Genomic DNA, 55,700 nt, shown 5'->3' on the forward strand with positions numbered 1-55,700 from the left:
AAAGCTGTTTACCTTCAACGCCACGGTCGATTGATCCCGCATCACCCGGTCAAAGGGCGCGCGCCGGACCCCGGCGGGCGCCCGTTTTGTTTGTCAGACGTCATGTGCAAGGCGTTATCCTAAAGGCGTCACTCGTCCAGCGTGCCGTGGATGGCGAATTGATCCAGCCCGGCCTCGGTCGCCTCGATAAAGCGATACTCCTCGCGCACCCCGGCGCTGGTCAGCTCGCGCCGCACGGTCAACACCGTGTTGGCGTCATGCTCCGCACAGAGCTCGGCCATGTGTTTCAGCTCATCATGGGCGACTGGCAAGGCGGCCTCAAGCGCGGGCGCGCCATAGATCTCGATGAAATGGCGGGCCAGTTGATCGGCCAGCGCATCGAGCTCGGGTGGCTCGATCCGGGTGACGGCGACAAAGGTGACCCGTCCGAAGGTCTCGACGCCGAGCCAGCCGTTGGCAAAGGCCTGCCGTGCCTTGCCGGTCAGATCGGCCTCGCTCCAGTTGGAGAATTCAAATCCGCCGCTGATTGCCCATTCCCCGGTGCGGGCGGGCAGGTGGAACACATTGCGGTCGCTTTCGTCGAAATGGATGGCTCGGGCCAGCAACATGGGATCAAACCTCTTCCAGAAGGGTGCTCAGCGAGATCAGGCGGGTATCGCCGGTATCCGGTTTCAACACCATGCCGAAATCCTCGTCCACGCCCAGAAAGGTGCCCTGCGGCCGCTCGTCAGACAGCGGTACGGTGACCGTCTCGCCCAGTTTCCACACCAGCCCCTTCCATTCGCGGTACAGGGCGGCGCGGCCCTTTGCGCTGTCCAACTCATGCAGCCAGACAAGGCTGTGGCGCGCCCAGGCTTCCAGCAGGGCGAGGGGATCGATATCGCCGCAGCCCTCCTGCGCCAGCGCGGTCCAGTCCGGCGTTTGCCCCGGCTCAAGGTCGTCGCCGTCGGGCAGGGTCAGCGTCAGGTCCAGCCCGATCACCATCCAGTCGGGCGTGGCGGCCGGGTCACGCGGGCTGGCGCTCACATGCAGCCCGCCACAATGCCCGCCGTTCAGGCGAATGCCGCCGGTCCATTCCAGATGCACGGCGGTTTCCGGCGGGGCGAGCGCGCCGATGGCGTTCTGCAACCCGACGCCACAGGCGCAAAAGGCGGCCATGGCGCTGTGCAGCGGCTCTTCCGGGGCCAGCACCAGCGCCGCGCGCAGCCGCTCCTCGGTCAGGGACCAAGGCAACAGCCCGGCATCGGTGCCGCGCGCGGCCTCGGTACAGGCGATGGTGAAGGGATTCGCCGGACCAGCCGCCAACCCCTTCATCAAGGGCGGAAATTGCGGCGTCAGAAGGATCATGCCCGCCCCTCGGCGATCAGGTTTCGGGCCAGTGCGCGAAACGCCTGCGCCGGGGCAGAGTCCGGTTGCGACACCACGATCGGCGCGCCGCCGTCAGAGGTGGTGCGGATGTTGATGTCCAGCGGCAGTTCGGCCAACAGCGGCACGCCCATCTTTTCGGCCTCGGCCGCCACGCCGCCATGACCAAAGATATGTTCGACATGGCCGCAGTTGGAGCAGACATGCATGCTCATGTTCTCGATCAGGCCAAAGATCGGGGTCTTGAGCTTGTTGAACATGTCGATCCCCTTGCGCGCATCCAGAAGCGCCACGTCCTGCGGGGTCGAAACCATGATCGCGCCGTCCAGATGGGTTTTCTGCGCCAACGTCATCTGCACGTCGCCGGTGCCCGGCGGCAGATCGACGATCAGCACATCAAGCGCGCCCCATTGCACCTGAAACAGCATTTGCTGCAGCGCGCCCATCAACATCGGTCCGCGCCAGACCACGGCCTCGTTCTCCTGCGTCAGCAGGCCCAGCGACATCAAGGTGACCCCGTGGTTGCGCAGCGGCAGGATGGTCTTGCCATCGGGCGAGGCGGGCCGCCCCGACACCCCCAGCATACGCGGCTGCGACGGCCCGTAGATATCGGCGTCGAGCAGCCCCACCCTGCGACCCTCGGCGGCCAGCGCGCAGGCGAGGTTGGCCGAGACGGTGGATTTCCCGACCCCGCCCTTGCCCGAGGCGATGGCGATGATCCGCTCGACCCCGGGCACCTTTTCGGGGCCGCCGGGCTTGGGGTGGCCACCGATCTTCAGATCCGGCGGCTTGGGCGCGCTGGCATGGGCGGTCAGCACGGCCGAAACCTGCGCCACCCCCGGCAGCGCCTTAACCTTGGCCTCGGCCTCGGCAAGGGTCGGTTCCATCCGGGCGGCGCGGGCCGGGTCGGTCTCCAGTACAAAGCGCACGGTGCCACCCTCAACCGTCAGCGCCCGCACCATGCCGGCGGTGACGATATCCTTGCCGCCGACCGGGTCGATGATCCCGCGCAGGGCCCCCAGAACGTCTTCGCGGGTTGCGCTCATGCTGCGGGGCCCTCGATTTCACCTTCGACCACATGCTCCATGTCCAACCCTTCGATGGTCAGAACCATGCGGATCGGGTGCGCCTTGCCCGCGGCCTCTGGCCCGGCCTTGCGCATGGCCTCTTCAATCGCCTGTTGCGAGGTGACCCCGACTTGTTTCAGGAACTTTCGCATCGACATGTTGAGTTTGTCATCCATCGGAGACTCCTGTGGTTGGTGGTGATGGGTGCCGCCCGGGGCGGTGGTGTCCTTGGCTTGTCAGAGCGCGCCTCAATGATCGCGGCGCTGGCCGAAATAATCCTCGGTGGTGCGCACGCGGGGACGCTCGCGCGAGGCCATGGGGTTGTTGTCCTTGTGGTACTGCGCCTTGATGCGGCAGTCGTCGCACATCTGGATCAGGCGTTCCGTCCCGTTTCCCGAGAACATCGCGTGCTTGCCGGCGAGCGTTGCGACGATCTTTTCAACGGTCGATTTCACGCCAAAGGCAGCGCCACATTCGATGCAGCAAAACGGCTCTTCCTCGTTCAGAACCCGCTGCGACATCGCCGCGTCGGTGGGATCGAACCGCGGCTCCAGCGTGATTGCGCTTTCCGGGCAGATGGTTGCGCAGATCCCGCATTGCAGGCAGGCGTCCTCCTGAAACCTCAGTTGCGGCAGGTCGGGGTTATCCAGCAGCGCCCCGGACGGGCAAAGCGAGACGCAGGACAGGCACAGCGTGCATTTGTCGCCATCCACCAGTACCGCGCCATAGGGCGCGCCGACCGGCAGCGGAACCGGGGTGTCCTGTTGCGGCATCAGCGTTCTGGCGGCCAGCCGCGCAACCTGACGGCGGTCCCCCATCAGCAGGACGGGGGCGATATCCGTGGCGCTGTCGGCGGCGCTGGAGGTCTGGGCATAAAGCGCATCGCTCATGGCGTCGGGCGTGTCTACGTCCAGCAGGGCGACGCGATCCCCTGCGCCCATGGCGGCGGCCAGCGCGATTTCATAAGTGATCGGGTCGCGCTCGCTGCGCGGGCTTGGCAGGATGTCGACCCCGGCAAAGCCCGAGGCCAGCGCGGCCAATATCTCCGCATGGCCAAACCCGGCCAGCGCGGGCACCGCCAGCGGGATCACATCGGCGGGCAAACCGCGCCCGAATCGGGCCGAAAGCGCGATCATCTCGGCGCCGTGGTCCTCGTCATGCACCAGCAGATGCGGGGCGCTGCCCCCGGCGGCGCGAAAGGCCTCGGACAGGGTGCGGATGCGGGCGATCAGATGCGCGACCGGCGGCGCGTCATACTTGATCGCGCCCGAGGGACAGAGCGAGGAACAGGCGCCGCAGCCCGCGCAGATCATCGGATCGACGGTGACACTGTCGCCTGCAGGCGAGAAGGCCCCGGTCGGGCAGATGTCGAGACAGCGCGTACAACCGACCTGACCGGCGCGCGAATGGGCGCACAGATGCTCCTCCAGTGTCAGGAAAAGCGTCTTTTCAAAGGTCCCGACCATCTGCGCGATCTCGAATACCGCCTCCGCGATCGCCGTGGCGCTGCCCGGATCGGCGCGCAGATAACCGTCGCGCTTGTGCGGGGCGGGAAACAGCGGCGTGGTCCCGGACAGATCAAGGATCAGGTCGCAGAGCGTTTCTGCCCCGTCGCGCGGCGCAGTGAGGGAAAAGTCGCCGCGCCCGCCGGGCTCCACGATCCGCAGCCGGTCCAGCCGCAGGGTGAAATTGCCGAAACTGCCCTGCGCCCGCTTCAGATCGCCCGTGATCACCTCATAGCGGCGCGACAGCGGCAGATCCTCGGTGCCGTCAAGCAGCAACACGGTCACCGCCAGCGTATCGGCCAACCGCTCGGCCGCGGGCAGGGCGACACGGGCCGGGCCGATGATCAGGCAGAGCCCGTCAGAGGTGACGTCGATCGTCTTGACCGGCGGCGGGGCCAGCCGGGCCTCGGCGATCAGGGCGGACATTTTGGCCGTGCTGTCGCCGTCCTCGCTCCAGCCGGCGCGATCCCGGATGTCGACACAAAGCGGCGCGGGGCGCTCCAGTTCGGCGGCCAGTTCCTCAAACCGTGGCGCTTCCTGAGCACAGGCAATGACAACGTCGCCGTCGCTGATCGCCTTGGCGGCACTGTCGATTGCGCGGGTGCACAAAGCGGTGTGGACGCGGGAACAGGGCAGGCCGGTCGCATGGCTCAAAGCCGCGCGATCCACGGATTGACTGCCAAGACAATCACATAAAATCAGTTGCTTAGTCATGTGCCCCTCTCCCCGGTGCTGCGCCTTTGCTGTGACGGCGATGCGCTGGTGCGGCGCGATGCTAGGCACGAAACGTCACAGCCCGTAAAGCAGAAATGGGGTGATTCGTCGAATTTCGCCGGAATAATAGGTGACAAAAAGACATGGATTTGGGCGGTTGGGACAATTCGTCTATGCGACAATCTGGGGTACTGCCCAAAGTGGACAATTTGTCCTGCCGTTTGCGGGTTTGAAGCGAAAAGCAGCGATTCGCCAAGTTTGCTGTTGGCGGCAGGGATGGGCTGTCGTCAATTAGGGGCGAGAGACTGGCGCGCTACGGAACGTCGAACGCGGGGGAGGCATCAGGACGAATGGCTGTTATCTGCGAATCCATGCCTTTGGGCATTGTCGTTCGGAAAACGCCGGGGGTGACCCGGTGGCAGAAATGGTCGTGGAAAGTCGTTGCTGTCCTTCCCGGGGCGGGCCCCGCAGATTGGCGCGAATTGCGCCGCGAGGGGGAGGCGGCGGAATATCACGCCGCGACCCTGACCCTGACGTTGTATTCCTCGGATACCGAGGCCTATCTTGTCGCCCTCTCGGCCAAGACGCCGGGTCTCTATGTCGTTTTGGGGGACCAGACCGACCCCGAGGCGCAGATGCCTTGGCGGCCCGAGCTGGTGACGGTCTCGGCCTATGAGGGGCAGGGCTACGCCGAAAGCGGCGAGGGGCTGGTGGAACTGGTACCGATGCCGCTTGGGCTGATCGGCTGGGTGCGCGATTTCGTGGCCGAACATCATGTCGAAGAGGTCTTTATCAAGCGCAAGCGCGACCGCCAGCGGGTTGATCTGGTCGAGGACGGCAAGGGCGATCCGCGCATTCGCCAGATCAGCGATGTCTACCGCGCGCCGCGCGGGATCACCCGGGGGGATGGCTGATGGGGCTGGACCGGGACACCGGGGATTTCTGGTCGCGCCGCCGCGCCGCTGTCCGGGCCGAGGCGGAGGCCGAAGCGACCGCACGGCTTGTTGCCGAGCGGGCAGGTGCCGAGGCAGAGCGCGCCCGTGCCGAGGCCGACAGGCCAGACGAAGATCTGCTGCGGGACTTGGGCCTGCCCGATCCCGACACGCTGGAAAGCGGCGATGATTTCGCCGCCTTCATGCAACAGGCCGTGCCGGAGCGATTGCGGCGCCGGGCGTTGCGGCGGCTGTGGACCTCCAATCCGGTGCTGGCCAATCTCGACGGGCTGACCGACTACAGCGATGATTTCACCGACGCGGCCATGGTGGTGCCGGATATGCGCACGGCCTATGAGGTTGGGCGCGGCATGTATGAACATGTCCGCACATTGGTGCAGGATGCGACAGCCGAGGCGACCGAGGCCGATCCGACGAACTCCGCCGAAGGGGCCGATCTGGATGCCAGCGCCACGCCGATTCCGGATGCGCCCGATGCCGCCTCCCGCCTGCGCGAAACTGTCGAGCAAGAGGTGCCGGTCGAAGAGATGGGCGAACAGCCCGCCCCGGCAACACCTGCCCGCCGCCACATGCGCTTTGCGTTTGAAAGCTGATCGAGGAGATCGCCCCAGATGACCCAGGCCGCCCAGACCGAACAGACGATCCCCGAAGAGGACAAGCTGCGCGCGGATCTCTATGATTTCCTGTCGGCGCTGCTGGCCGGGCCGCCGTCGCGCGGCTTGCTTGATCAGACCGCCCGGTTGAGCGGTGACAGCGCACCGATGGGGCAGGCGATTTCTACGCTGGCCAAGCTGGCCGGAAAGACCACCGAAAAAGGTGTCGAGGGGGAATTCAACGACCTTTTCATCGGCATGGGCCGGGGCGAACTTGTACCCTATGCCAGCTATTACATGACCGGTTTCCTGAATGAAAAACCGCTGGCGGCGCTGCGGACGGACATGGCGGCGCGCGCCATCCAGCGCGCCCCGAATGTCTATGAGCCCGAGGACAACATCGCGAGTGTGTTGGAGATGATGGCCGGGTTGATCGAGGGCCGCTTTGGCGCGGCCGAGACGCTGGCGCAGCAGCGCACGTTCTTCAACCGCCATATCGGCCCCTGGGCCGCGCATTTCTTTTCCGATCTCGAAGCGGCCAAAACCTCGATCTTCTATGCGCCGGTGGGCCGCATCGGGCGGCTTTTCATGGAGATCGAGCGCGAGGCCTTTCGCATGGCCGGACAGTGACAACAGGCCGGCGGGCCCTTTGGGCCGCAGGCAGGCGCGGGTGGCAAACGCCCGTTGGACAACGAGGAAGGAACATCAAGATGGCTGAGACATCCAACAGCGACAAGACCAACCGCCGCGATTTTCTCAAGCTCGCGGCCAGTTCGGCCCCCGCCGCCGTCGTGGCCGTGGCGGCGAGCGGCAGCGAGGCGGCAGCGGCAAGCGACGCCGGGGCCAAGACAAGCGGCCTGCAAGATACCCCACAGACCCGCGCCTATTACGAGACGGCCCGGTTCTGAAGCCAGATCCCCCCGGCAAACCGGGGGCCAAGCAAGCGCTGCGGTGCCCGGCACCGTGCAAGCAAGGGAGAGAATGATGCTCAGGAAAAAGACAGGCGGAGGGTCACGCAGTGCCCATCGGACACCGCTTTTGGCCGCAGTTGCCGAAAAATCCGTTGATCGCCGGGCCTTCCTTCGGGGCTCGGGGCTGGCCATCGGCGGGCTCACCGCGCTGGGCGTGACGGGGGGAACCGTCACCCGCGCCGATGCGCAGACGGCAGCCACCCGCGCCGTGGATATGGTGAAATCGGTTTGTACACATTGCTCGGTCGGTTGTACCGTGATGGCCGAGGTGGATAACGGCGTCTGGATCGGACAGGAGCCCGGCTATGACAGCCCGTTCAACCTGGGCAGCCATTGCGCCAAGGGGGCGGCGGTGCGCGAACATGCGCATGGCGAGCGGCGCCTGAAATATCCGATGAAGAAAGAGGGCGGCGCGTGGAAGCGGATCAGCTGGGAGCAGGCGATCGACGAGATCGGCGATCAGATGCTGCAAATCCGCGACGAAAGCGGCCCGGACAGCGTGTATTGGCTGGGCTCGGCCAAGCATAGCAACGAACAGGCCTATCTGTTCCGCAAGTTCGCCGCCTATTGGGGCACCAACAACGTCGACCACCAGGCGCGGATCTGCCACTCGACCACCGTGGCGGGCGTGGCGAACACATGGGGCTACGGCGCCATGACCAACAGCTACAACGATATTCACAAGTCTCAGGCGATCTTCGTGATCGGCGGCAACCCGGCCGAGGCGCACCCGGTTTCGCTGCTGCACCTGCTGAAGGCCAAGGAAGAGAACAACGCGCCGCTGATCGTCTGCGACCCGCGTTTCACCCGCACCGCCGCCCATGCCGACGAATATGTGCGGTTCCGCCCCGGCACCGATGTGGCGCTGGTCTGGGGGCTGTTGTGGCACATCTTTGAAAACAGCTGGGAAGACAGGGAATTCATTCGCACCCGTGTCTGGGGTATGGACCAGATCCGCGACGAGGTGAAAAAGTGGACCCCGGAAGAGACCGAGCGCGTCACCGGCGTGCCCGGCAGCCAGTTGGAGCGGGTGGCACGCACCCTGGCCAACAATCGCCCCGGCACCGTGATCTGGTGCATGGGCGGCACCCAGCACAGCAACGGCAACAGCAACACCCGGGCCTATTGCATCCTGCAACTGGCGCTGGGCAACATGGGCGTCGCTGGCGGCGGCACCAATATCTTTCGCGGCCATGACAACGTGCAGGGCGCGACCGATTTGGGCGTGCTCAGCCATACGCTGCCGGGCTATTACGGATTGGCCGACGGTGCCTGGGCCCATTGGGGCCGGGTCTGGGGCGAGGATATGGACTGGCTGAAAGGCCAATTCCAGATCGAGAAGGATGCCGAGGGCAAGGAAACCAACCTGATGACCCGCACCGGCATTCCGGTGTCGCGCTGGATCGACGGCGTTCTGGAAGACAAGGAGAATATCGACCAGCCCGACAACGTCCGCGCGATGGTTCTGTGGGGGCATGCGCCCAACTCTCAGACCCGCATGACCGAAATGAAGACGGCGATGGAAAAGCTGGACATGCTGGTTGTCGTCGACCCTTATCCGACGGTTTCGGCGGTGCTGCAGGACCGCACCGACGGGGTCTATCTGCTGCCGGCCGCGACCCAGTTCGAGACCCGCGGCTCGGTCACGGCCTCGAACAGGTCGGTCCAGTGGCGCGAGCAGGTGGTGGCCCCGCTGTTCGAATCCAAGCCGGATCACGTGATCATCGCCAAGTTCGCCAACAAGTTCGGCTTTGCCGATCGTCTTTTCCGCAATATCGAAATGGAAGACGACGAGACGCCGAACATCGAAAGCGTGCTGCGCGAAATCAACACCGGCATGTGGACGGTCGGCTATACCGGCCAGTCGCCAGAGCGGCTGAAGCTGCACATGGCCAACCAGCACACCTTTGACAGGACCACCTTGCAGGCCGTGGGCGGCCCGGCCGATGGGGATTACTATGGTCTGCCCTGGCCGTGCTGGGGCACGCCAGAGATGAACCACCCAGGCACGCCGAACCTGTATGACATGTCCAAACCGGTCTCAAAGGGCGGGCTGACCTTCCGGGCGCGCTTTGGCGTGGAGCGGGATGGCGACAATCTTCTGGCCGAGGGTGTCTATAGTCAGGGCTCCGAGATCCAGGACGGATACCCCGAGTTCACCATGCAAATGCTGATGGATCTTGGCTGGGATGGTGACCTGACCGGCGAAGAACGGGCCGCGATTGATGCGGTGGCCGGGCCCAAGACCAACTGGAAAACCGATCTTTCGGGGGGCATCCAGCGGGTGGCGATCAAGCATGAATGCGCGCCCTTCGGCAATGCCAAGGCCCGCGCGGTCGTGTGGACCTTCCCGGACCCGGTGCCGGTGCACCGCGAGCCGCTCTATAGCAATCGGCGCGATCTGGTGGCGGAATATCCGACCTATGAGGATCGCAAATTCTATCGCCTTCCAACGCTTTACGCCTCGATCCAGAAGCAGGACTTCAGCCAGGATTACCCGATCATCCTGACCTCGGGGCGTTTGGTGGAATACGAGGGCGGCGGCGACGAAACCCGGTCGAACCCGTGGCTGGCCGAGTTGCAGCAAGACATGTTCGTCGAGATCAATCCGCGCGACGCCAACAATCTGGGGGTGCGTGCCGGGGCGCAGGTCTGGGTCGAGGGGCCCGAGGGCGGCAAGGTCAAGGTGATGGCGATGGTCACTGAACGGGTGGGGCCGGGGGTTGCCTTCATGCCCTTCCACTTTGGCGGCCATTTTCAGGGCAAGGATTTGCGCGACAAGTATCCGGAGGGGGCCGACCCCTATGTTCTGGGCGAATCCACAAACACCGCCCAGACCTATGGGTACGACGTGGTCACCCAGATGCAGGAGACCAAGGCCACTCTCTGCAAGATCAGCGCAGCATAAGGAGTCGACACAATGGCACGAGTGAAATTCCTCTGCGACGCCGAGCGCTGCATCGAGTGCAACGCCTGCGTCACCGCCTGCAAGAACGAACATGAGGTGCCTTGGGGCATCAACCGTCGGCGGGTGGTTACCATCAACGACGGCTCTCCCGGCGAACGCTCGATCTCGATCGCCTGCATGCACTGTTCCGACGCGCCCTGTATGGCCGTCTGCCCGGTGGATTGCTTTTACCAGACCGAGGATGGGATCGTCCTGCACTCCAAGGATCTGTGCATCGGCTGCGGCTATTGCTTTTACGCCTGTCCCTTTGGCGCGCCGCAATATCCGCAGGCGGGCAATTTCGGATCGCGCGGCAAGATGGATAAATGCACCTTCTGCGCTGGCGGCCCGGAAGAGGACAATTCCAGCGCCGAGTTCGCCAAATATGGCCGCAACCGGATCGCCGAGGGCAAGCTGCCGCTTTGCGCCGAGATGTGTTCGACCAAGGCGCTGCTGGCCGGGGATGGCGACATGGTTTCGGCGATCTATCGCGAACGGGTCGTGGCCCGCGGGTTTGGCTCGGGGGCCTGGGGATGGGGCACCGCCTACGAGAAAAAGGCGAACTGATCCCGACCTTTTCCATGCGTCTGAAATCGGGCGCATGGGCTATACTCTGTGCCCGCGGTGATCGACACCGCGGGCCAATGCTTTGACTGCATGGGAAAATCGGCTATGGCGATCATCACCCACAGACTGTTGGCTTTCATCGCAGCGCTGATGCTTGTGCTGCTGCAGGCTGGCGCTGGGACCGCGCAACAGGCCGCCGCAGATCCGCATGCGGCGACCGGTGGGGCGCAGACGCTTGAGGATATTCTGGCCCGCCAGCGCGGCGAAGCGGTAGATGATGATTTCCGGCGTGGGGCGACGGGGGATCCGTCAGCCGCTGCACCGATCACCGGCCAACTCGGTACCTTGGGCGGCGTGTCGGACCCGGAGCTGTGGCGCGCGTTGCGCTATGGCACCGCCGATGTGATTGTGTCCTCGCGCGCCCCGGCGGCTGCGGTGGTCATTCAGGACAGCGGCATGCGCTGGCTGGCGTTTCGTGAGGGGCCGCTGGCAACCTATGGTGGCTATCTTCTGCTGGGGGTGCTGGTTGCGCTTTTGCTGTTCTACCTGCTGCGGGGACGGATCCGGATCGACGGCGAAAAGACCGGCATCCCGATCCTGCGGTTTTCCGCGATCGAACGGTTCGCGCATTGGCTGTTGGCCGGATCTTTCGTGTTGCTTGGCATCACCGGGCTGACATTGCTGTTCGGGCGTATGGCGATCATCCCGCTGCTCGGCAAAGAAAGCTATGCCCCCCTCGCACACGCCGGGAAATGGGTGCACAACAATGTCTCATGGGCCTTCATGCTGGGGCTGGTGTTGGTCACCCTGTTCTGGCTGGTGCACAACATCCCCAACCGACACGATCTGAAATGGCTGGCGCAGGCGGGCGGGATGTTCTCCAAAGGGGTTCATCCGCCGGCCAAGAAATTCAATGCCGGTCAAAAGCTGATCTTCTGGGGCGTGCTGGTGCTGGGGGTGTCGATCTCGGTGTCGGGGCTGTCGTTGCTGTTCCCGTTCCAGATATCCCTGTTCGCCGGAACCTTCGAGACGTTGAACAACCTAGGTCTGCCACAATTGGTCGGGCTGGACGCGCTGCCCTCGTCGCTGCTGCCGCATCAGGAAATGCAACTGGCCCAACTGTGGCATGCCATCGTCGCCTTTCTGTTCATCGCCATGATCCTCGCGCATATCTATCTGGGCAGCATCGGGATGGAGGGGGCGTTTGATGCCATGGGCTCGGGGCAGGTCGATGAGCAATGGGCCAAGGAACACCATGGGCTTTGGTACGAAGAAGTGACCGGAAAGCCCGCCCATGATCCAACCCACCACGCGGCAGACTAAGACCGCCAGACGGGGAAAAGACCGATGAAGAGCATGTATCTGGCGTTCCTGACCCTTGCGGTGCTTACTGTGGTGGCCGACTATGGGCTGCACCGGGCGGGGTTCTCGGTGCAGGATGTGACCTCGGGGCCGGCGGTTCGTTTGGATTGACCCGCCCCATCGCAAAAGGCCACATTCCCTCCATGAAGATAGCGGCGCAGACACCGCCCGGTGGTGGATCGGGCAGGGATCAATCCCAGATTGACCGTGCGATCCGGCATGTCTCGATCCTTGTGGTCGATGACGAGCCGGGGATGCGCAACTATCTCCTGCGCACGTTGCAACCCCGTTGCAAACGGATCGAGGCCGCAGCCAGCGCCGAGGAGGCCTCAAAGCTGCTGGACAAACAGCATTTCGACCTCGTGTTGCTCGACAATGTGATGCCGGGGCGCTCTGGGCTGGACTGGCTGAAGGAACAGCGCCGGGTCGGGTTCTTTGCCGAGGTGATCCTGATCACCGCCTATGCCGATCTTGATACCGCGATTCAGGCGCTGCGGGTCGGGGCCTCGGATTTCGTGTTGAAACCGTTCCGCTCCAACCAGATCCTGAACGTGATCAACCGCTGCATGGACCAACGTTACCTGCGGCGCGAGAATTTCCTGCTGAAATACGAATTGCAGGCCGACAACCTTGCCGCGCGGGGCCGGTTGATCGGGAAATCTCCGGGGATAGACGGGGTGCGCCAGACCTTGGAAAAGGTCGCGCCGATGCGTACGCCGGTGCTGTTCACCGGCGCCAGCGGTACCGGCAAGGAAATCGCCGCGCGGACGCTGCACGCCATGTCAGAGCGCGCCGACAAGCCTTTCGTGCCGATCAACTGTGCCGCCGCCTCGCCCGAACGGCTTGCCGCGGATCTGTTCGGGGAATTGGACCACCCCAGTGGCGACGGGCTTTTGGTGCAGGCCTCTGGCGGCACCTTGTTCCTTGATGAGGTGGCCGAACTGCCGCTGCCGCTGCAGGCGTCGCTTTTGCGGGTGATTGAGGATGGCCGTGTCCGTCTTGGCGGGGCCGAGCGCGAGGTGCCGCTGAACCTGCGCTTTGTCTTCGCCAGCAATGCCGATCTGGAGGCGGAAATGCAGCAGGGGCGGGTGCGCGCCGATTTCTATCACCGGATCAATGTCCTTACGGTGCATATGCCGCAGTTGCGTGACCGGGTCGGCGACATCCCGGAACTGGCCGAACTGTTCATGGGCAAACTGTCTCGCCAGTTGGGCGTCGCGCCTTTGCCACTGTCGGAAACCGTGCTGTTCAATCTGGCGCGCTATGACTGGCCCGGCAACGTGCGCGAGTTGCGCAATCAGATCGAACGGGCGCTGATATTGGGAGAGTTCCCGCCAGAATTCGCCGGCAGCGCGGATGAGACCGGAGCCGAGCCGGTGGAATCGTTGCACGCGGTTGAACGCCGCCACATCCTGACCGTGCTCGAGGCCTGCGGCGGCAACCGCGCCGAGGCCGCGCGTCGGCTCGGCGTCTCGCGTAAGACGGTCGACCGGAAATGCGCGATGTGGAATGTCTGACAGCGCCACGCGGCCGGTGGCTTTGCGTCATACGGTGCGGGCGCGACTGCTGGCCATTGCGTTGTTGCCGGTTCTTTTCCTGCTGCCGCTGCTGCTGGTCACATCGGTCCGCAACTGGAACCATCGCTTTGACGAGGTTCTGATCGCCAAGGTGGCGGGCGAATTGACGGTGGCGCACCAGCATCTTGCCGGGCTGATGGAGCGGCGCGGCGCCGATATTTCGGCGCTAGGCCTGTCGGCGCTTTTTCAGCGGTTGAGCGCGGATCCGGCCCGTCTCGGTGATTTTCTGGAGGCGCAGCGCCGGGATATGGGGCTCGATTTTCTGTATTTCGTCGACGCTGCGGGCAATACGATCCTCTCCGGGGGATCAGACCGTCTTGCGGATCCGCGCGGCTGGCCGGTGGTGCAGGCCGCCTTGTCCGGGCGTCGCAAGATCGAAATCGACGTCTTTGATGCCGCGCAGCTTTCGGCGCTCTCGCCTGATCTTGCCACCCGCACCCGGCTGGATCTGGTGCCGACCCGCGCCGCCGCCCCGACCGCGCGCACCAGCGAGACGCGCGGCATGGTCATCCATGCGGCGGCCCCGGCTTTGGGCGGGGCGCTGGTTGGGGGGCTTTTGTTGAACCGCAACCTTGGGTTCATCGACGAGATCAACGAGCTGGTCTACCCGGTGGGGAGCCTGACGGGGGGCAGTCTGGGCACGGCCTCGCTGTTTCTGGAGGATGTGCGCGTCTCAACCAATGTGCGGATGTTCGAGAATGTGCGCGCGCTGGGCACCCGCGTGTCGGCCGAGGTGCGCCAAAAGGTGCTGGATCATGGGCAGGTCTGGCTGGCGCGGGCCTTTGTGGTGAACGATTGGTATATTTCGGCCTATGAACCGATCCGCGACAGCTTCGGCAAGCGGGTCGGAATGCTGTATGTCGGGTTTCTGGAAAAACCTTTCAAAACAGCGATGTGGCGCACGCATCTGCTGATCGGGGCCGGGTTCCTGTTGGTGATGGTGTTCAGCGTGCCGATCCTGCTGGTCTTTGCCCGCGGGATCTTCAAGCCGCTGGAGCGGATGAACCGGGTCATCGACCGGGTCCATCGCGGGGATCTGGGCGCGCGCTCCAACATCGGGGGCAGGGACGATGAAATCTCGCGCCTTGCCGCGCATCTCGACAGTCTGCTGGATCAGTTGCAGGAACGCGACCGCAAGCTGCGGGACTGGGCCGAAGAGCTGGAGCAGCGCGTGGCCAGCCGCACCCGCGATCTGGAGGAGGCGAACCGGCAGCTGGAGATGACGTCAAAGCAGCTTATCCTGTCGGAAAAGCTGGCCGCGTTGGGTGAGATCACCGCAGGTGTGGCGCATGAGATCAACAATCCGTTGGCGGTAATTCAGGGCAATGTCGACGTGATCTATGACGATCTTGGCCCGGCCGCCGAACCGATGCGCACCGAATTCACCCTGATTCAGGAGCAGATTCAGGCCATCACCCTTCTGGTGACGCGGCTGTTGCGCTTTACCCGCCCCGAAGAGTTCGAGCAGGAGGACGCGGGGCTGGACCCGGATCAGGTGATCCGCAGCACGGTGCCGCTGGTCCAGCATATCTTGTCGAACTCCGGTATCGCGCTGAAGCTGGAGCTTGCCGCCGAAGGCGAGATCGCGATGAACGAGACCGAGCTTCAACAGGTTCTGGTCAATCTGATGATCAACGCCATTCAGGCCATGCCCGAGGGCGGAACCCTGAGCCTGCGCACGCAGGTGCAGGACGCGCATGTGATCATAACCGTGCAGGACACCGGCATCGGCATGGATGCCGAGATTCAGGCGCGCATTTTCGAACCGTTCTTTTCGACCAAACGGTATGAGGGCACCGGGCTTGGGCTGTCGATCACCCGCGACCTTATCGAGCGTGCTGGCGGCGATATCAGCGTCTCCAGCCAGCCGGGCGCGGGCAGCTGTTTCCGGGTGCGGCTGCCATTGTCAGAGCGGACTGTGCGCTCAGCGTGACGCGAGTGCCGCCTTGGAGAGCTAGGCATAAGCCGGATCAAACCGAGACGCTGGCCAACAGCGCCTCGCGCTCGATCCCGCCCTTGCGACCGCTCAGCTTTACCGCGCCGCGCTCGATCACATAAAAGCTGTCGCCAAGATCATAGGCAAAGCTGAAATACTGCTCGACCAGAACAATGGCCATGTCACCCTTGTCGCGCAGCCGCTCGATCACCCGGCCGATCTGCTGGATGATATTGGGCTGGATGCCCTCGGTTGGCTCGTCCAGCAGCAACAGCTTGGGCTTGGCCACCAGCGCCCGCGCGATGGCCAACTGCTGTTGCTGCCCCCCGGACAGGTCGCCGCCGCGCCGGTGCAGAAAATCCTTCAGGATCGGGAACAGCTCGAATATCTCGTCGGGGACGAAACGGTCGCCGCGTGGCAGGCAGGCAAAGCCGGTCTCCAGATTTTCGCGCACGCTCAGCAGCGGAAACACGTCACGCCCCTGCGGCACATATCCAATCCCTTTGCGGGCAAGCACCTGCGCCGGGGCCCGTCCCAGCGTCTCGCCATCCAGCACATAGCGCCCGGCCGAGCGCGGATGGGTGCCCGAGATCGCCTTCATCAGGCTGGTCTTGCCGACCCCGTTGGTGCCCATCACACAGGTCACCTCCCCGAGTTTCGCGCTCAGCTCGATTCCGTTCAGGATCTGACTGCCGCCATAATGCAGCGTCAGCCCCTCGATGTTCAGCATGTCAGCGCCCAAGATACACCTCGATGACCTGTTCGTTCTGTGTGACGTGATCCAGCGACCCTTCGGCCAGAACCGAGCCCTCGTGCAGCACCGTGACCTTGCAGTCCAGCCGTCGGACGAAATCCATGTCATGTTCAACCACGACGACGGCGCGGGTCTTGGCGGCCTGTTTCAACAGGTCGGTGGTGTGTTCGCGTTCCGCCAGCGTCATGCCTGCGGCGGGCTCATCCACCAGCAGCAGGCGCGGCTCCTGCGCCAGCAACATGCCGATCTCCAGCCATTGTTTCTGGCCGTGGCTCAGCTCGCCCGACTTGCGGTGCAGGGCGTCGGCCAGCCCGATTTCACCGGCCAGAGCCTCTACCCTTGCATGATCTGCGGCCTTGGGGCGAAACAGCAGGACGGCCAGCGGGTTGCGGTCTTTTTTCAGCGCCATCATCAGGTTGTCGGCGACGCTTTGATCCTCGAACACGGTGGGGCGCTGGAATTTGCGCCCGATACCCATCTGCGCGATCCGACTTTCCGACAGCGCCAGCAGCGACACGCTTTTCTCGCCATAGGTGACGCGCCCCTCGTTGGGACGGGTCTTGCCGGTGACAATATCCATGAAGGTGGTCTTGCCTGCGCCGTTCGGCCCGATCACCGCGCGCAATTCTCCCTCGGCGATCCGGAACGACAGATTGTTGATCGCCTTGAACCCGTCGAACGAGACCGAAACGCCAGAGACCTCAAGCAGCGTGGTCATTCATCCGCCTCCCTTTCCCGCAGCGCCCCGGCCCCGGGGCCAAGATCGGCACCGTGGCGGTTGGGGCTTTTGATCCGTGCCGCCAGATCGACCAGCCCGCCGATGCCCTTGGGCGCGAACAGCGTCACCGCGACAAAGGACAGCCCCAGCAGCACGGTCCACCAGTCGACCCATTGGATATGCAGCGATCCGATCTTCAGGTCGGGCGCTTGCCCGCCGGTGAACCAACTGGACAGCAGCGACACGAACGCCGCGCCTATCACCGCACCATACAGCCGTCCGCGCCCGCCGATGGCGACCCAGACCGCAAGATAGATCGAGGCAATTGGCGCCACCTCGGCCGGGTTGATGATGCCCGCCTGCGGGTAATACAGCGCCCCGGCGATCCCCGCGAGTATGGCGGTCAGGGTAAAGACCACCAGCTTGAACCCCTCGACCGGATAGCCCAGAAACCGCACCCGCGTCTCGTCATCCCGGATCGCCCGGATGACCGAACCGAACTTGCCCGACACCAGCCAGGCGCAGAACAGATACCCGGCCCCCAGCGCCAGCGCCGAGGCCCAGAAGAACCACAGCGAGACGGTGGATTGCGGCACAAGGTCCAGCCCCGGCAGGTTCTGCAACCCGGACAACCCGTTGTTGCCGCGCAGCCCGCTGTCGTTCTGGAACAGATACAGCGCCAGCGCCAGCGTCATCGCCTGCGTCAGGATCGACAGGTAGACCCCGGTCACCCGGCTGCGAAAGGCCAGCCAGCCGAACACCAGCGCCAGCAACCCCGGCGCCACGATCACGGCGGCCAGCTGCAACGGCAGCGAATGGGCAAACGCCCAGATCGGCGGGAAGTCCGAGGCCCCGACCACGCCAAAGATCTGGCTGGCGATCCCGTCCGAGATCTCTTGCGGGGTGGCGGGCAGCTCTGCCGTGGCGAGGCTGTCGACGATGATACGGCGGGTGCGCTCATACATCAGCCACATGCCGATGGCATAGCCGCCAAGTCCGAAAAACGCCATGTGCCCCAGTGACAGGATCCCGCAATAGCCCCAGACCAGATCCATCGCCAAGGCGACAAGGCAAAAGCACAGCGTCTTGCCCAGCGTCTTGATGAAACTGGTGGAGATCACGCCAAGACCGATCCCTTCGGACAACAGCGTGACGCCCAGCGTGAACAGTGCCAGCACGACAAGGAACACCAGCACCGAGGGGTGGCGCAGCACCAGCGGACGGCGGCGGGTGGGGGCAGAGAGGGTCAGATCGCTCATCTTACGCCTCCGCCGCACGGCCCTTGAGGGCGATGATCCCCCGGGGTCGGAATTGAATGAACAGGATCACGAACAGGATCATATAGGTCTGCGCCGCCAGCGTGTTCGAGGGGTTGAACCATTCGATCCCCTTCTGCAGCGAGCCGACCATCGCCGCGCCGACCAGCGCGCCCCAGATATTGCCAACCCCGCCGACAACCACGGTCATGAAGCTTTGCACGATGTAATCCTGCCCCATCTCCGAGGTGACCTTGGCATAAAGCCCGATGGCCACACCCGCGATCCCGGCGATGCCGGATCCAAGGCCGAAGGTCAGCATGTTGATCCGGTCCGGGTTGATCCCCATCGAGGCGGCCATGCGCGGGTTTTGCGTCACCGCGCGCACCTCCAGCCCCAGCCGGGTGCGGTTCATCACGAACAGGAACAGGGCCAGAAACACCAGCGCCAGCACGAAGATCGCGATCCGGATATAGCTGATCGAGACGATATCGTTCAGCACCAGTGACCCGTCCAGCCATGCGGGAGAGGTCAGCGGTCGCGCTTGGGTGCCAAAGATGTTCTTGGCGATCTGTTGCAACGCGATGGAAATGCCAAAGGTCGCCAGCAGCGTCTCCAGTGGCCGGTGACGCAGCCAGCGGATCACCAACCGCTCCATCGCCACCCCGGCAAGAAAGGTGACCGCAAAGGCGATCGGCAGGGCGGCAAGGATCGATACCGTGTAGTTCGGGATCACCTGCTGCACCACATAGCCGGTATAGGCCCCCATCATGATGAATTCGCCATGCGCCATGTTGATCACGCCCATCACGCCAAAGGTGATGGCCAGCCCGATGGCGGCAAGGAAATAGATCGAGGCAAGCGACAGCGCGTCCAGCACCAGATCGGCGGCGCGGTTCAGGTTGACCTTGGTCTCGATGGCGTCCAGCGCGCGGAGCGCGGCGCGGGCCACGATCGGCGGGGCACCGATGAAGCGTTCGTAAAACACATGCGCATCCAGCGCCGCACTGACCTCGGCCTCGGTCGCGACGGCAGCGACGGCTCCGGTCTCGGCCAGCTTGGCATAGGCGGCATCGCGGGCGTCTTCGCGATCCAGTTGCGCGACCTGATAGCCGCCGACGGCACCGTCGCGCAGGTGGGCGATCAGCGCCGCACGTTTTTCCGCGCGGCTCAGGACCGGCGCGACAAGCCCGTCCTCGACCAGCAGCGCATAGGCGGCCGCACGGGGCAGGGCATCGCTTCCCACGCTCAGAATGCGAGCGATATCATCGCCCTGCGGGGCGGCGGTGGCGACCTCGATCCGGGTGGCAACCAGCGGGTTGAGCGTGGCGCGCACATCCACCGCGGGGTCACCGGCAAAACTTTCGATGGCCTCGATCCGCGTGGCCGTGTCGGTATCGAACCGGATCGTCAGCAGCCGTTCCAGCCGCGCCTTGCGGGCCTTCAGCGCCGGGTCGCTTTCGTTGCCGACGGCATTGCGCAGCGCGAGAAGGTGCGAGGCGTCCGGGTCGCGTTCGATGGCGTCCAGCGCGGTGGCGCGGGTGACGGGATCAGGGGCGCTGAGTTGGAATTGCACCAGCGCCGCGCCGATCATGCCGCGAATGCCGGAGTTGGGCTTGAGCTGTTTATAACCCTCGTCCGGGACCGCGCCGATCTCGGTGCCATTGGCGGGATCAAAGATCCGCAGGGTGTCGCGGTCGATCTCTTCGGCAAAGACAAACAACCCGCTGGTTTCGTCGCGCCACATCTCTTTGGCCTGCCAGCGTTCCAGCACCTGTTGCGCGGCGGGCAACCCGCTGGCGGCCAGCGCATCAATGGCCGGGGCGATGGTCTTGCGCGAGCTTTTGGCGATGATCTCGCCATGGTGCTGCAACAACTGTTGAATCGGCGCGTCCGCTTCCTGTGCCAGCGCGGGCGCGCCCAGCAGGCAGAGCAGGCAAAAAAGAAATCGTTGAAAGATCTTGGTCATGCGTCACCCTTGCAAAAGCCGGGGGCGCACCTGCGCCCCCGGAAGGTTTCAGGTGTCACATCAGTAGTTCGACTTGATCTGCACGCAGGTCTTGGTCTCGGTGTTGTACATACCGCAGCCAAGATCTTTCCAATCCGAGATCAGAACCGCCGAGTCCGGCAAGAAGTCGGTCCAGGCATCGCCCGGCACTTCGCTGGTCTGGCTGACGATGTCGAACTGGCCATCGTCCTGAATCTCGCCGATCAGCACCGGTTTGGCCAAGTGGTGGTTCACGCCCATCACGGCGGTGCCGCCGGTCAGGTTCGGGAATTCCTGCCCCCACATCTTTTCTCGAACCGCATCCACATCGGTGGTACCAGCTTCGGTCGCAGCGTTCACCCACATGTTGAAGCCGATGTAATGGGCCTCCATCGGGTCGTTGGTGACGCGCTCTTCGCCCATCTTCGCCTTCCATGCGGCGATAAAGGCGTCGTTGGCCTCGGATTCGGCGGACTGGAAGTAGTTCCACGCCGCCAGATGGCCGACCAGGTTCGCGGTGTCGAGACCCGAAAGCTCTTCCTCACCGACCGAAAAGGCGATGACCGGGATGTCATCGGCGGAAATGCCAGCCGCGGCGAGTTCTTTGTAGAACCCCACATTGGCGTCGCCGTTGATGGTGCTGATCACACCGACCTTCTTGCCATCAGCCCCCAGCGCCACCACGTCGGCCACGATCTTGGACCAGTCGGAATGGCCGAACGGGGTGTAGTTGACAAAGATATCCTCGGCAGGGATGCCCTTGGACTTGAGATAGCTTTCCAGAATGTTGTTCGTGGTGCGCGGATAAACATAATCGGTGCCCAGCAGCGCGAATTTCTCGACCCCCAGTTCCTCAAGGAAATAATCGGTTGCCGGGATCGCCTGTTGGTTCGGCGCGGCGCCGGTATAAAACACGTTTTTCGAGCTTTCCTCGCCCTCGTATTGCACCGGATAGAACAGCAACCCGTTCAGCTCTTCGATCACCGGCAGCACCGATTTGCGCGATACCGAGGTCCAGTTGCCAAAGATCACATCGACATCATGCACGCTGATCAGCTCGCGCGCCTTTTCGGCAAACAGCGGCCAGTCCGAGGCCGGGTCGACCACGACGGTTTCGATCTGACAGCCCAGCAGGCCGCCTTTCGCGTTCTGTTCGTCCACCAGCATCAGCATGGTGTCTTTCAGCGTCGTCTCCGAAATCGCCATCGTCCCCGAAAGCGAGTGCAAAACCCCCACCTTGATCGGGCAATCCTGCGCAAGGGCCGGAAGGCCGGCTGCGATAAGGGCCGCTGTCGCAGTCGTCAAAAACAAGTTCCTGGTCATCAAAAATGTCCCCTCATTGTTGACGTGGGATCAATATTGCGTCGGCGCTTGATGCCGCGATAATGCCTTCCCACGCATACAGATCGCGACGCTGGGGATGCGATGCTTGACCGGCCGCATTACCCTGCGTCACATGCCAAAACGGTTTTCCCGCTGGCACATCTTGGTTGCACGGGCGCGCGCGTTTCGAGGAACAGGACTCGCACAGCTGGCCGCATTCTCCCTTGAATATGATGGATCTTTGATCGAAGTGGGGTGTTGCGCTTAATTTTCGTGCGCCATGTGGTCGCGAAACCGGCTTTCTGTGGCCATTTATCGCAGCCATTTCCGGCGAGATCGCCCCATAACAGGGCGATGCGCCGCAGATCACTGTGTTTCGGGAAGACTCATCGCGACGGTCTCAAGCAACTTCGATCCTTTGGCGATTTTCAGCGCCAGCCGGAAAAAGACGTCCCGCTCGTCGTCTTCAAGCGGGGCGAACATCTCGTCCTGACGCTCCACAATGGCGGCGCGCAGCTCGGCCAAAAGCACCGCGCCCTGATCGGTGGTAAAAAGCTGTTTCTCCCGCCCATCGGTTTGCGAGGGCTGGTGGCGCACCAACCCCCGCTCGACCAGTTGCGACACGGCCCGGCTGATCGTGTTTTGCGGGCGCGGGAACAACTGCGTGATTTCCTTGGCGCGAATGCCCGGGAACTGGTCGATACAGTACAACGTTGACCAGGCATGAACCGGAAGCCGATGCGTGTGTTCGATAAAGCGGTTGATGACTGCGGTGTTGCCCAGCACGATATAGCTCAGGATCATGAGAAAGCGCATGTCCGAGGCGAAAATCGTGTCGAGCTGGTTTTTTGTATCCATCACGGTTCAAAAAACCGCAGGAGGACGCTTTCGTCCAGCCCATATGCGGCTGTATGCCAAATTCTTTATGTATGTATCAGGCCTGCCCTCCCGCTTTTTTGCAGCGCAACGACGGCCAGCAGCGCAGACGTAGTGTAGACAAAGCGCGCAGGGATGGTGTTTATCCGCGCATGATCACGCAGCCCCATACCGCCGCCAAGGATGGCCCCCTCGACGGGGCCGCGACCAAGGCCGAGACCGCGACCTCGGCCGTTCTGACGCTGTGTGGCGTCGCGGTCGGGATGGAGGGGCGCGCGATTCTGCGCGACGTGACCCTGACCGCCCGCGACAAGCGGATCGGGATCGTGGGGCGCAATGGCTCGGGCAAGACCACGCTCGCGCGGGTGATGGCGGGGCTGATCGCGCCCGATGAGGGCCGGGTCGAGGTCTGCGGCGTTGATGTCCTCAAGGACCGGCGCGGCGCGCTGGGGGCCGTCGGCATCCTGTTCCAGAACCCCGATCACCAGATCATCTTTCCCACGGTCGAGGAAGAGATCGCCTTTGGCCTGACCCAGATGGGCCGCACCAAGGTTGAGGCGGCGGCAGCCACCCGCGCCATGCTGGAGCGGTTTGGCAAGGCGCATTGGGCGAGTGCCGCGACCCACAGCCTGTCGCAGGGGCAGAAACAGCTGGTCTGCCTGATGGCCGTTCTGGTGATGGAACCGGCCCTGATCGTGCTGGACGAGCCGTTCTCGGGCCTCGACATCGCCACCCGGATGCAACTCATGCGCTGTCTTGATGCGGTCGAGGCCAGCATCGCGCTGATCACCCATGACCCTGCGACGGTGCAGGGGTTCGACCGGGTGATCTGGCTTGAGGGCGGTGAGGTGATTGGCGACGGGACGCCCGATCAGGTGTTGGCACGGTTCGAGCGACAGATGCAGATATGGGGAGGACAGGATGATCTCTCTGACCTCACCGGTTGAAATCTGGTCGCACCGCTTGCCCGCCGGGCTCAAGCTGGCGGCTCTGTCGCTGGCCACCGTGCTGTTGTTTGCGACGGACAACCCGGCCCTTCTTGGCGGCGCTGTCGTGGCGGTGGCGGGGCTCTATGGCACGGGTGGGGTGGTGTTCTTTCGCCAAGGCCTGCGCAATCTGCGCGTTCTATGGCCGTTTCTGCTGCTGATCGCCCTGTGGCACGGGGCGACGGGCCAGATGGCGGCGGGGCTGGTCGTCGCGCTGCGGTTGCTGGCGGCGCTGGCGCTGGCGAATTTTGTGACCATGACGACACGCCTGTCCGATATGGTCGATGTGCTGACGGTGCTGTTGACGCCGTTTCGCCGGCTGGGTCTGTCGACCCGGGCGCTGGAACTGTCGATTGCGCTGGTGATCCGCTTTACCCCGACGATCGCGGACAAGGGCAAACTTTTGTCGCTGTCCTGGCGCGCCCGCTCGCCCCGGCGTCCGGGCTGGCGCATCGTGGTACCTATGGCCGCGCTGGCCATCGACGACGCGGAACATGTGGCCGAGGCCCTGCGCGCGCGCGGCGGGCTGGAACAGCCGCGCCGCCCCTGATTTTCAATCCAACCGAAGGACCCTGTACAAATGGAACGCAATATTACCCTGATCGCGCTGTTCGCGGCGCTGATCGCCGCGCTCGGGCTGATCCCGAAGCTGACGCTGGCCTTTGGCGTGCCGATCACGGCGCAGAGCATGGGCATCATGCTGTGTGGTACGGTGCTTGGCGCGCGGCGCGGGGCCTTGGCGGTGCTCTTGTTTCTGGCGCTGGTCGCGTTGGGCTTGCCGCTTCTTGCTGGCGGGCGCGGCGGGCTGGGGGCCTTTGCCGGTCCGGCTGTCGGGTTCCTGATTGGCTGGCCTGTTGCGGCCTTCGTCATCGGGTTCATCGTTGAACGTTGGCGCACGGGGCCGCTTGCGCTGGTGGCCTCGGTGGCCTCGGTGATCGGCGGGATCGGCGCGATGTATCTGTTCGGGGTGGTCGGCATGGCGATCCTGCTCGACAAGACGCTGATCGAGGCGCTGATGCTGGTGACCGTCTTCCTTCCCGGTGATGTGATCAAGGCGGTTCTGGCCGGGATGATCACCGCCGCGCTGGCCAGATCGCGCCCCTCCAGCGTGCTGTCGCGCAGCTGAGCACACATCAGGATCCGGGCGGGCGCGATGGTGCGCCCGCCCGGATAAATCACGTGCCTCAAATCAGGTGCCGCTGAAATAGGCCTGAGTGCCGCGCGCCTCGACCGAGTCGGCGATCCGGCGCAGCCCGTGGACATAGGCCGCCTCGCGCATCGAGATGTCCATGTCGTTGTGCAGCGCCCAGACCGCCTGCGTCTCGGTCGACATGGTGGTTTTCAGATGATCGCGCACCCGCGAGTTGTCCCAGTAAAAGCCCGAGCGGTTCTGCACCCATTCCAGATGCGACACGGTCACGCCGCCGGAATTGGCCAGAATGTCGGGCACGATGATATGCCCCGCCGCCGTCAGCGCGGCGTCGGCCTCGGGGGTGATCGGGCCGTTCGCCATCTCCAGGATGATCCGCGCCTTGATCCGGTCGCTGTTGGCAAGGGTGATCTGACGCTCCAACGCGGCGGGCACCAGCACATCGCAGTCAAGCTCCAACAACTCGGCGTTGCTGATCTCGCGGGTCTCGCCATGGCCCTTGGCGCCAAGAATGCCGCCGTTGTGCAGCTTGTGTTCCATCACCGCCAGCGGGTCGAGCCCGTCGGGATCATAGATCGCCCCACGGGAATCGCTGACCGCGACGATCCGGTAGCCATCCGCATGCAGCAGCTTGGCGCAGTGATAGCCGACATTGCCGAAGCCCTGAATCGCCACCGTCGCCTTGGCCGGGTCAAGGTTCAGCGAGGCTTCCAGATGACGCAGGGCGATATAGCCGCCGCGCGCCGTCGCATCGGTGCGCCCGACGGTGCCGCCAAAGGCAATCGGCTTGCCGGTGATCGCCATCGGCAGCGGCTCGCCGGTGATCGCGGCATATTCATCCGCCATCCAGGCTATAACGATGCCATTGGTGTACATATCCGGCGCCATGATATCCCGGTCCGGCCCGATGAAGGACGAAAACGCCTCGATATAGGCGCGGCTCAGCCGTTCCAGCTCGGTCGGGGACAGCTCTTTGGAATTGACGCAGACGCCGCCCTTGCCGCCGCCAAAGGGCAGGTTCGCCACCGCGCATTTGAACGTCATCCAGAACGCCAGTGTCTCGATCTCGTCCAGCGATACATTGGGGTGAAAGCGCACGCCGCCCTTGGTCGGGCCGCGCCGGTCGTTATAGCGGCAACGCCACGCCTTGAAGGCCCGGCGGCTGCCGTTGTCCATCCGGATCAGCAGGGTGACGGCCAGCGTTTCACGCGGGGATTTCAACTCTTCAAAGACATCGGGGTGGATCTTGAGCTGCTCGCAGGCCAGACGCAGGTTCTCGCGCGCCTTGTCCAGCATCGCGCCGTTTGTCGCCACCGCTGTCTGCGCGGCTGCCACTTCGGTTGTCATCGCTTGTTCCTCCTTGGTCTGAATTTCTCATCCTCACCCAAGGTGTTAAGCGACTCCGCCGCGCGGGTCCATTGCGCGCATTGTCCGGGTGTTGCTGTTCCCGGCAGGGGCGGGCGTGGCAGCACGCTGGCGATGCCGCTGTCCGTGGTTTCTGCACCGCGGCATTTCTGCATTGCGGCATGAAGGGTCTGGATTTCGGCCCCGATCCCTGATTGAGTTGGGCGTGATCTGGTGGCGTCCTCACGGCGGACGGACCGGCGCCTTCGGAAACAGGCGGCCTTTGGAAAGAGGCCGCCGTTGAACACAGGCGGAGCGTGCATGACCCAAGGCCTGCAACATATTGACCCGGCGCAAGAGGTTGACGCCCCTGCGGACCTTGTCGCGCGGGCGCGCATCATCCGCATCTCGGGCCAGATGATCGAATTGGCAATCGAGGGACCACCGCCGCGGGTGCAGGATCTGTTTGTCGGCGTCGATGACCCCTTGCTGCGGATCGAACTGGCCTCTTTCCCCTCGGAGGGGGTGGCTCGCGGGCTGATCCTGTCGGCCGGGCAACCGGTGAAGCTGGGCGCACGGCTGCACGGCACCGGCGGCGGGCTGCAAATGCCGGTCGGGCGCACGACACTGGGACGGATGCTCAACCTTTTTGGTGAGCCGGTCGATGGTGGCGCGCCGCTGGACGATGCGCCGCGCCGCTCGATCCGCAACGCGCCCCCGGCGCTGAAACGTCGCCGCACCCAGTCCGAGATCTTTGAAACCGGGATCAAGGCGATCGACCTGCTGTGCCCGATCGAGCGGGGCGGCAAGGCCGGGCTGTTCGGCGGCGCCGGGGTGGGCAAGACCGTGCTGATCGCCGAGATGATCTATAACATGTCGGGCTCTTATCAGGGGGTCAGCCTGTTCTGCGGCATCGGCGAACGCTCGCGCGAGGCCGAGGAGTTTCACCGCGAGATGGACGAGGCCGGGGTGCTCGAAAACACGGTGATGGTCTTTGGCCAGATGAACGAACGCCCCGCCGTGCGCTTTCGCGTCGGTCATGCGGCGATGTCGATTGCCGAACATTTCCGCGACGAGTTGAACACCGATGTCCTGGTCCTGATCGACAATATCTATCGCTTTGTTCAGGCCGGGGCCGAGGTGTCGGGGCTGCTCGGGCAATTGCCGTCGCGGGTGGGCTATCAGCCCTCGCTCGGCACCGAGATCGCCGAACTGGAAGAGCGGATCTGTTCCACCGCGTCCGGGGCGCTGACCTCGATTCAAGCGGTCTATGTGCCGGCGGATGATTTCACTGACCCGGCGGCGACCCATGTGTTCGGGCATCTGTCCTCCTCCATCGTGTTGTCGCGCAAACGGGCGGCGCAGGGGTTTTACCCGGCGGTCGATCCGCTCGACTCCGGTTCCAAGATGCTGACCCCCTTGGTCGCCTCGCCGCGCCACCTGAGCGTGGCGCGCGCGGTGCGCCGCACGCTGGCAGAGTATGAAAGCCTTAAGGACGTGATCGCCATGCTGGGGCTGGAACAGCTGTCGATCGAGGATCGTCGGACCGTCGCCATCGCGCGGCGGCTGGAACGGTTTATGAGCCAGCCGTTTCGCGCCACCGAACGCTTTACCACCGCCCGGGGACGGCGGGTTCCGTTGGAGGATACGCTTGAAGGCTGTGAACAGATCCTGTCGGGGGCGCTGAATGACCGCCCAGAACGGGCGTTCTACATGATCGGGACGATCGACGAGGCCATGGAGGCGGGGGCATGAGCAGCATCTCACCACCCGACCCGCAGCCCGATCCCAAGCTGTCCGACACGATGGTGTTGTTGGTGTACAGTCCGGGGGCCGAAGTGGTCAGAACCGTGGTGCGCAAACTTGCCACCGAGGGGGCGCAGGGAGCCTTCGTGCTGCTGCCGCGCCATATCGACATGGTGACGGCCCTGCTGCCGGGGGTGCTGTCTTATATCGACGCCGATGGGGGCGAACATTTCCTCGGCATCGACGCGGGCACCTTGGTCAAATGCGGAGCGGAGGTGCGCGTTGCCGTGCGCGGTGCCTTTGTCAGTGACGATCTGAGCCGCCTGCGGGACGAGGTGGCACGCCAGTTTCTGACGCTGGACGACAGTGAACGCGCAGCCCGCACCGCGCTGGCCCGGCTGGAGTCCGGGGCAATCCGCGGCATGGCGGAGTATGGGCGATGACCGGACCTGAGACTGGTCCGGACAAGGATCTTGTAGGGCACAAATCCGCTACGGGGGCGGCCCAAGAGGGCATCGAACAGACCATCGCCCGCAAGGCGCAACAACATGTCCGCGCGCGGCGCGAGGGGCGACATACGGTCTGGTTCGGGGTCGGCATGTTCGGCTTGGTGGGCTGGGCCGTCGCGGTGCCGACATTGGCCGGTGTGGCGCTGGGTCGCTGGCTCGACGCCCGCTTTGCCGATGGCCCCTCCTGGACCATCATGGGGCTGCTGGCGGGCGTCACGCTGGGCTCGCTCAATGCCTGGTGGTGGGTGCGCCGGACCGGGTTGGGGCAGGACAACATAACTGGCCCGAGTCGAGAGCCGAATCGGGAGCCGAGTCAGGAAAAGAGAAAGGACACCGGGGATGAGCTTTGATATCGCCATTGATCTTGCGCTGGGGGTGCTCACCGGCGCGGCGCTGGGGGCGCTGCATATAGCGTGGCTCTGGCGCGCCTCGGCGCGGCTGCGCCCGGATGGCTCCGGGGTGCTGGCACTGGTTGGCAGCGCGGTGCTGCGTCTGGCGGTGGTGCTGGCGGGGTTTGCCGGGCTGATGTCGATCGCAAGCCAGCCGACGCTGGCGCTGGTCGGTGCGCTTGCCGGGTTCGCGCTGATCCGTCTGGTTGCGGTGCGCCGGGCGCGGCGGGGCTAGGGCCATGCAGATCACACCAGACAGCCAGATCATCTTTACCCTGCCGCTGGGTCCGCTGGGCGAGTGGGGCGTCTCGGCCACCATCGTTTATACTTGGGTCGTGATGGCGGTGCTGGTGATCGGCGGCCGCATCGCCACTTTGGGCATCCTGTCTTCGGCTGCGACGATCGAACCGACATCGCGCTGGCGCATCGGGATCGAGACGGTGATCGAGATGATCCGCGACCAGATCCGCGAGATCGGCGGCGGCGATCCGGGCCGTTATCTGCCGTTCATCGGCACGCTGTTCCTGTTCACGCTGGTGTCCAACCTGATGGGGGTGATCCCCGGCTTCATGTCGCCAACCGGGTCGCTGTCCACCACCGTGGCGCTGGCGCTTTGCGTGCTGGTGGCGGTGCCGATCTATGGTATCGCCGAAGACGGGCTGCTGGGCTATCTGCGCCACTATTTCGAACCGACGCCGCTGATGGCACCCTTCAATATCATCGGAGAGCTGTCGCGCACCATTGCGCTGGCCGTGCGGCTCTATGGCAACGTGATGAGCGGGACAGTCGTCGTCGCCGTTCTGCTGGCGGTGGTGCCGTTCTTTTTCCCGGTCTTGTTGCAGCTTTTGGGGCTGCTGACCGGGGTCGTGCAGGCCTATATCATCGCGGTGCTGGCGATGGTCTATATCGCCTCGGCCAGCGGCGATGAGCCGGGCGCGGCCGAAAACCAGATCAAAAACAAGGAAACCGGCGCCTGAGGCGCCTGAACGCGAAAGGACAGATCGTATGGATGCGCTGACCCTGATTGCTACCGTTTCGATCATCACCGCCGGGCTGACCATTGCCATCGGCTCGATTGGCCCCGCCTTGGGCGAGGCGCGCGCCGCGGCGCAGGCGCTACAAGCCATCGCGCAGCAGCCGGACGAGGCCAATACCATCACCCGCACGCTGTTCGTCAGCCTCGCCATGATCGAATCGACCGCCATCTATTGTTTCGTGGTGGCGATGATCCTGCTGTTCGCCAATCCGTTCTGGACCTGGGCGATCGCGGCGGCGGCAGCCCCGGGTACGGGGGGCTGATCGGTGCAGATCGATTGGCTCACGGTCGCGGCCCAGATCGTGAACTTTCTGCTGTTGGTGCTGCTGTTGCGCTGGGCGCTGTATCGCCCGCTGCGCCGGGCACTGACCGCGCGACAAGAGGCGGTGACAGAGCGTCTGCGGCAGGCCGAGACCGCCCGCGCCAAGGCCGAGGCCGCTGCCACCGCACATACTGACGCGCTGCGGACCTTGGAGCAGGAGCGTGCCGCGCGCCTGCAAAGCGCCGAGCAGGAGGGCGAAGCGAAACGCGCCGAATTGATCGCCGCCGCCAAGGATGAGCTTGCCGCGCGCCGGGCTGCTTGGCAGGCGCAACTGGTGGATGAAAAGGCCGATTTTCTGGACCGGCTGCGCCACCGCGCCGGGGAAAGCTTTGTCGGCATGGCCCGCAGCATTCTGGCCGAGATGGCCGATCAGGATCTGGTCGACCGGATGGCGATGACCTTTGCCCACCGCCTGTCCGGGCTCGGGACCGAGGATCGCGCGCTGTTGCATGTCGCCGCTACTGCTGGAAATCGGCCGGAAATCCTGTCGTCGCTGCCACTGTCAGACGCGGCCCGGGGCCAGATCACGGCGGCGCTCAGCGCGCTGTTGGGGGCGGCGGCCGAGCCGGTCTTTACCGAGGACGGCGATCTCGCCTGTGGCTTGGTTTTGCAGCTTGGCTCGCAACGGGTGGGCTGGACCATTGCCGAACATCTGGACCGCTTTGCGCAGGAGGTGGCGCAACAGCTCGATACCCCGGAGGCGGCGGGATGAGCCTTAAGGATCTCGCCGATAGCCTGTTTGACCGGATCGACCATGAGGCCGCGCGCCCGGTCGATCTGACCCGGCATGAGCGCGGCCATGTGCAGCGCGTGCTGCATGGGGTGGTCGAGGTCGCCGGGTTCCACGAGGCGCTGTCGGACGAGGTGATCACCTTTGACGGCGGCGCCAGTGGTCTTGCGCTGGATCTGGTGCCGGGGCGGGCCGGTGTCGTTCTGCTGCGCGACCCGCTGGGGCTGCGCCCGGGACAGGGGGCACGGCGCACCGGGCGGGTGGCCTCGGTCCCGGTGGGCGAGGCGCTTTTGGGCCGGGTGGTGGACCCGCTTGGCGTCCCGCTTGACGATGGGCCGGCGCTAAGCTCGGCCCGGCTGTCTCCGATCGAGGTGCCCGCACCGCCGATCATGGACCGCGCGCCGGTGATCCGGCCGCTGCAGACCGGGATCAAGGCGGTGGATGCCTTGGTGCCGATCGGGCGCGGCCAGCGCGAGTTGATCGTGGGGGATCGTCAGACCGGCAAGACGGCGGTGGCGATTGATACCATTCTCAATCAGGTCGGCAGCGGCGTGATCTCGGTCTATTGCGCCATCGGGCAGCGCGGCGATGCCACGGCGCGGGTGATCGCGCGGCTGCGCAAGGCGGGGGCGATGGACAATTGCGTCGTCGTGGTGGCGGGCGGGGAAGAGCCCGCCGGGCTGCAATATATCGCCCCCTATGCCGCCACCAGTATCGCCGAAAGCTTCATGCGCGCGGGCCGCGACGTGCTGATCGTCTATGATGACCTGACACGTCACGCCCGCGCCTATCGCGAATTGTCGCTGCTGCTGCGCCGTCCCCCGGGGCGCGAGGCCTATCCGGGCGACATCTTTTACCTGCATTCGCGTCTGTTGGAGCGCGCGACGCAATTGTGCGACGCGGCCGGTGGTGGCTCGCTCACCGCCTTGCCGATCATCGAGACGCAGGCACAGAATCTGGCGGCCTATATCCCCACCAACCTGATTTCGATCACCGACGGGCAGGTCTATCTGTCGCCCGATCTGGCGCGGCGTGGCCAGATGCCGGCGGTGGATGTGGGCCGCTCGGTCTCGCGGGTGGGGGGCAAGGCGCAGCTTGCCGCCTTTCGCGCCGTGGCCGGGCCGCTGAAGTTGGCCTATGCCCAGTTCGAAGAGCTGGAATCCTTTGCCCGGTTCGGTGCCAAGCTGGACGAGGACACCCGCGCCCAGCTTGCCCGTGGCCGTGCGGTGCGCGAGGCGCTGAAACAGGACGAGGGCGCGCCAATCCCGGTGGCACAACAGATCGCCCTGCTTCTGGCGGTGTCCGAGGGGCTGCTCGACGGTGTCGCGCTGGCGCAGTTCGGTCCGGTCGCCAATGTGGTGATGACGGCGGTCGCGGATCTGCCCGCAGCGCAAGAGATCGCCCGGGGGCTGCCGCTGGAAGGAGACCGGCGCGCGGTGATTCTGGTGGCGATCCGCGCGGCGCTCGACGAGGTGCGCGATGGACACGCTTGAGGATCTTGGCCGCCACATCGAGGTGGCGAGCGAGATGCAATCGGTGGTGCGCACGATGAAGGCGATCTCGGCCGTCGGCATCCGCAGCCACGAGGCCGCCGAGCGGGCGATGGGGCAGTATCTGGAAACCGTCGAGATGGGGCTTCAGGTGGCACTGCGCGCGCTGCCGCAGGAGGCGGGGCTGGTATTGCCTTCAAAGGACGGCGCGGGCGGCATCGGTGTCGTCGTGATCGGCTCAGAGATCGGGCTGTGCGGGGGCTTCAATGAACGGCTGGTCAGCTTTGCGCTGGACCGGCTTTCCGCCGCCGGGATCGGGGCCGACAGGCGCCGGGTGCTGGTGATCGGCACTCGCGCGGATGCCAGTTGGCAGCTGGCCGCCGAGCCGCCCGCCTATATGCAGGAGGCCCCGGCCACGGTCGAGGCGCTGGCTGGCACCGTGGGCAGCGTGCTGACCCGGCTTGACCAGTGGCTTGCGCAGGAGGGGGTGACGCGTCTCATGCTGTTTCAGCAGCGCATGGGCGGGCCTGAGGGCAGCGCGCCGGTCGAGGTGACGCTGTTCCCGATTGATCCCGGTTGGCTGGCCGAACTTCGGGAACGGCGCTGGCCGTCGCGGCGTCTGCCGGTCTGTTTCGGTCCGACCCCGGCGGCGATGCGCAGCCTTGTGCAGCAATTGCTGTTTGCCCGTGTCTTTTCCGCGATCGTCCAGTCGCGCGCCGCCGAACACGCCGAACGCCTGACCGCCATGCAGGCGGCCGAGCGCAGCATCGGTGACAAGCTCGATGAGCTGCGCAAGACCCATCAGATGCTGCGCCAGCAGGTGATCACCGCCGAGCTTCTGGACATCATCGGCGGCTTTGAGGCGGCCGAGAAACAGCCCGGCGACATGCGCCCCTCCGAAGGCTGAGCCGGGCACAGGCGCCGCGATCCCGTCGCGCGATACCCTGCGTCCCGGCGAGGCCAGTTTGCTCCTTTGCCCCCTGATCACCGCCTGATTCTGGCCTGAGTGCGGCGCGAATCCTGCTGCGTTGCGGCGTGGAAATCAACGGAAACGATCTTGCACCGTTTTGGGAATGGTGAAACAAACGTGAAAATGTCCAATATTTTTGCGTTGGGAGAAGCATGGTTTTCGGACGCGATGCCAAGGAAGATGCAACCGTTGTGGCCATGCTGGCCTCGGCGGTGCGCCGTGATATTTCCTTTGGCGCGTTGCAACCTAGCCAAAAGCTCAAGATCGAAGACCTGCGGCGGCGCTATGGCGGATCGAACCACTCGATGCGCGAAACCCTGCGGATGCTCAGCGCCGAGGGGCTGGTCGAGGCCACCGCGCAACGCGGGTTCCGCGTGACCTCGGCGACCGAGGACGATCTGCGCGACATCATTCTGGTGCGTGCCGAGGTCGAGAAACTGGCGCTGTCTCTGGCCATTGCCCAAGGTGATATCGCATGGGAAGGGCGCGTGATCGCCGCCCACCACGCCCTGCGCAAGGCCGAAGAGGCGGTGCAAGCGATCCCCGACGATCTGACCGCGCTGGAATGGGACGAGGCCTGCCGCGCCTTTTCCGCCACCCTGATCGCGGCCTGCGCCAGCCCGCGCCTGAGCGATCTGCAACGCAAGTTCTTTGACCAGAGCCGCCGCTTTCGGCTGGCGCTGCTGCGCGAGGGGCGGCTGGATTTTGCCCGCCGCAAGGCGCGGCAGCAGGCGCTGCTTGACGCGGTGCTGGCACGCGACGCGACCGCCGCGATTTCGACGCTGACACAGGATATCGAGGCCGAGCTGAGATCTGGGGACTAAGCCCCTGAAACCACGACTGATCATACCGGAGGAGATCATGATGAACCTGAACCGCCGCAAGGCCCTCGCCCTGATCGGGGGCACCGCCGCCGCAACCGCCTTGGCCGCCCCGGCCATCGCCGCAAATCGCAAGATCAAGGTGGGCGCGCTGCGCTTCACCTCGCATTCGGCCAACTTCATCGCCGTCGAGCGCGGCTATTTCGCCGATGCCGGTCTGGATGTGGAGCTGGTCTTTTTTCAGGCGGCGCAACCGATGGCCGTGGCGATTGCCAGCGGCGATATCGACTATGCGGTCACCGCCATCTCGGGCGGGTTGATTTCGCTGGCACAAAAAGGCGCGGTCAAGGTGATCGGCGGGTCGCTGTCCGAGGAAGAGGGCATCGACGGCCAGCTGATCCTGGCGTCGGATGCCGCCTTCAAGTCCGGGGTCGACCATCCCTCCAAGCTGGGCGGCAAAAGCTTTGGCGTGACGCAGACCGGCTCTTCGTTCCACTATATGGGCTCGAAGGTGGCGCAGGCCGAAGGGATCGAGATGTCCTTCAAGCCGTTGCAAAAGGTCGGCGCGGTGATCGGGGCGCTCAAGTCGGGCCAGATCGACGCCTGGAGCATCGTGCCCCATATTGCCAAGCCGCTGGCCGGCTCGGGCGCGGTGCATATCATCGGCAAGATTCAGGATTATATCCCGAACTATCAGGTCACAACCGTCTTCACCTCGGCCAAGAACGCGGCGGAGGAACGGGCGATGACCGAAAGCTTTATTGCCGGGATGTCGCGGGGCGTTGAGGACTACAACAACGCGATGATCGAAAAGACCGGCGGCGAGGCCGGGATGAACGAGATGGTCGATCTGATCCACAAATACGTCTACACCGACCGTCCGCGCGAAAAGGCCGCGCCGTCAATCATCAACGGCACCATGCGCCTGAATCCGAACGCCGCGCTCAACATCGCCTCGGTCAAGGATCAGCTCGACTGGTTCAAGGCCGGCGGGATGGTCGACGCCTCGATCACCATGGATGTGCTGGTCGATCCCTCCTACGTCGAGACCATCGGCTGAAGACTACCCATCTTCCGGGGCGCGGCGTGACCCGTGCCCCGGATCTGATTTTCGGAGAGTGAAATGGATATCAGGCTGGAGTCGATCCACCATTCCTACAAGGAATTCGAGGTGCTGCGCGACATCACCCTGGATATCCCGAAAGGAAAGATTGTCTGTATCGTCGGCCCCTCGGGCTGTGGGAAGTCCACCCTGCTGCGGTTGATCGGCGGGCTGGAAAAACCCGGGGCAGGCCGTGTGGTGCAGGTGGGCGCGCCGCCTGAAAACTGTCTCAACCCGCTGACCTATGTGTTTCAGGATTTCGCCCTGCTGCCTTGGCGTAGTGTGCGCGGCAATATCTCTCTGGTGCTGGAGGATCACCGCATTCGCGGCGCCGAGGCGACCCGGATCATCGACGACGTGCTGGCGCGCACCAAGCTGACTGATTTCGCCGACGCGCTGCCAAAGCAGCTTTCGGGGGGCATGAAACAACGGGTGGCCATCGCCCGTGCCTTGGCGGTGAACCCGGCGGTGATGCTGATGGATGAACCGCTCTCGGCGCTCGACAGCCAGACGCGCGAGTTGTTGATGGACGATCTGGTCAGCCTCTGGTGCCGCCAGCCGTTTACGGCCGTCTATGTCACCCACAACCTGCACGAAGCGGTGCGGCTGGGGCATTCCATCGTCGTTCTGTCGCGCCGTCCGGGGCGTATCCGAGAAATCGTGGAGATCGACACCCCGCTGGAGGAGCGCCAGATGGGCGATACCGATCTTGACCTGAAACAGAAATACCTGTGGCAGTTGATGCGCGACGAGGCCCGCGCGGCGGATGCGGAGTTGCTCAATGTCTGATGTTCCGCTGACCGCCCCCTCAACCGCCCCCGCACAGACCCAGACCATCGCTTTTCGCGGCGGCGGTTTTGCCCCGCATACCCACCGCTGGGTCGGGGTCGCCGTTTTCGTGGTGCTGATCCTGATCGCCGAATGGGGCACGCGGACGGGCTGGATCTCGGCGCTGACGCTGCCGCGCCCCTCGGATGTGTTCAAAACCTTTGGCGAATTGTACAGTTCGGGCCTGCTGTTCAAACATCTCGGCCCATCGCTGGCGCGGTTGGCGGTCGGGGCAACGCTCGGGGCCTGCGTCGGGGTCAGCGTTGGTGTTCTTATCGGGTTGTTCTCCTATATCCGCTCGGGGCTGGTGCCGCTGGTTGCGGCGCTGTTCCCGATCCCCAAGATCGCGCTGCTGCCGCTGTTCGTCATCTGGTTCGGCATTGGCGAGGGCTCGAAATACGCGCTGATCGCCTTTGGCACCTTCACCCCCACGGTGGTCGCCACCTATGCCGCCGTCGACAACGTGGACCGCACGCTGATCCGCATGGGGCAAAGCTTTGGCCTGTCGTGGTGGTCGATCGTGCGCAAGATCGTGCTGCCCGGCGCGATGCCCGGCATCCTGTCGGGGCTGCGCATCAGCCTCGCCATCGCCATCATCCTGCTGGTCGCGGCCGAGATGCTGGGCGCGGAATATGGCATCGGCGCCTATATCCTGCAGGCCGGGTCGCTGTATGATCTTGAACGTCTGTTTGCCGGGGTGGTGATCCTGTCTTTGCTGGGGGTGCTGGTCAGCGCCATCATCGCTATGATCGAACGTCGCGTGTTGGGCTGGCGCACCTGAGCCTGAGCGTTTGCGCCGCCCCTGTCTTCGGTGGCGGCGCGGGCCCGGCCTGATCCCCTGAGACCAAGAGAGGTTTTGTCTCCCGCTCCGCGCTCTGATAGGTCTGCGGCGTGCCCCGTGCCCAAGGTGCGGCGGCCCCGGCGAAGATGCGAGGCGACATGAGCCATCCTGACAAGCGCGATATCGAGATCCTCAAGGTGCTTTCCGGTGAGGGGCGTATCACCAAGGCGGCCTTGGCCGAGCGGGTGGGCCTGTCGCCAACCCCCTGTTGGAACCGGCAGCGAAAGCTTGAGAAATCCGGCGTAATCGAAAGCTATAACGCGCGGATAAACCTTAAAAAACTGGCGCCGCACGTCACCGTTTTCGTCGCTGCCGAACTGGCCGACCACACCGCCGCGAGTTTCCGCGCCTTCGAGGCTTCGATGGCCGATTATGACGAGGTTGTCTCCTGCTGGGCGCTGGGGGGGGGCTATGATTACCTGCTCCAGATCGTGACCCGCGACATCAACGCCTATCAGCGGCTGATCGACGAGATGTTAGAGGCGCGCATCGGGCTGGCGCGCTATTTCACCTATGTTGTGACCAAGCCGGTGAAAACCGGCGGCGCGCCACCGCTCGACCTGCTGGTGCGAAAAGAGGATTCCCCGTCCTGATCGGGGGGAGCGAGAGGATTCCTCTCCTGCGGGTCGCAAGTTCGGTCCTTTCTGCCGCCGTTCCCATGTCAGTCTGACCCAAGACACAGGGGGACGGCAGCAAGGGGGCGACTGACATGTCCGAAACGGCACTCTCGGCGCGCAGGGATATTACCGACAAACGGCTGTTGCGCAGCTTTTCCTATATCGACGGCAAGTGGTGCGCCGCGACCTCTGGTGCCACCTTTGAGGTGAGCGATCCGGCCAGCGGCGATTTCCTTGCCGATGTGGCCAGCCTGTCGGCCGAGGAAAGCGCGGCGGCGGTCGATGCCGCCCAAGCCGCCTTTGCCGGTTGGGCCGGTCTGCTGCCGCAGGAGCGTTCCGCCATCTTGCGCCGCTGGTTCGATCTGATGATCGAGCATCGCGAGGATCTGGCCCGCATCATGGTGCTGGAACAGGGCAAGCCGCTCACCGAGGCGCGCGGTGAGATCGACTATGCAGCCGCCTTTGTCGAATATTACGCGGAAGAGGCCAAACGCCCGAATATCGAGGGGGTCACCAGCCATCTGCCCGATGCCGAGGTCGAACTCTGGCTGGAGCCGGTGGGCGTTGTCGCGCTGATCACGCCGTGGAATTTTCCCGCCGCCATGCTGACGCGCAAGGCCGCTGCCGCGCTGGCTGCCGGGTGCACCGTGGTGGCGCATCCCGCGTCCGAGACGCCGCTGTCAGCCCTCGCGCTAGCCGAGCTTGCCGAACGCGCCGGAATGCCTGCGGGTGTGTTCAATGTGGTGACCGGGCGCGCCAGCACCGTGGTGCCGCCCTGGACCTCCAGCGCGCAGGTGCGGGCGTTGTCCTTCACCGGCTCGACCGAGGTGGGGCGCATCCTGTATCGCGACAGCGCGGCGAGCATCAAGAAACTGGTGTTGGAATTGGGCGGGCACGCGCCGGTGATCGTGTTCAAGGGTGCCGATCTGGACGCGGCGGTGGCCGAGACGCTCAAGGCGAAATTCGCCACCTCGGGGCAGGATTGTCTGGGCGCCAACCGGATCTATGTGGAGCGTCCGATCTACGCCGAATTCTGTACCAAGTTCACCGAGGCCACCCGCGCTCTGCGCGTGGGGCGCGGCATGGACGACCCCGATATCGGCCCGCTGATGAACGAAAACGCAGTTCTCAAGCAGGAAGCGCATGTGGCCGATGCGCTGGATAAGGGCGCGACGCTGGCCTGTGGTGGCAAGCGCCATGCACTGGGGCCGCTGTTCTATCAGCCCACGGTGCTGACCGATGTACCCGACACCGCCCTGATCATGCGCGAAGAGACCTTTGGTCCGGTCGCCCCCATCACCGCCTTTGACAGCGAAGAGGAGGTGATCGCGCGCGCCAATGCCACCGAATACGGGCTGGTCGCCTATGTCCATTCGCTGGACCCGCGCCGGATCTACCGGGTCAGCCGGGCGCTGAATTTCGGCATGGTGGCGGTCAACCGCACCAAGGTGACCGGCGCGCCGATCCCGTTTGGCGGCACCAAGCAATCGGGGCTGGGCCGCGAGGGGGCGCGGCTGGGCATGCAGGAATTCATGGAACTCAAATACGTCTGCCGCGACTGGGGCTGAGCCTGACTGCGCGGCGCACCGAAATCGAAGAAAGGGAACGACATGCTGAAGAACGACCAACTGGAACAGTGGGACCGCGACAATTTTTTCCACCCCTCCACCCATCTGGCCGAGTTCGCCCGGGGCAACCTGCCGCAACGGGTGATCACCGGCGGTTCGGGCTGTCATATCGAGGACCGCGAGGGCAACCGGCTGCTGGATGCCTTTGCCGGGCTGTATTGCGTCAACGTCGGCTATGGTCGCCAAGAGATCGCCGAGGCGATCGCGGATCAGGCGCGCGAACTGGCCTATTATCACGCCTATGTCGGCCACGGGACCGAGGCCAGCATCACGCTGGCCAAGATGGTGCTGGACCGCGCGCCAGACCATATGAGCAAGGTCTATTTCGGCCAGTCCGGCTCGGACGCGAACGAGACCAATATCAAGCTGGTCTGGTACTATAACAACATCGTAGGGCGGCCTGAGAAGAAGAAGATCATCAGCCGTTGGCGCGGCTATCACGGCTCGGGGCTGATGACCGGCTCGCTTACCGGGTTGGAGGCGTTTCAGAAGAAATTTGACCTGCCGCTTGATCGGGTGATCCATACCGACGCGCCGTATTATTTCCGCCGCGAGACCCTTGATCAGACCGAGGAACAGTTCACCGCCCAATGCGTGGCCAGTCTTGAGGCGCTGATCGAACAGGAGGGGGCCGATACCATCGCTGCCTTTATCGGGGAACCGGCGCTGGGCACTGGCGGGCTGGTGCCGCCACCCGCAGGCTATTGGCCTGCGATTCAGGCAGTGCTGGATCGCCACGACATCCTGCTGATCGCCGATGAGGTGGTGACCGGCTTCGGGCGTCTGGGCACCATGTTCGGGTCCGAGCACTATGGCCTCAAGCCCGACATCATCACCATCGCCAAGGGGCTGACCAGCGCCTATGCGCCGCTGTCCGGCTCGATCGTGTCGGACAAGGTCTGGGCGGTGCTGGAGCAGGGCACCGACGAAAACGGCCCGATCGGTCATGGCTGGACCTATTCGGCGCATCCGATCGGGGCGGCGGCCGGGGTGGCCAACCTCAAGCTGATCGATGATCTGAATCTGGTGCAGAACGCGGGCGAGATGGGGGCGTACCTCAAGCGGACATTGACTGAGGCGTTGGGCGATCACGCTCATGTCGGTGACATACGCGGCGAGGGGCTGCTCTGCGCGGTGGAGTTCGTTCAGGATCGCGATAGCCGCACATTCTTCGACGCTGGCGACAAGGTGGGGCCGACCGTTGCCGCCAAGCTGCTGGATGAGGGGGTGATTGGCCGCGCCATGCCGCAGGGCGATATCATCGGGTTCGCACCGCCGTTCTGCTTGACGAAAGATGAGGCCGACGAAGTTGTCGGCAAGCTGGTCAAGGCGGTGGCTGCCGCCGGGCTCTGAGCGGAGCGGATCGGACTGGGCCGCACCCGTGCGGCCCATTTCCGTTTGGCGGGACTTGTTCAGGTTTTGGGGGAACAGGTTTCGCTATGCTGCGGAAATCGTTTCCCTTTTTGGGTTCGACACCGGCTTTCCCTTTTGGAGCCTGACAGGTTGTTTCTGCGGGGGTAAAAACAACCTTTGTCGTTTCAGCCAAAATCCGACACAATGCGCGCAACCTATTTTGAAAGGTCCGGGGACATGAAAACTGGCTTTGTACTGATCGTTTTGTCTGTTGTCGTCGCAGGGTGCGGCGGCCAGCGCTATGCCGAAGGGTGGTATCAGCGCAAGGCGCAATGCTCCAACGGCGATTTCACCGCCTGTTCCGAGATTGGCCATCAGGCCCGCGCCGCACAGGGCGGCACCACGCAGGAGCGCGCGCCTGCGTTCCAAGGGCCGCTGTCGGAGCCGATCATCGACTGATCCCGTTTTGAACGACAGGACGACATGGAAAAGGGGCGCGCCGTGGCACGCCCCTGCTTGTCGTTGCTCTGTGCCGGTGCGCCTTAGCTGCGGACCCCGGCAAAGCGGGTCTGCCAATCGTCGCGCTCGTCATCGGTGATCTTGCGAAACAGGTTGTCGGGCACGGTAAAGGTATGGCCTTCGGGCAGCGCCGAGAGCGCCTCGGAAACATCACCGGGCCAGGTCGCGTCCTGCGCGCCCATCGCCTCCAGCATCTGACTGGCGGCTGCGGGGATGAAGGGCATCGAGAGCACCGCGTAAAGCCGGATCAGGTTCAGCCCCAGCCGCACCTGCGCCGCGGCGCGCTCCGGGTTTTCCTTGAAGGTGGCCCAAGGCGCGGCGGATTGCAGGTATTCGTTGCCCGCCACCCAGATCGCCCGCAGCTCCTGCGCCGATTTGCGGACCTCGACCGCCTCCATATGCCCCTCATAGGCTCGGATGCGGTCGGTCAATTCCGTGATCAGCGCCTGTTCCTGTTCACCGTATGCGCCCCCCTCGGGCACCGCTTCGCTGAATTTGGAGCGGCAGAACTTGGTGATGCGGCTGACGAAATTGCCCAGAACATCGGCCAGATCCTTGTTTGCCGAGACCTGGAAGTTTTCCCACGTAAACTCGGCATCCGAGCTTTCGGGCGCATGGCTTAGCAACCACCAGCGCCAATAGTCCGCCGGCAGGATTTCCAGCGCCTGATCCATGAACACCCCGCGCCCGCGCGAGGTCGAGAACTGGCCGCCATCATAGTTCAGATAGTTGAACGACTTGATGTAATCGACCAACTTCCACGGCTCCCCGCTGCCAAGGATCGTGGCAGGGAAGCTGAGGGTGTGGAACGGCACGTTATCCTTGCCCATGAACTGGGTATAGGTCACGTCCTCGGCGCCCTTGTCGGAGCGCCACCAGCGCTCCCAATCCGTGCCCTTGCCGGCATCGACCCATTCCATGGCGCAGGCGATATATTCGATCGGCGCGTCGAACCAGACATAGAAGACCTTGCCGTCCATGCCGCTCCACGGGGCGCCGTCGAACTGCGCCGGGACGCCCCAGTTCAGATCGCGGGTGATGCCGCGATCCTGTAGCCCGTCGCCGTCGGTCAGCCATTTCTTGGCGATCGAGGTGGTCAGAACCGGCCAGCCTTCGCGGGTGTCGATCCATGTCTCAAGCTGTTCGCGCATCTTGGATTGCAGCAGATACAGGTGCTTGGTTTCGCGCATTTCCAGATCGGTGGCGCCAGAGATGGTGGAATGCGGGTTGATCAGGTCGACCGGGTCAAGCTGCTTGGTGCAGTTGTCGCATTGATCGCCCCGCGCGCTTTCAAAGCCGCAATTGGGGCAGGTGCCCTCGATATAGCGGTCCGGCAGATACCGCCCGTCGGTCGGCGAATACATCTGGGTCTCAGAGCGCTCTTCGATCAGGCCGTTTTCATACAGCTTCACGGCAAAATGCTGGGTCAGCTTCTGATTGTGCGCGCTGGAGGAGCGCCCGAAATGATCGAAGCTGAGCTCGAAGCGGCGGGCGATATCGGCCTGCACCTCGTGCATCTCGGCGCAATATTCGGCGACCGGCTTGCCGGCCTTTGCGGCGGCCAGTTCCGCGGGCGTGCCGTGCTCGTCGGTGGCGCAAATAAACATCACCTCGTTGCCACGACCGCGCTGGTAGCGGGCATAAAGATCGGCGGGCAATTGCGAGCCCACCAGATTGCCCAGATGCTTGATCCCGTTGATATAAGGGATTGCCGAGGTGATGAGTGTCCGTGCCATATCGTCCGTCGCCTTCCTGACTGCGCGGCGTGTGTAGCGCAGCCACGGCGGGCCGTCACCCCCTGTCGTTGGGGGGGACGTCGCGGGTCTTGTCGCGCTGGCGTCCGGTCAGCCGCCCGATCAGGAACGAGGTGCGCGGGCTGTAGACATAGGGGGTCTTCTGTGGCGCCGGGCGTGCCCGCATGCGCCACAGGCCAAAGCCCACCAGCAGCAGATGCGCGAAAGAGATCAGCGCGAACATCGCCGCCGGTCCATAGGCGTGGATCAGCAGCGAGGAGACATAGGGCGCGGCAATGGCGCCAAGCGCGAAATGGAACATCAACGCCGCCGAGAGTTCCACCCGCTCGCTGGTATCGGTGAAATCATGGGCATGGGCCGCCGAGACCGAATAGATCGGAAAACTCATCACCCCGAACAGGAAGGCCGCCCCCATCACCCCCCAAGTGCCGCTGTTCTCGGCCAGAATGGTGATGCCCGAGGCCCCGATGGTCGCCGCCGACAGGCAGATCAGCACCCAGCGGCGGTCGAACTTGTCCGCCAGCCAGCCCGCCGGGTATTGCGCCAGCGCGCCGCCCAGAACAAAGGCGGCAAGGAAGGTGGCGATCTGATCCGTGCTCAGCCCCACTTCGCGGCCATAGACCGGCCCGACCATGCGGAAGCTGGAGGAGGACAGCGCCGCGACCAGAACACCGGCGACGGCGAGCGGCGAGCGTTGGAGCGGCAGCATCGGGCGCAGCCGGGGTGCGGCGGGGGTTTCGGGCTGCGAGGCGCGCGACAGGGTCAGCGGCAACAGCGCGGCGCAGCACAGGATCGCCAGCAGATTGTACGAGACATAGCTGGCGGGCTCCAGCACGCCGATCAACAGCTGCGCCACCAGCGAGCCGGTCATATCGACCACCCGATAGATCGCGATGGTCCGCCCGCGCGAGGCATTGGTGACCTTGGCCTGCAGCCAAGCCTCGACGATGGTATAACAGCCGGCGATGCACAGCCCGGTCGCCATCCGCATGATCGCCCAAGCGGTCGGGTTGACCACCAGCATATGCGCCAGCAGCCCGATCGCGCCGGCGGCGGTAAAGGCGGCGAAGGCGCGCGAGTGGCCGACAGTGCCCATCAGCCGTGGTGCCCACCAGCAGCCGATGAAGAAACCGAGGAAATGCGACGAGCCCAACAGGCCGATCTGCGCGGTGCTAAATCCCAGCGCCATCCCCGACAGCGCGTCCAGCGGGCTGACCCCGCCCGAGGACAGTTGCAGCAGAAGGACGGAGAGGAACAGGGCGGAGAAGGAGATGATCAGGCGCATGACAGGGCCACCATGCGTGTCCTGACAGCGATGTCGAGCCCTTTCGCGACCCGGCATGTCGCACGCGAGCCGCTGCGCCTTTCGAGGCTGGGCGATTGGCCGGTGTCTGCACTGGTCCTGCTCAAAAATCGCGCGTTGTGCGCCGGTTGTATCGGCGCTTGTGACCTTGGTCTGGTTGCTCTGGTCTGGCTTTGGCCGGTTTCGGATTGCCCCTGTCGCAGCAGCCGCTAGGGTCCGCCCCGAAAACGCCCGCAAAACGACCCTGAGAAAGATGAGAGCGCACCATGAAGATGAACCCGCTGGGCCGCACCGGCCTGACCGTATCCGACTTGTGCCTTGGCACCATGACCTTTGGCACCCAGACGCCGGAGGACGAGGCGCACGCCCAGATCGATTGCGCATTGGCGGCGGGGATCAATTTCATCGACACCGCCGAGATGTATCCGGTGAACCCGGTGAGCAAGGAAACCGTGGGCCGCACCGAAGAGATCATCGGCAGTTGGAACGTTGCCAATCCGGCGCGACGCGGCGATTTCATCCTTGCCACCAAGCATTCCGGCGAGGGGATGATGCACGCCCGCGACGGTGCGCCGATCAGTTCGGCCACGATTCCGCAGGCGATCGAGGGCTCGCTGCGCCGGCTGCGGACCGATCATATCGACCTGTATCAGTTCCACTGGCCGAACCGGGGGAGCTACATGTTCCGCAAGAACTGGCGCTTTGACCCCTCGGGCCAGAACCGGGAAGAGACGCTGGCCAATATGGAAGACTGCCTCGATGCGCTGCAACGGCAGGTGGACAAGGGCAATATCCGCCATTTTGGCCTGTCCAACGAATCCGCCTGGGGCACCGCGCAATGGCTGCGTCTGGCCGAGCAACGGGGCGCGCCGCGTGTTGCCTCGATCCAGAACGAATATTCCCTGATGTGCCGGCTCTATGACACCGATCTGGCGGAGCTCAGCATGAACGAGGATGTCGGGCTGCTGGCGTTTTCGCCGCTGGCTGCCGGGTTGTTGAGCGGCAAATATCAGGACGGCGCGGTGCCCGAGGGCTCGCGCATGTCGCTGGTGCCGGAACTGGGCGGGCGCAAGGGGCCGCGCGCCTTTGAGGCGGTGGCGGCCTATCTGGAGATTGCCGGGCGGCACGGGATTGACCCGGTGCATATGGCGCTGGCCTGGTGTGGGACGCGGCCCTTCATGGCCTCCACGATTTTCGGGGCGACGCGGATGGCGCAGTTGGAGCATGCGCTGGCCTCGGTCGAGGTGAATTTGAGCGACGAGATCCTTGAGGTGATCGACGCGGCGCACCGGGCGCATCCGCTGCCCTATTGATGGGGTATGAGTGACGTCTGAATGACATCGCCGTAGTAACGTCGCTGCGCGACGGGCCTCCGGCGGGAGTATTTTGACCAAGAAGAAGCGGGGGCGGGCCAGTTCAGGCGCGGGCCTTTCTCAGGGCGCGCGCCGATTGCCCGTGGGCGGCGCGAAAGGCGCGGGCGAAGCTGGCCTGCGAGCCGAAGCCGGTAGAGAGCGCCACGTCCATCAGCGCCATGTCGGTATCGGTGACCAGCCGCAGCGCCTCGCTCAAACGCAAAGCGAGGGCGTGCGCCTGAGGCGTGGTGCCGAGCCGGGCGCGGAACTGCGCCTCCAGCGTGCGGGGGCTGACACCGCAGCGCCGGGCGACCTCGGTGATGGGGCGCGGCGCGTCGAGCGTTTGTTCCATTACCGCACTGGCGCGCGCGGTGAGCGGCGAATGGCGCGGGTCGCCGCCGCTGCGACGTTGGGCGCGGGCCGGATCGGCCGGGCTGTCATGGATGAAGAGCGCCGCCACACGCGCCGCCAGCGCCGCCCCGTGGCGGGCCCGGATCAGGTGCAGCATCATGTCGATGGCCGGCAGCGCCCCGCCGCAGGTCATCCGTGCGCCGTCCACATGGAATCGGTCGTGCAGCACCTCGATCTCGGGGAAGCGGCTGGCGAGACGTTCCAGATCCTCCCAATGGGTGGTGGCGCGGTGCCCGTCGAGCAGCCCGGCCGAGGCCAGCAGCCATGAGCCGCCGTCAATGCCCCCGATGCAGGCGCCGCTGGCGGCCAGCCGGCGCAGGCTGGCGCGCAGGGCAGGGGTATCGTGCCGCTCCAACCTGAAACCCGCGATGACCAGCAGCAGATCGCAGCCTTCGAGCCGGGGCAGCGGCGTGCCGGGGACGGCGATGCCGCCGGTCAGGGCCGCCGGTGCGCCGCTGGCGGTGACATAGGACCAGTCAAACAACGACCGTCCGGCCAGCCGGTTGGCGGCGCGCATCGGGTCGACCGCGGCGGCCAGCGCCAGCATGTTGCTGTCCTCCAGCACAAGGATCGCGGTCTTGAGCGGCGCCTCGGCGGGGGCAAAGATGATATTTGCGGATTTCATCAAGTTTTATGCGTATCATGCAAAGAAGAACGGGCCAAGTCGCGCCATGCTGGCTTTGAACCGAAGGAGAGAGATCAGATGCCGCTTGCCATGAACCGCGAGGTTTTCATCACCTGTGCCGTGACCGGATCAGGGGCGACGCAGGACCGCAGCCCGCATGTGCCGCGCAGCCCGGACCAGATCGCCGAAAGCGCCATCGACGCCGCCCGTGCCGGTGCGGCGGTGGTGCATTGCCATGTGCGCGACCCCGAGACCGGCGCGCCGAGCCGACGGCTGGATCTGTATCGCGAGGTGACCGATCGGATCCGCGAGGCGGAGGTGGACGTTGTGCTGAACCTGACCGCCGGGATGGGCGGCGACATGGTGTTCGGCAGCCCGGAGCGCCCCTTGCCGTTGCAGGACGCGGGCACTGACATGATCGGCGCCGCCGAACGGGTGGAACATATCGCGCAGTGCCTGCCGGAGATCTGCACGCTGGATTGCGGCACGATGAATTTCGCCGAGGCCGATTACGTGATGACCAATACGCCCGGCATGTTGCAGGCGATGGGCCGGATGATCACCGCGCTGGGCGTCAAGCCAGAGATCGAAGCCTTTGACACCGGCCATCTTTGGTATGCGAAACAACTGGTCAAGGACGGTGTCCTTGACGCCCCCGCGCTGGTGCAGCTGTGCATGGGGGTGCCTTGGGGTGCGCCGGATGACCTCAATACCTTCATGGCGATGGTCAACAACGTGCCCGAGGACTGGACTTTTTCCGCCTTCGCGCTGGGGCGCAACCAGATGAGCTATGTCGCCGCCTCGGTGCTGGCGGGCGGCAATGTGCGCGTCGGGCTGGAGGACAACCTGTGGCTGGGCAAGGGCGTGCTGGCGAGCAATGCGCAGCTGGTGGAGCGGGCGGTGACGATCGTCGAGGCCATGGGGGCGCAGGTGATCGGGCCGCAGGCCGTGCGCGAAAAGCTGGGGCTGGTGAAACGGGCACCGATGCCACAGTAAGCGCGCGGTAAAACGGCGAAGACTACAGACATTCAAGGGCGCGCCGGTGCAGTGGGCGCGCCATTATCTACATCGCAGAAATCGGGACAGGGAGGCCAGCTATGGCACAGGTGGCAAGTATCATCGGCGGGGGCGTGATCGGCGGCGGATGGGCGGCGCGGTTCCTGTTGAGCGGCTGGGACGTGCAAGTGTTCGATCCCGACCCGGAGGCCGAGCGCAAGATCGGCGAAGTGCTGGCCAATGCCCGCCGGTCGCTGCCGGGGCTGAGCGACGTGGCATTGCCCGACGAGGGACGGCTGAGCTTTCACTCTGATCTGGCCGAGGCGCTGAAAGGGGCCAGCTGGATTCAGGAAAGCGTGCCAGAGCGGCTTGAGCTCAAGCACAAGGTCTTTGCCGATATTCAGGCGCTGTGCGATCCGGCGGCGGTGATCGGGTCCTCGACCTCGGGGCTCAAACCCAGCGAATTGCAGCAGGGCGTGGCGCGCCCGGAACAGATCGTGGTCACTCATCCGTTCAACCCGGTCTATCTGTTGCCGCTGGTGGAACTGGTGGGGAGCGCGGCCAACACGCCCGAGAGGATGGCGGGCGCAAAATCCACGCTGGAACGTCTCGGTATGTTCCCGCTGCATGTGCGCAAAGAGATCGACGCCCATATTGCCGACCGGCTGCTGGAGGCGGTCTGGCGCGAGGCGCTTTGGCTGGTCAAGGACGACGTGGCTACGACGGAGGAAATCGACGAGGCGATCCGCATGGGCTTTGGCCTGCGTTGGGCGCAGATGGGTCTGTTTGATACCTATCGCGTGGCCGGTGGCGAGGCTGGGATGAAACATTTCATGGCCCAGTTCGGCCCTTGCCTGCAATCGCCCTGGACCAAGCTGACCGATGTGCCGGAGTTCACCGACGAACTGGTCGATCTGATCGCCGGACAGTCGGACGCGCAATCGGGGCATATGAGCATCCGCGAGATGGAGCGGCAGCGCGACGACAACCTTGTCGGCATCCTGCGCGCGCTCAAGGCGCAAGGTTGGGGCGCGGGCGCGGTGCTGGGGGCGCAGGACGCGCGGCTCAAGGCTGGCAGCGATCTGGCGGGTTATGCCGAGGAGATGGTGGATGTGTCGCGCCCAATCGTGACGGTGCGCCGGGCGGTGCCGCTGGACTGGACCGATTACAACGGTCACATGAACGAAAGCCGCTATCTGCAAAGCTTTTGCGATGCCTCGGACCGGTTCATGGAGCTGGTGGGATGCGATGCCGATTATATCGCCTCGGGCGGCAGCTATTTCACTGCCGAGACCCATATACGCCATCTGGCCGAGGCCCTTGCGGGGGATCGGATCGAGGTGCGCACGCATCTTTTGATGGGCGAGGGCAAGAAAATGCACCTGCTCCATACGATGTATCGCGGCGAAGAGCCGGTGGCGACGGGGGAGCATATGCTGATTCACGTCAGTCTGGAAACCCGCCGCCCATCCGCGCCAAGCGCGCGGATCGAGGCCAATATGGCGCGCATCACTGCCGCCCAGGCCGAACTGCCGCGCCCCGAGGGCGTGGGGCGGTATATCGGCGCGCCGCGCTAGCGGGCGGGGTGTTCGGGCGGTCCTTCGGGACGGCCCGAGCGAAACTATGTCAGGGGGCCGTGCCGTCTTTTGAGCGGTGGGCGCGCCTTAGCGCACGCCCAGCCCCATCTGCATCAAGGTGCGGCGCACCGGGGCCATGGAATACAGCGCGTTTAGCCCAGCGGCGCGCAGGTCGCGCAGCGTCGGGGCCCCGGCCATGGAGGCGCGGTTGAGCAGGTCGATCCCCTTCACCCGGATCACGACCTCGGAATGGCGGGCCTTGTGATAGGCTTGCAACATCTGCGCATCGCCCAGCCCCTCGGGGCGGGCCTCGGCCAGATCCAGCAGCGCGCGCAGATCGCCCAGCGACATGTTCAGCCCCTGCGCGCCGATCGGGGGCACCACATGCGCCGCCTCGGCCATCAGGGCCAGCCGCTCGCCTGCCATCCGCTCGGCCCGCTGGCTGATGATCGGCCAGACGCTGCGGCGAGAGGCCAGTTTCAGCGGCCCGAACAGCCCGCAGGAGCGTTCGGTCATCGCCGCCTCGAAGGCCTCGACCTCCATCTGCATCAATTCCATCGCGCGCGGGCCGCGCTCCATCCACACCAGCGCGGAGGAGGGGCTGCCGTGATAGTCGGGCAGAGGCACCAGCGTGAAGGGCCCGCCGGAGCGGTGGATCTCGGTCGAGACATTGTCATGCGGGATCGGGTGGGTGGTGGCAAAGGCCAGCGCCTTTTGACCATAGCGCGTGGTATGCACGTTGATCCCGGCCGCTTCGCGCATCGGCGAATTGCGCCCGTCGCAGGCCAGCACCAGCCGGGTGCTGACGCGGCTGCCATCGCTGAGCCCGACCCGCGCCGCCGCCGTGCGGGTAAACAGCGAGGTGGTGCCGGTGCCGGGGCGGAAATCGACATTCGGTAGGCCTGCCAGATGCGCCACCAACTCGCGCCGCAGCAGCCAGTTGGGCAGGTTCCAGCCAAACGGGCTGTCCGAGATGTCGGCGGCGTTGAATTCGCGCACGATGCGCGGCTCGGGGAACTCGCCGCCGGCATCCACGATGCGCATGATCTGCAAGGCGGCGGCCTCGGGGGCTAGCCGGTCCCACAGCCCGCAGCGCGCCATCAGCGCCTGACCGGGTTGCAGGATGGCCGTGGTGCGCAGATCCGAGCCTGCGGCGTCGCGCTCGGTCACGGGCGGGGTGGGATCGACGCAGATCACGTCGAACCCCGCATGGCCAAAGGCGGCCGCCGCAGTCAACCCGGCGATACCGCCGCCGGAAATCAGGATATCGCATTCGGTCATCGCGCCACTCCGTCTGGTCGCGCGCATCCTAATGGGCGCAGACGCCAGAGGCCAGATGACATCCTGCTCCGGCGCGTCGGATTGCTAGCCGCGCGAGACGAGGATCAGCACGATCCAGACCACCGGCACCAGTGCCAGCGCCGGGATATAGAGACCGGGCACGCCGAACAGGGCGACCGAGGCGGCCCAGAGCGCGAGGAAAATAACGACGGAGACCAACAGCCAGATGGCGGCTTTGTTGTCGGGCTGGTTCGAGCCGTGCTGATCGGGAGCGGAGGAGGACATGAGCGGTCTTTCGATTGTGAATTCCAGAACCGCTTAGGTAGGAGATACTGCCGCAAATAGAACGCGCGAATTGTCGCAACGCGGCAAAGTGCCGTGGCGTGACCGGAAATCAGACCAATTTGGACAGAAAGGCTGACAGATCGTCGGTGTGATGTTGGATGTGCTCTGCCTCGTGCCGCTCGGGGGCGACATGGACGGTGCGCATTCCCATCTCATGCGGGGCAGCCAGATTGCGCGGATCATCCTCGAACATCGCGGCGCGGCGCGGATCGACCCCGTCGCGGGCGAACACCGCTTCAAAGGCCGCGCGTTCGGGCTTGGGCCGGAACCCGGCGTCTTCAACGCCATAGACCGCATCGAACAGCCCTGACAGACCGCGCGCCTCCAGCACCCGCTCGGCATAGGGGGCGGATCCGTTGGTATAGACGATGCGCCGTCCGGGCAGGTTGCGGATATGGCCGGCAAGGGCGGTGTCGCGCTCCAGATGCTCAAGCGAGATGTCGTGGACCTCGACCAGATAGCGCGCCGGGTCGATCCCGTGCACCCGCATCAGCCCGGCCAGCGTGGTGCCATATTGCGCCCAATAGGTTTTGCGCAGCTGATCGGCCTCGGGCTTGGTGACCTTCAGCTCCTCCATCACGAACCGCGTCATGCGCTGTTCGATCTGATCGAACAGCCGCGCGCGGGGCGGATACAACGTGTTGTCCAGGTCAAAGACCCAGTGTGCGACGTGATTGAATGCGTGTTTGACCATGGCCCAGATGTAGGCGCGCAGGCGGCGTGTGACAATGGCGTGCTTGATCGCTCGGGGCCGGGGGCTGTATGCATCTTCATGATGAAGGAGAGCGATCGCCGCATGAACCAGATCAAGCAACCGAATAAAGACGCCTATTCCCAGATTTTGGAGGCGATCGATATCGGCGTCTACAGGCCCGGCGACAGGCTGGTGGAAAGCGAACTGGCAGAGCGGTTCGGCATGTCACGCACACCGATCCGCGAAGCGTTGCAGCGGCTGGAGACGCAATCGCTGCTGGAGCGGGACGGCCGGTCGCTGATCGTGGCCTCGCTGGATCACAACCAGATGGCCGAGCTTTATGTGGTGCGGCGCGCGTTGGAGGGGCTGGCGGCGCGACAGGCAGCGCGCCACGCCACCGAGGAAGAGGTCCGCGTGCTGCGCGAGATGGTGCAGGACGACGACAAGTTGGTGGGCGATCCGGTGGCGCTGTCGCGCGCCAACCGGCGGTTTCACAAGCAGATCCATCTGGCCTCGCACAACCGCTATCTGGTGCAGCAGCTTGATCTGGTGCACCGGACGATGGCGCTGATGGCGACCACGTCGCTGGCCGCCAAGGGGCGCGGTGAGATTGCCCAGAACGAACATGCGGGCATCGTTGCGGCAATCGAGGCACGCGACGAGACGGCGGCCGAACAGGCGCTGAATGATCACATCTCGATCGCGTTCATGACCCGGCTGAAACAGGACGCCGACGAGCGGGAGACGCGCGGCTGATCTAGGGCCCGGTGCCGAGCGTGGTGTCTCGTGTGGCGTCAACTATGGGGGCGGGGTCGGCTGTGGGGCCGTTTGCGGGCTCGGCCGTGGGGCAGTCGGGGTGGGCTTGGCCGTGCCGGGTCTTGTCCCAATAGAACGGCTTGAGAAACAGCTCGTACATCGCCTTATAGACCGCGACGACCCCCAGCAGGTAGTAAAACATAAGCGTGGGCACCCAGCCCAGCAGAAAGCGCCGCTCGGGACGGGCGACGGCCGCCATGCCGATGACCATGGCCAAAAGCTCTGCCGAGAGCGCCAGTGCGATGCCAGCGTTCAGGACCGAATGCGAGACCAGTGGCCCGATTGCATGCGGCAAGCCCAGCGTCAGCATCCAGAATGACCACATGAGCGGCGTCAGTAGAAACTGTCCCAACGTGCCGAGGAAAAAGGCCTGCATCCCGAAGAACCGGCGCGGCCCCAGATCGGACCAGAGCCGGGCGGGGCGACGCATATGGACCAGATAGGTCACCATGAACCCCTTGAGCCAGCGGGACCGCTGCCGGACCCAGGGCCAGGGGCGACAGGTGGCCTCTTCATAGGTGACGGTGTTGAGCAATTCGGTGCGATAGCCGGCGCGATACAGCCGCACGCCCAGATCGGCATCCTCGGTTACATTGTGGGCGTCCCATCCGCCAAGTGCCTCTAGCGGGGCGCGGCGAAAGAAATGCGTGGTTCCGCCCAGCGGCACCACCAGGTGCAGGCGGGCGATGCCGGGCAGGATCACGCGAAACCAGCTGGCATATTCGATGGTGAAGCAGCGCGCGCGCCAATTGGTGCGCGGGTTATAGAAATCGAGGATTCCCTGAATGCAGGCAACCTCGGGCGGGGCGATGGCAAAGCGGGCGGCGACGCGTTCGATCTGGTCCGGGGCCGGAGCATCTTCGGCATCCCAGACGCCGATCAACTCTCCCCGGCAGAAATCCAGCGCATAGTTCAGCGCCCGTGGCTTGGTGGTAAGGCCGCGATGGGCGGGCACCTCGATGATGCGCATCCAGGGCGGCAGATCGGCATGGGTCAGGGCGCGGCGGGTGGTCTCGTCATGTTCTTCCAGCACCAGCAGCACCTCAAGCAGCGCCTTGGGATAGCTCAGCCGCGACAGCCGACGAACCAGCGCGCCGGCGATCTCGGTCTCGTGATACAGCGCCACCATCACCGAGACGCGTGGCAGCCGCTGTGGTGCCTTTCGGTCTGCTCCGGCGGCGGCCGGGAATGCGGGGTCCGCTGGGGCGGGATCGGATGCGCGCGGGCGATCCCGCCCCAGCAGATGCGCCAGTGCGCCGGTCAGTCGGAGCGTCATGAACAGCACCAGAGTCGTCATCGCCGCCGCGCTGGCCAGTGACAGGCTGGCCATGGGGGCGATGGTCAGCAGGGCGACGCAAGCGAGGAACGCCAGCCCGACGCCAAGCCGGCTGCTCGGGGTCCAGCCCCGGCAGCTGAGCCGGGCGGGGACGCGGGTGCTGGCGCCCTCGGCCAGTTCCACCGGGCAGGCACGCGCGATGGCGGATTGGAGATCAATCGGGTCTGCCAGCACCGGCTGGAGCGGGCCGAACACCTCGCCCAACACAGTGCGCACCCGTGCAAAGCGGTGCGGCTCTGTGATCGCGATCTTGACCTGGCCGTCTTCATGTCGCCACGGGATCAGCCCATGCGCGACCCAGAAACGGGCCGGCAGGCGTGCGATCAGCGCCGGGTCGGGCGGATGGTACAGCGGATCAATCGTTTCCAGCCCGAATTGCTGCGCCAGGGCGTCGCGGATGGCGGCGCGGGTGGCCCAGCCCTCGGCAACGAGGATTTCGCCGATCCGCGCGTCGAGCCGGGATTGCAGGTGAAGCGCGAAAACCAGCTGTCCCGGTGTGATGACGCCCATTTCGATCAGCAGGCGACCCAGCGGAGTGGTGACCGATGTCGCATGGAGCGCTGTAACCGCCGCCCTGTGACGCAATTCCTGCATACCCGACACCAACCAATAAACACGCACTGGTTGTGCAGTCTGAGGCGGGATGCGTTAACGAGGGCTTAACGACAGGGCCGTGTCGCCACGGCCCCGTAAATTGGCCCCACCCTTGGGCTGCGATCAATCAGGCCAAGCGGTGGGCCGGGCGTCAGACGGTTTGCTTGCGCGCTTCCATCGCCTCGGCGAAGCGTTCGAACAGGTAAAAGCTGTCCTGCGGGCCGGGGCTGGCCTCGGGGTGGTGCTGCACCGACCAGACCGGGCGATCGGCCATGCGGATACCGCAGTTGGAGCCGTCGAACAGCGACTGGTGGGTTTCGATGACGCCGTCGGGCAGGCTTTGCCCATCGACGGCGAACCCGTGGTTCATCGAGGTGATCTCGACCTTGCCGGTTTCGAGATCCTTGACCGGGTGGTTGGCCCCGTGGTGGCCGTGGTTCATCTTGACCGTCTTGGCCCCCAGTGCCAGCGCCAGCATCTGGTGACCGAGACAGATGCCAAAGACGGGCAGATCGGTCTGGTCCAGAACCGCGCGGATCATCGGCACGGCATAGATGCCGGTGGCGGCCGGGTCGCCGGGGCCGTTGGACAGGAACACCCCGTCCGGTTCATGCGCCAACACCTCTTCGGCGGTGGCCGTGGCGGGCAGGACAGTCACGTCGCAGCCGGTGCTGGCAAGGCAGCGCAGGATATTCCGCTTGGCCCCGTAGTCGAGCGCTACGACCTTGTATTTCGGGTCTTTTTGCGGGCGATAGCCTTCGGGCCAAGCCCAGCGCATCTCGTCCCAGCGATAGGATTGGGCGCAGGTCACCGTCTTGGCCAGATCCAGCCCCTCCAGCCCGCAGAAGCCACGGGCGGCGGCGACCAGCGCCTCGATGTCAAAGTTGCCATCGGGGTCATGGGCCAGTGCCACATGCGGGGCGCCCTGTTGCCGGATGGCGCGGGTCAGGCGGCGGGTGTCGATGCCCCCGATGGCGATGCGGCCACGTTGTTCCAGCCAGCCGGTCAGGGCCTCGGCGCTGCGCCAGTTGGAGGGTTCGGTCGGATCCCATTTCACCACCATGCCGTCGGCCACCGGATCGCCGGTTTCGTCATCCTCGGGATTGACGCCGACATTGCCGATATGGGGAAAGGTGAAGGTGACGATCTGGCCGGCATAGGAGGGGTCGGTCATGATCTCCTGATAGCCGGTCATCGCGGTGTTGAAGCAGAGCTCGGCCACGGTCTGGCCGGTGGCGCCGAAACCGGTGCCATAGAACACGGTCCCGTCGGCCAGCGCGAGGCAGGCAGTGGGTTTGGTCGGGGCGGTCAGGGCCATGGCGCAACTCTCCTTGCGGACAAACTGGTGGATAGGTAAGGGGCGCCGGGGTTGGGGTCAAGTCCAGCTGATTTTTGGGAGATTGTTATTTATCAACAACTTAGCCAAAAAATGCTGCGGGTTGTACCGGGCTTTTTCGTCCTATAGTGTCGGGAGTTCGATTCCATGGGGATGGACAGATATTATGGATATGCGCACTCGGGTCAATACGGCCCTGAAACAGGCGATGAAGGAAAAGGCGGTCGCACGGCTGTCGACCCTGCGTCTGATCAATGCGGCGATCAAGGATCGCGAAATCGCCGCCCGTGGCGATGGCGAAGAGGCCGCCGTGGGAGACAGCGAAGTGCTGGAAATCCTTGGCAAAATGACCAAGCAGCGCAAGGAGAGTGCGCGCGCCTATGAAGAGGGCGGGCGGCTGGATCTGGCGGAGCGGGAGCGCGAGGAAA

56 protein-coding genes (2 of these 56 running past the window's edge) are annotated in these 55,700 nt (G+C 64.7%); 36 read left to right on the top strand and 20 right to left on the bottom strand.

All coding sequences use genetic code 11. The features are described from left to right. Positions 1-34, top strand: partial view of an ABC transporter substrate-binding protein gene (locus tag E1B25_RS03565; protein ID WP_132827306.1) — the 3' end only. The gene continues 770 nt to the left of window position 1, outside the view; the window shows 34 of its 804 coding nt (coding positions 771-804); its start codon lies off the left edge, out of view; it ends in the stop codon at positions 32-34. A 94-nt stretch (positions 35-128) separates the two neighbouring features. Here E1B25_RS03565 and E1B25_RS03570 read toward each other — a convergent pair whose 3' ends face one another. From E1B25_RS03570 to E1B25_RS03590, 5 genes are all read right to left on the bottom strand, one after another. Beyond that, positions 129-608 (bottom strand): DUF6505 family protein, encoded by a 480-nt coding sequence (locus E1B25_RS03570; protein WP_132827307.1) that lies wholly within the window; start codon positions 606-608, stop codon positions 129-131. Between the two features lie 4 nt (positions 609-612). After that, positions 613-1,347: a biotin/lipoate--protein ligase family protein gene (locus E1B25_RS03575; RefSeq protein ID WP_132827308.1), complete on the bottom strand. Its 735-nt coding sequence runs from the start codon at positions 1,345-1,347 to the stop codon at positions 613-615. After that, entirely contained in the window at positions 1,344-2,411 is a 1,068-nt protein-coding gene (locus E1B25_RS03580) for an Mrp/NBP35 family ATP-binding protein (protein ID WP_132827309.1), read from the bottom strand. Before E1B25_RS03580 ends, E1B25_RS03575 begins: the two co-directional genes overlap by 4 nt. Then, on the bottom strand, positions 2,408-2,608 hold the full coding sequence (locus tag E1B25_RS03585; protein ID WP_132827310.1) for a DUF6494 family protein: 201 nt from the start codon (positions 2,606-2,608) through the stop codon (positions 2,408-2,410). Before E1B25_RS03585 ends, E1B25_RS03580 begins: the two co-directional genes overlap by 4 nt. Positions 2,609-2,680: 72 nt before the next feature. Then, complete coding sequence (locus E1B25_RS03590; RefSeq protein WP_132827311.1) at positions 2,681-4,651, bottom strand: 4Fe-4S binding protein; 1,971 nt, start codon at positions 4,649-4,651, stop codon at positions 2,681-2,683. Between the two features lie 371 nt (positions 4,652-5,022). Here E1B25_RS03590 and E1B25_RS03595 point away from each other — a divergent pair, with 371 nt between their 5' ends. The 10 genes from E1B25_RS03595 to E1B25_RS03635 all read left to right on the top strand — a co-directional run bounded on the left by E1B25_RS03595 (position 5,023) and on the right by E1B25_RS03635 (position 15,554). Next, complete coding sequence (locus E1B25_RS03595) at positions 5,023-5,565, top strand: DUF3305 domain-containing protein (protein ID WP_132827701.1); 543 nt, start codon at positions 5,023-5,025, stop codon at positions 5,563-5,565. After that, complete coding sequence (locus tag E1B25_RS03600) at positions 5,565-6,197, top strand: DUF3306 domain-containing protein (protein WP_132827312.1); 633 nt, start codon at positions 5,565-5,567, stop codon at positions 6,195-6,197. Before E1B25_RS03595 ends, E1B25_RS03600 begins: the two co-directional genes overlap by 1 nt. 18 nt (positions 6,198-6,215) lie before the next feature. Then, a complete protein-coding gene (locus E1B25_RS03605; RefSeq protein ID WP_132827313.1) occupies positions 6,216-6,827 on the top strand; it encodes a TorD/DmsD family molecular chaperone in 612 nt (203 codons plus the stop codon). A gap of 80 nt (positions 6,828-6,907) precedes the next feature. Continuing rightward, entirely contained in the window at positions 6,908-7,105 is a 198-nt protein-coding gene (locus E1B25_RS03610; protein WP_132827314.1) for a ubiquinol-cytochrome c reductase iron-sulfur subunit N-terminal domain-containing protein, read from the top strand. Positions 7,106-7,181: 76 nt separating this feature from the next. Then, a complete protein-coding gene (locus tag E1B25_RS03615; RefSeq protein ID WP_132827315.1) occupies positions 7,182-10,076 on the top strand; it encodes a formate dehydrogenase subunit alpha in 2,895 nt (964 codons plus the stop codon). A 12-nt stretch (positions 10,077-10,088) separates the two neighbouring features. After that, positions 10,089-10,682: a formate dehydrogenase FDH3 subunit beta gene (gene fdh3B, locus E1B25_RS03620; protein ID WP_132827316.1), complete on the top strand. Its 594-nt coding sequence runs from the start codon at positions 10,089-10,091 to the stop codon at positions 10,680-10,682. 105 nt (positions 10,683-10,787) lie between these two features. Next, entirely contained in the window at positions 10,788-12,005 is a 1,218-nt protein-coding gene (locus tag E1B25_RS03625) for a formate dehydrogenase subunit gamma (RefSeq protein WP_132827317.1), read from the top strand. 24 nt (positions 12,006-12,029) lie between these two features. Further along, positions 12,030-12,155 carry a hypothetical protein gene (locus E1B25_RS22730; RefSeq protein WP_280960240.1) on the top strand — a complete coding sequence of 42 codons (126 nt, stop codon included), beginning with the start codon at positions 12,030-12,032 and terminating at the stop codon, positions 12,153-12,155. Positions 12,156-12,187: 32 nt separating this feature from the next. Then, on the top strand, positions 12,188-13,561 hold the full coding sequence (locus tag E1B25_RS03630; protein WP_132827318.1) for a sigma-54-dependent transcriptional regulator: 1,374 nt from the start codon (positions 12,188-12,190) through the stop codon (positions 13,559-13,561). After that, a complete protein-coding gene (locus E1B25_RS03635; RefSeq protein WP_132827319.1) occupies positions 13,554-15,554 on the top strand; it encodes a sensor histidine kinase in 2,001 nt (666 codons plus the stop codon). The genes E1B25_RS03630 and E1B25_RS03635 overlap by 8 nt, the downstream gene beginning before the upstream one ends. Before the next feature lie 37 nt (positions 15,555-15,591). On the opposite strand, the gene urtE is transcribed toward E1B25_RS03635, so the two are convergent. From urtE to E1B25_RS03665, 6 genes are all read right to left on the bottom strand, one after another. Further along, entirely contained in the window at positions 15,592-16,287 is a 696-nt protein-coding gene (gene urtE, locus E1B25_RS03640; protein ID WP_132827320.1) for an urea ABC transporter ATP-binding subunit UrtE, read from the bottom strand. 1 nt (position 16,288) lies between these two features. Next, a complete protein-coding gene (gene urtD / locus E1B25_RS03645; RefSeq protein ID WP_132827321.1) occupies positions 16,289-17,029 on the bottom strand; it encodes an urea ABC transporter ATP-binding protein UrtD in 741 nt (246 codons plus the stop codon). After that, complete coding sequence (gene urtC, locus E1B25_RS03650; RefSeq protein WP_132827322.1) at positions 17,026-18,288, bottom strand: urea ABC transporter permease subunit UrtC; 1,263 nt, start codon at positions 18,286-18,288, stop codon at positions 17,026-17,028. The genes urtD and urtC overlap by 4 nt, the downstream gene beginning before the upstream one ends. A 1-nt stretch (position 18,289) precedes the next feature. Further along, entirely contained in the window at positions 18,290-20,254 is a 1,965-nt protein-coding gene (gene urtB / locus E1B25_RS03655) for an urea ABC transporter permease subunit UrtB (protein WP_132827323.1), read from the bottom strand. A gap of 60 nt (positions 20,255-20,314) precedes the next feature. After that, a complete protein-coding gene (gene urtA / locus E1B25_RS03660) occupies positions 20,315-21,595 on the bottom strand; it encodes an urea ABC transporter substrate-binding protein (protein WP_132827324.1) in 1,281 nt (426 codons plus the stop codon). Positions 21,596-21,961: 366 nt separating this feature from the next. Beyond that, on the bottom strand, positions 21,962-22,453 hold the full coding sequence (locus E1B25_RS03665; protein WP_245510605.1) for a MarR family winged helix-turn-helix transcriptional regulator: 492 nt from the start codon (positions 22,451-22,453) through the stop codon (positions 21,962-21,964). A 281-nt stretch (positions 22,454-22,734) separates the two neighbouring features. Here E1B25_RS03665 and E1B25_RS03670 point away from each other — a divergent pair, with 281 nt between their 5' ends. From E1B25_RS03670 to E1B25_RS03680, 3 genes are read left to right on the top strand one after another with little or no spacing between them, the layout of a single operon-like run. Further along, entirely contained in the window at positions 22,735-23,418 is a 684-nt protein-coding gene (locus tag E1B25_RS03670; RefSeq protein ID WP_132827705.1) for an energy-coupling factor ABC transporter ATP-binding protein, read from the top strand. Then, positions 23,393-24,007 carry an energy-coupling factor transporter transmembrane component T family protein gene (locus E1B25_RS03675; protein WP_132827325.1) on the top strand — a complete coding sequence of 205 codons (615 nt, stop codon included), beginning with the start codon at positions 23,393-23,395 and terminating at the stop codon, positions 24,005-24,007. Before E1B25_RS03670 ends, E1B25_RS03675 begins: the two co-directional genes overlap by 26 nt. Positions 24,008-24,037: 30 nt before the next feature. Further along, a complete protein-coding gene (locus tag E1B25_RS03680) occupies positions 24,038-24,583 on the top strand; it encodes a biotin transporter BioY (RefSeq protein WP_132827326.1) in 546 nt (181 codons plus the stop codon). Positions 24,584-24,646: 63 nt separating this feature from the next. Here E1B25_RS03680 and E1B25_RS03685 read toward each other — a convergent pair whose 3' ends face one another. Next, entirely contained in the window at positions 24,647-25,954 is a 1,308-nt protein-coding gene (locus E1B25_RS03685; RefSeq protein WP_206338498.1) for a Glu/Leu/Phe/Val family dehydrogenase, read from the bottom strand. 318 nt (positions 25,955-26,272) lie between these two features. On the opposite strand from E1B25_RS03685, the gene atpD reads away from it, so the two are divergent. The 17 genes from atpD (at position 26,273) to E1B25_RS03770 (ending at position 40,792) form a co-directional block, all read left to right on the top strand. Beyond that, positions 26,273-27,706, top strand: a complete 1,434-nt coding sequence (gene atpD / locus E1B25_RS03690; protein WP_132827327.1) for a F0F1 ATP synthase subunit beta — start codon at positions 26,273-26,275, stop codon at positions 27,704-27,706. Continuing rightward, the gene (locus E1B25_RS03695) at positions 27,703-28,140 is read left to right on the top strand and encodes an ATPase (RefSeq protein WP_206338499.1); all 438 of its coding nucleotides are present in this window, start codon (positions 27,703-27,705) and stop codon (positions 28,138-28,140) included. The genes atpD and E1B25_RS03695 overlap by 4 nt, the downstream gene beginning before the upstream one ends. Beyond that, complete coding sequence (locus E1B25_RS03700) at positions 28,137-28,556, top strand: AtpZ/AtpI family protein (RefSeq protein WP_132827328.1); 420 nt, start codon at positions 28,137-28,139, stop codon at positions 28,554-28,556. The genes E1B25_RS03695 and E1B25_RS03700 overlap by 4 nt, the downstream gene beginning before the upstream one ends. After that, positions 28,546-28,830 carry an N-ATPase subunit AtpR gene (locus E1B25_RS03705; protein ID WP_132827329.1) on the top strand — a complete coding sequence of 95 codons (285 nt, stop codon included), beginning with the start codon at positions 28,546-28,548 and terminating at the stop codon, positions 28,828-28,830. The genes E1B25_RS03700 and E1B25_RS03705 overlap by 11 nt, the downstream gene beginning before the upstream one ends. Positions 28,831-28,834: 4 nt before the next feature. Then, the gene (locus E1B25_RS03710) at positions 28,835-29,572 is read left to right on the top strand and encodes a F0F1 ATP synthase subunit A (RefSeq protein ID WP_132827330.1); all 738 of its coding nucleotides are present in this window, start codon (positions 28,835-28,837) and stop codon (positions 29,570-29,572) included. Positions 29,573-29,600: 28 nt separating this feature from the next. Beyond that, a complete protein-coding gene (locus E1B25_RS03715; protein WP_132827331.1) occupies positions 29,601-29,894 on the top strand; it encodes a F0F1 ATP synthase subunit C in 294 nt (97 codons plus the stop codon). Positions 29,895-29,897: 3 nt separating this feature from the next. Beyond that, complete coding sequence (locus E1B25_RS03720) at positions 29,898-30,665, top strand: F0F1 ATP synthase subunit delta (protein ID WP_132827332.1); 768 nt, start codon at positions 29,898-29,900, stop codon at positions 30,663-30,665. Continuing rightward, positions 30,662-32,176 (top strand): F0F1 ATP synthase subunit alpha, encoded by a 1,515-nt coding sequence (locus E1B25_RS03725; RefSeq protein WP_132827333.1) that lies wholly within the window; start codon positions 30,662-30,664, stop codon positions 32,174-32,176. Before E1B25_RS03720 ends, E1B25_RS03725 begins: the two co-directional genes overlap by 4 nt. Further along, a complete protein-coding gene (locus E1B25_RS03730) occupies positions 32,163-33,080 on the top strand; it encodes a F0F1 ATP synthase subunit gamma (protein WP_132827334.1) in 918 nt (305 codons plus the stop codon). Before E1B25_RS03725 ends, E1B25_RS03730 begins: the two co-directional genes overlap by 14 nt. Positions 33,081-33,295: 215 nt before the next feature. Then, the gene (locus E1B25_RS03735) at positions 33,296-33,967 is read left to right on the top strand and encodes a GntR family transcriptional regulator (RefSeq protein WP_132827335.1); all 672 of its coding nucleotides are present in this window, start codon (positions 33,296-33,298) and stop codon (positions 33,965-33,967) included. Positions 33,968-34,004: 37 nt separating this feature from the next. Beyond that, positions 34,005-35,024 (top strand): ABC transporter substrate-binding protein, encoded by a 1,020-nt coding sequence (locus tag E1B25_RS03740; protein WP_165937546.1) that lies wholly within the window; start codon positions 34,005-34,007, stop codon positions 35,022-35,024. A 63-nt stretch (positions 35,025-35,087) separates the two neighbouring features. Next, the gene (locus tag E1B25_RS03745; protein ID WP_132827337.1) at positions 35,088-35,855 is read left to right on the top strand and encodes an ABC transporter ATP-binding protein; all 768 of its coding nucleotides are present in this window, start codon (positions 35,088-35,090) and stop codon (positions 35,853-35,855) included. After that, a complete protein-coding gene (locus E1B25_RS03750; protein ID WP_132827338.1) occupies positions 35,848-36,675 on the top strand; it encodes an ABC transporter permease in 828 nt (275 codons plus the stop codon). Before E1B25_RS03745 ends, E1B25_RS03750 begins: the two co-directional genes overlap by 8 nt. Positions 36,676-36,833: 158 nt before the next feature. Continuing rightward, a complete protein-coding gene (locus E1B25_RS03755; protein ID WP_132827339.1) occupies positions 36,834-37,328 on the top strand; it encodes an Lrp/AsnC family transcriptional regulator in 495 nt (164 codons plus the stop codon). A 116-nt stretch (positions 37,329-37,444) separates the two neighbouring features. Further along, positions 37,445-38,920: an NAD-dependent succinate-semialdehyde dehydrogenase gene (locus E1B25_RS03760; protein WP_132827340.1), complete on the top strand. Its 1,476-nt coding sequence runs from the start codon at positions 37,445-37,447 to the stop codon at positions 38,918-38,920. Positions 38,921-38,962: 42 nt separating this feature from the next. Continuing rightward, complete coding sequence (locus tag E1B25_RS03765; protein WP_132827341.1) at positions 38,963-40,333, top strand: aspartate aminotransferase family protein; 1,371 nt, start codon at positions 38,963-38,965, stop codon at positions 40,331-40,333. A gap of 237 nt (positions 40,334-40,570) precedes the next feature. Next, a complete protein-coding gene (locus E1B25_RS03770; protein WP_132827342.1) occupies positions 40,571-40,792 on the top strand; it encodes a hypothetical protein in 222 nt (73 codons plus the stop codon). 83 nt (positions 40,793-40,875) lie between these two features. Here E1B25_RS03770 and metG read toward each other — a convergent pair whose 3' ends face one another. Both metG and E1B25_RS03780 read right to left on the bottom strand, forming a co-directional pair. Beyond that, positions 40,876-42,588 (bottom strand): methionine--tRNA ligase, encoded by a 1,713-nt coding sequence (metG, locus tag E1B25_RS03775; protein ID WP_132827343.1) that lies wholly within the window; start codon positions 42,586-42,588, stop codon positions 40,876-40,878. 55 nt (positions 42,589-42,643) lie between these two features. Next, the gene (locus E1B25_RS03780; RefSeq protein ID WP_132827344.1) at positions 42,644-43,891 is read right to left on the bottom strand and encodes an MFS transporter; all 1,248 of its coding nucleotides are present in this window, start codon (positions 43,889-43,891) and stop codon (positions 42,644-42,646) included. 284 nt (positions 43,892-44,175) lie between these two features. On the opposite strand from E1B25_RS03780, the gene E1B25_RS03785 reads away from it, so the two are divergent. Beyond that, a complete protein-coding gene (locus tag E1B25_RS03785; RefSeq protein ID WP_132827345.1) occupies positions 44,176-45,222 on the top strand; it encodes an aldo/keto reductase in 1,047 nt (348 codons plus the stop codon). 103 nt (positions 45,223-45,325) lie between these two features. On the opposite strand, the gene E1B25_RS03790 is transcribed toward E1B25_RS03785, so the two are convergent. Further along, a complete protein-coding gene (locus E1B25_RS03790; protein ID WP_132827346.1) occupies positions 45,326-46,297 on the bottom strand; it encodes a GlxA family transcriptional regulator in 972 nt (323 codons plus the stop codon). Between the two features lie 78 nt (positions 46,298-46,375). Between E1B25_RS03790 and bcoG the strand changes: the two genes are divergently transcribed. Both bcoG and E1B25_RS03800 read left to right on the top strand, forming a co-directional pair. Continuing rightward, the gene (gene bcoG, locus E1B25_RS03795; protein ID WP_132827347.1) at positions 46,376-47,293 is read left to right on the top strand and encodes a 3-dehydrocarnitine:acetyl-CoA trimethylamine transferase BcoG; all 918 of its coding nucleotides are present in this window, start codon (positions 46,376-46,378) and stop codon (positions 47,291-47,293) included. 101 nt (positions 47,294-47,394) lie between these two features. Beyond that, complete coding sequence (locus tag E1B25_RS03800) at positions 47,395-48,870, top strand: carnitine 3-dehydrogenase (RefSeq protein WP_132827348.1); 1,476 nt, start codon at positions 47,395-47,397, stop codon at positions 48,868-48,870. An 87-nt stretch (positions 48,871-48,957) separates the two neighbouring features. On the opposite strand, the gene E1B25_RS03805 is transcribed toward E1B25_RS03800, so the two are convergent. The 3 genes from E1B25_RS03805 to E1B25_RS03815 all read right to left on the bottom strand — a co-directional run bounded on the left by E1B25_RS03805 (position 48,958) and on the right by E1B25_RS03815 (position 51,190). After that, complete coding sequence (locus E1B25_RS03805; protein ID WP_132827349.1) at positions 48,958-50,151, bottom strand: UbiH/UbiF family hydroxylase; 1,194 nt, start codon at positions 50,149-50,151, stop codon at positions 48,958-48,960. 84 nt (positions 50,152-50,235) lie between these two features. Next, a complete protein-coding gene (locus E1B25_RS03810) occupies positions 50,236-50,436 on the bottom strand; it encodes a hypothetical protein (RefSeq protein ID WP_132827350.1) in 201 nt (66 codons plus the stop codon). 109 nt (positions 50,437-50,545) lie between these two features. After that, the gene (locus E1B25_RS03815) at positions 50,546-51,190 is read right to left on the bottom strand and encodes a pyrimidine 5'-nucleotidase (RefSeq protein WP_132827351.1); all 645 of its coding nucleotides are present in this window, start codon (positions 51,188-51,190) and stop codon (positions 50,546-50,548) included. A 102-nt stretch (positions 51,191-51,292) separates the two neighbouring features. Between E1B25_RS03815 and E1B25_RS03820 the strand changes: the two genes are divergently transcribed. Continuing rightward, positions 51,293-51,946 (top strand): GntR family transcriptional regulator, encoded by a 654-nt coding sequence (locus tag E1B25_RS03820; protein WP_132827710.1) that lies wholly within the window; start codon positions 51,293-51,295, stop codon positions 51,944-51,946. 1 nt (position 51,947) lies between these two features. Here the strand turns inward: E1B25_RS03820 and E1B25_RS03825 are convergent, their stop codons facing one another. Beyond that, positions 51,948-53,963, bottom strand: a complete 2,016-nt coding sequence (locus E1B25_RS03825) for a glycosyltransferase (RefSeq protein WP_245510606.1) — start codon at positions 53,961-53,963, stop codon at positions 51,948-51,950. A 124-nt stretch (positions 53,964-54,087) separates the two neighbouring features. Next, positions 54,088-55,254: a glutamine-hydrolyzing carbamoyl-phosphate synthase small subunit gene (gene carA / locus E1B25_RS03830; protein ID WP_132827352.1), complete on the bottom strand. Its 1,167-nt coding sequence runs from the start codon at positions 55,252-55,254 to the stop codon at positions 54,088-54,090. 184 nt (positions 55,255-55,438) lie between these two features. On the opposite strand from carA, the gene E1B25_RS03835 reads away from it, so the two are divergent. Beyond that, positions 55,439-55,700, top strand: the 5' portion of a protein-coding gene (locus E1B25_RS03835) for a GatB/YqeY domain-containing protein (RefSeq protein ID WP_132827353.1). Its footprint extends 212 nt past the window's final position; 262 of the gene's 474 nt are visible here — the first part of the coding sequence; the start codon lies at positions 55,439-55,441; the stop codon falls past the right edge of the window.

Origin of the sequence: Antarcticimicrobium sediminis (genome assembly GCF_004348975.1) — a bacterium.
GTDB lineage: Bacteria > Pseudomonadota > Alphaproteobacteria > Rhodobacterales > Rhodobacteraceae > Antarcticimicrobium > Antarcticimicrobium sediminis.

Coding starts and splice junctions, on each gene's coding strand:
- E1B25_RS03670 (WP_132827705.1), top strand. CDS start 22,735: ATGGAGGGGCGCGCGATTCTGCGCGACGTGACCCTGACCGCCCGCGAC.
- E1B25_RS03815 (WP_132827351.1), bottom strand. CDS start 51,190: ATGGTCAAACACGCATTCAATCACGTCGCACACTGGGTCTTTGACCTG.
- E1B25_RS03740 (WP_165937546.1), top strand. CDS start 34,005: ATGATGAACCTGAACCGCCGCAAGGCCCTCGCCCTGATCGGGGGCACC.
- E1B25_RS03710 (WP_132827330.1), top strand. CDS start 28,835: ATGCAGATCACACCAGACAGCCAGATCATCTTTACCCTGCCGCTGGGT.
- urtA (WP_132827324.1), bottom strand. CDS start 21,595: ATGACCAGGAACTTGTTTTTGACGACTGCGACAGCGGCCCTTATCGCA.
- E1B25_RS03810 (WP_132827350.1), bottom strand. CDS start 50,436: ATGTCCTCCTCCGCTCCCGATCAGCACGGCTCGAACCAGCCCGACAAC.
- E1B25_RS03630 (WP_132827318.1), top strand. CDS start 12,188: ATGAAGATAGCGGCGCAGACACCGCCCGGTGGTGGATCGGGCAGGGAT.
- E1B25_RS03700 (WP_132827328.1), top strand. CDS start 28,137: ATGACCGGACCTGAGACTGGTCCGGACAAGGATCTTGTAGGGCACAAA.
- E1B25_RS03755 (WP_132827339.1), top strand. CDS start 36,834: ATGAGCCATCCTGACAAGCGCGATATCGAGATCCTCAAGGTGCTTTCC.
- fdh3B (WP_132827316.1), top strand. CDS start 10,089: ATGGCACGAGTGAAATTCCTCTGCGACGCCGAGCGCTGCATCGAGTGC.
- atpD (WP_132827327.1), top strand. CDS start 26,273: ATGACCCAAGGCCTGCAACATATTGACCCGGCGCAAGAGGTTGACGCC.
- E1B25_RS03625 (WP_132827317.1), top strand. CDS start 10,788: ATGGCGATCATCACCCACAGACTGTTGGCTTTCATCGCAGCGCTGATG.
- E1B25_RS03595 (WP_132827701.1), top strand. CDS start 5,023: ATGCCTTTGGGCATTGTCGTTCGGAAAACGCCGGGGGTGACCCGGTGG.
- urtD (WP_132827321.1), bottom strand. CDS start 17,029: ATGACCACGCTGCTTGAGGTCTCTGGCGTTTCGGTCTCGTTCGACGGG.
- E1B25_RS03605 (WP_132827313.1), top strand. CDS start 6,216: ATGACCCAGGCCGCCCAGACCGAACAGACGATCCCCGAAGAGGACAAG.
- E1B25_RS03805 (WP_132827349.1), bottom strand. CDS start 50,151: ATGACCGAATGCGATATCCTGATTTCCGGCGGCGGTATCGCCGGGTTG.
- E1B25_RS03800 (WP_132827348.1), top strand. CDS start 47,395: ATGGCACAGGTGGCAAGTATCATCGGCGGGGGCGTGATCGGCGGCGGA.
- E1B25_RS03665 (WP_245510605.1), bottom strand. CDS start 22,453: ATGGATACAAAAAACCAGCTCGACACGATTTTCGCCTCGGACATGCGC.
- E1B25_RS03750 (WP_132827338.1), top strand. CDS start 35,848: ATGTCTGATGTTCCGCTGACCGCCCCCTCAACCGCCCCCGCACAGACC.
- E1B25_RS03735 (WP_132827335.1), top strand. CDS start 33,296: ATGGTTTTCGGACGCGATGCCAAGGAAGATGCAACCGTTGTGGCCATG.
- E1B25_RS03765 (WP_132827341.1), top strand. CDS start 38,963: ATGCTGAAGAACGACCAACTGGAACAGTGGGACCGCGACAATTTTTTC.
- urtE (WP_132827320.1), bottom strand. CDS start 16,287: ATGCTGAACATCGAGGGGCTGACGCTGCATTATGGCGGCAGTCAGATC.
- bcoG (WP_132827347.1), top strand. CDS start 46,376: ATGCCGCTTGCCATGAACCGCGAGGTTTTCATCACCTGTGCCGTGACC.
- E1B25_RS03635 (WP_132827319.1), top strand. CDS start 13,554: ATGTCTGACAGCGCCACGCGGCCGGTGGCTTTGCGTCATACGGTGCGG.
- E1B25_RS03680 (WP_132827326.1), top strand. CDS start 24,038: ATGGAACGCAATATTACCCTGATCGCGCTGTTCGCGGCGCTGATCGCC.
- E1B25_RS03675 (WP_132827325.1), top strand. CDS start 23,393: ATGATCTCTCTGACCTCACCGGTTGAAATCTGGTCGCACCGCTTGCCC.
- metG (WP_132827343.1), bottom strand. CDS start 42,588: ATGGCACGGACACTCATCACCTCGGCAATCCCTTATATCAACGGGATC.
- E1B25_RS03730 (WP_132827334.1), top strand. CDS start 32,163: ATGGACACGCTTGAGGATCTTGGCCGCCACATCGAGGTGGCGAGCGAG.
- E1B25_RS03600 (WP_132827312.1), top strand. CDS start 5,565: ATGGGGCTGGACCGGGACACCGGGGATTTCTGGTCGCGCCGCCGCGCC.
- E1B25_RS03785 (WP_132827345.1), top strand. CDS start 44,176: ATGAAGATGAACCCGCTGGGCCGCACCGGCCTGACCGTATCCGACTTG.
- E1B25_RS03570 (WP_132827307.1), bottom strand. CDS start 608: ATGTTGCTGGCCCGAGCCATCCATTTCGACGAAAGCGACCGCAATGTG.
- E1B25_RS03610 (WP_132827314.1), top strand. CDS start 6,908: ATGGCTGAGACATCCAACAGCGACAAGACCAACCGCCGCGATTTTCTC.
- urtB (WP_132827323.1), bottom strand. CDS start 20,254: ATGACCAAGATCTTTCAACGATTTCTTTTTTGCCTGCTCTGCCTGCTG.
- carA (WP_132827352.1), bottom strand. CDS start 55,254: ATGGCCCTGACCGCCCCGACCAAACCCACTGCCTGCCTCGCGCTGGCC.
- E1B25_RS03770 (WP_132827342.1), top strand. CDS start 40,571: ATGAAAACTGGCTTTGTACTGATCGTTTTGTCTGTTGTCGTCGCAGGG.
- E1B25_RS03705 (WP_132827329.1), top strand. CDS start 28,546: ATGAGCTTTGATATCGCCATTGATCTTGCGCTGGGGGTGCTCACCGGC.
- urtC (WP_132827322.1), bottom strand. CDS start 18,288: ATGAGCGATCTGACCCTCTCTGCCCCCACCCGCCGCCGTCCGCTGGTG.
- E1B25_RS03580 (WP_132827309.1), bottom strand. CDS start 2,411: ATGAGCGCAACCCGCGAAGACGTTCTGGGGGCCCTGCGCGGGATCATC.
- E1B25_RS03685 (WP_206338498.1), bottom strand. CDS start 25,954: ATGACAACCGAAGTGGCAGCCGCGCAGACAGCGGTGGCGACAAACGGC.
- E1B25_RS03615 (WP_132827315.1), top strand. CDS start 7,182: ATGCTCAGGAAAAAGACAGGCGGAGGGTCACGCAGTGCCCATCGGACA.
- E1B25_RS03715 (WP_132827331.1), top strand. CDS start 29,601: ATGGATGCGCTGACCCTGATTGCTACCGTTTCGATCATCACCGCCGGG.
- E1B25_RS03585 (WP_132827310.1), bottom strand. CDS start 2,608: ATGGATGACAAACTCAACATGTCGATGCGAAAGTTCCTGAAACAAGTC.
- E1B25_RS03695 (WP_206338499.1), top strand. CDS start 27,703: ATGAGCAGCATCTCACCACCCGACCCGCAGCCCGATCCCAAGCTGTCC.
- E1B25_RS03780 (WP_132827344.1), bottom strand. CDS start 43,891: ATGCGCCTGATCATCTCCTTCTCCGCCCTGTTCCTCTCCGTCCTTCTG.
- E1B25_RS03575 (WP_132827308.1), bottom strand. CDS start 1,347: ATGATCCTTCTGACGCCGCAATTTCCGCCCTTGATGAAGGGGTTGGCG.
- E1B25_RS03745 (WP_132827337.1), top strand. CDS start 35,088: ATGGATATCAGGCTGGAGTCGATCCACCATTCCTACAAGGAATTCGAG.
- E1B25_RS03725 (WP_132827333.1), top strand. CDS start 30,662: ATGAGCCTTAAGGATCTCGCCGATAGCCTGTTTGACCGGATCGACCAT.
- E1B25_RS03590 (WP_132827311.1), bottom strand. CDS start 4,651: ATGACTAAGCAACTGATTTTATGTGATTGTCTTGGCAGTCAATCCGTG.
- E1B25_RS03820 (WP_132827710.1), top strand. CDS start 51,293: ATGAACCAGATCAAGCAACCGAATAAAGACGCCTATTCCCAGATTTTG.
- E1B25_RS03760 (WP_132827340.1), top strand. CDS start 37,445: ATGTCCGAAACGGCACTCTCGGCGCGCAGGGATATTACCGACAAACGG.
- E1B25_RS22730 (WP_280960240.1), top strand. CDS start 12,030: ATGAAGAGCATGTATCTGGCGTTCCTGACCCTTGCGGTGCTTACTGTG.
- E1B25_RS03790 (WP_132827346.1), bottom strand. CDS start 46,297: ATGAAATCCGCAAATATCATCTTTGCCCCCGCCGAGGCGCCGCTCAAG.